The following is a 57,671-nucleotide window of genomic DNA, read 5'->3' as shown; positions in this document are numbered from 1 at the left end:
AGCTAGAGGGCTTAGAAGTAGGATCAGAAATCAAAGTTGATATTTTCGAAGCTGGAGATGTCATCGATGTAACTGGTACAACTAAAGGTAAAGGATTCCAAGGCGTAATCAAACGTCACGGCCAAAGCCGCGGACCAATGGCTCACGGTTCTCGTTATCACCGTCGTCCTGGTTCAATGGGTCCTGTAGCACCTAACCGGGTATTTAAAGGTAAACGTTTAGCAGGCCGCATGGGTGGCAATCGCGTAACAATCCAAAACTTGGAAGTTGTTCGTGTTGATGTTGAACGCAACGTAATCTTAATTAAAGGTAACGTTCCTGGCGCGAAAAAATCATTGATTACTATTAAATCTGCTGTGAAAGCTAAATAAGTAAACTTAAGGAAGGAGGAACTTAGGAATGCCGAATATTGCATTATTTAAACAAGATGGTAGCCAAAATGGCGAAATCACATTAAACGAAGAAATCTTCGGAATTGAACCAAATGAAAGTGTTGTCTACGATGCAATCATCATGCAACGCGCTTCATTACGACAAGGAACACACGCTGTGAAAAATCGTAGCGCAGTTCGAGGCGGTGGCCGTAAACCATGGCGCCAAAAAGGAACTGGTCGTGCTCGTCAAGGTTCAATCCGTTCACCACAATGGCGTGGCGGTGGCGTTGTCTTTGGACCAACTCCACGTTCATACAGCTACAAGCTTCCTAAAAAAGTTCGTCGCTTAGCAATGAAATCTGTTTTATCAGCAAAAGTTGCTGAAAACAAAATGGTTGCAGTTGATGCATTAAGCTTTGACGCACCAAAAACTAAAGAATTCAAACAAGTTTTAGCAAACTTGTCAGTTGATTCTAAAGTATTAGTTGTACTTGAAGCAGACAACGACTTTGCTGCTTTATCAGCTCGTAACTTACCAAACGTAACTGTTGTTACTTCAAACAACGTATCTGTATTGGATGTAGTTTCAAGCGATAAAATGTTAGCAACTCAAGCTGCTCTGACTCAAATTGAGGAGGTGCTTGCATAATGAACTTACTAGATGTTATCAAACGCCCAGTGATCACTGAAAAATCTATGCTTGCCATGGATGACAAGAAATACACTTTTGAAGTGGACACTAAAGCGAACAAAACTTTAGTAAAACAAGCAGTTGAAGCTGCTTTTGACGGTGTTAAAGTGAAAAACGTTAATATCGTGAACGTGCGTCCAAAATTCAAACGCATGGGCAAATATGCAGGATACACAAAGAAACGTCGCAAAGCGATCGTTACTTTAACTGAAGCATCAAAAGAAATTACAATTTTCGAAGCTGAATAAGCATTAAATTCTACTACTAAATAGGAGGGAAACAGGCGTGGCAATTAAAAAGTACAAACCTACCTCAAATGGTCGCCGTAACATGACAAGCTCTGATTTTGCTGAGATTACAACAAGCACTCCAGAGAAAACTTTGTTGGCACCATTGAAAAACAATGCCGGTCGTAACAACAACGGTCGTATCACTGTACGTCACCAAGGCGGCGGTCACAAGCGTCAATACCGCGTAATCGACTTCAAACGTAACAAAGATAACGTTGTTGCTACTGTTAAAACAATCGAGTATGATCCAAACCGTTCTGCTAACATTGCGTTAGTACATTATTCAGACGGTGTTAAAGCTTACATCTTAGCTCCAAAAGGCTTAGAAGTAGGTATGACAGTGGTTTCTGGTCCAGAAGCTGATATCAAAGTTGGGAATGCATTACCACTTGCAAACATCCCGGTTGGTACTGTTATCCACAACATCGAAATGAAACCAGGTAAAGGCGGACAATTAATTCGTTCAGCTGGTACAAGCGCTCAAGTATTAGGTAAAGAAGGCAAATACGTCTTGATCCGCTTAAACTCAGGCGAAGTACGGATGATCTTAGCAACTTGCCGTGCAACAATTGGTTCTGTTGGTAATGAACAACACGAATTGATTAACATTGGTAAAGCTGGTCGTTCTCGTTGGATGGGCAAACGTCCTACTGTTCGTGGTAGCGTAATGAACCCTAACGATCACCCACACGGTGGTGGTGAAGGTAAAGCTCCAATCGGACGTAAAGCTCCAGTATCACCTTGGGGTCAACCTGCATTGGGTTACAAAACACGTAATAAAAAAGCTGCTTCAGACAAACTTATCGTACGTCGTAGCAAAGCTAAATAAGTTTTTTGACCATGTGGTCTACATTTTGGAAGGAGGTTCACCATGGGTCGTAGTTTAAAGAAGGGACCTTTCGTCGATGAACACTTGATGAAAAAGGTCGAAGCACAACAAGGTGCCGAAAAGAAAAAAGTCATCAAAACTTGGTCACGTCGTTCAACAATTTTTCCGAATTTTATCGGTTTTACGATTGCTGTCTATGACGGACGCAAACATGTCCCAGTTTACATTCAAGAAGACATGGTAGGACATAAATTAGGTGAATTTGCACCAACCAGAACTTATCGTGGGCACGCTGCTGACGATAAAAAAACAAGACGTTAATATTTGAGGGGAGGATATCATCATGGCAGAACAAATTACAAAAGCTAAAGCAACTGCGAAAACAATTCGCGTATCTCCTCGCAAATCTCGTCTAGTGATTGATTTAATTAGAGGTAAAAGCGTTGCTGATGCAATTGCAATCTTAAAGTTCACACCAAATAAAGCTGCCGGAATCATCGAGAAAGTTTTGATGTCAGCAGTTGCGAATGCAGAAAACAACTTTGACTTAGATGTTGAAAACTTAGTTGTTTCCGAAGCCTTTGTTAACGAAGGACCAACAATGAAACGTTTCCGTCCACGGGCTAAAGGTTCAGCTTCACCAATCAACAAACGTACAAGTCATATCACTGTAGTCGTATCAGAAAAATAAGGAGGGATAATCAGTGGGTCAAAAAGTACATCCAATTGGAATGCGTGTAGGCATCATCCGCGACTGGGATGCAAAATGGTATGCTGAAAAAGAGTATGCTGACTTCTTACACGAAGATTTGAAAATCCGTAAGTTTATCGCGACTAAATTAGCTGACGCTGCAGTTTCTACTGTTGAAATCGAACGTGCTGCTAACCGCGTGAACGTTTCTATCCACACTGCTAAACCAGGTATGGTAATTGGTAAAGGTGGTTCAGAAGTTGAAAACTTACGTAAACAATTAAACAGCTTAACTGGCAAACGTATCCACATCAACATCGTGGAAATTAAAAAACCAGATTTAGATGCAAAATTAGTTGGTGAAGGAATTGCACGCCAATTAGAAAACCGGGTTGCGTTCCGACGCGCTCAAAAACAAGCTATCCAACGCACAATGCGCGCGGGTGCTAAAGGAATCAAAACAATGGTATCTGGCCGTTTAAACGGTGCTGATATCGCTCGTAGCGAAGGCTACTCAGAAGGTACTGTTCCACTTCATACATTGCGTGCCGATATCGACTACGCTTGGGAAGAAGCAGATACTACCTACGGAAAATTAGGAGTTAAAGTGTGGATCTATCGTGGCGAAATCTTGCCAACGAAAAAGAACGCTCAAAACACTAAGAAAGGAGGGAAATAAACATGTTAGTACCTAAACGTGTAAAACATCGTCGTGAATTCCGTGGTAAAATGCGCGGAGAAGCAAAAGGCGGTAAAGAGATTGCTTTTGGTGAATTCGGCTTACAAGCTGTGGAATCACATTGGATCACCAACCGTCAAATCGAAGCTTCACGTATCGCTATGACTCGTTACATGAAGCGTGGTGGGAAAGTGTGGATTAAAATTTTCCCTCATAAATCATATACATCTAAAGCGATCGGCGTACGTATGGGTAAAGGTAAAGGGGCTCCTGAAGGCTGGGTTTCACCAGTTAAACGCGGCAAAATCATGTTTGAAATCGCCGGTGTTCCTGAAGAAGTTGCTCGTGAAGCATTGCGTCTTGCTTCTCACAAATTACCAATGAAAACGAAGATCGTAAAACGTGAGGAAATGGGTGGTGAATCGAATGAAGGTTAAAGAAATCAGAGAATTAACCACTGCCGAAATGCTTGATCAGGAAAAACAATTGAAAGAAGAATTGTTCAACTTGCGTTTCCAATTAGCAACCGGTCAATTAGAAAACACTGCACGTATCAAAGAAGTACGTAAATCGATTGCACGCATCAAAACTGTGTTGCGTGAACAAGCGAAGTAATTGTGGAAGGAGGCCATTAGCGGTATGACTGAAAGAAATCAACGTAAAGTTTACCAAGGTCGCGTGGTATCTGACAAAATGGATAAAACCATTACTGTCGTTGTAGAAACAAAGAAAAACCACCCTATCTACGGTAAACGAATGAACTACTCTAAGAAATACAAAGCGCACGATGAAAACAACGAAGCAAAAGTTGGCGATATCGTGAAAATTATGGAAACTCGTCCATTATCTGCTACTAAACGTTTCCGTCTAGTAGAAATCGTTGAAAAAGCTGTAATTATCTAATTACACTTTGAAACTTGGTAGATAAATAAAGCGATAAAGGAGGATACAACCGTGATCCAATCAGAAAGCCGATTAAAAGTTGCTGATAACTCAGGTGCGCGCGAAATTTTGACGATCAAAGTCCTAGGTGGCTCAGGTCGCAAAACTGCTAACATCGGAGACGTGATCGTTGCTTCAGTTAAACAAGCAACGCCAGGTGGGGTTGTCAAAAAAGGCGACGTTGTCAAAGCGGTCATCGTCCGCACTAAATCAGGTGCGCGCCGTGCTGACGGTTCTTATATTAAATTTGATGAAAATGCTGCGGTAATTATCCGTGACGATAAAAGCCCTCGTGGAACTCGGATCTTTGGCCCTGTTGCCCGTGAATTGCGTGAAAACAACTTCATGAAGATCGTTTCCCTAGCACCAGAAGTATTATAAGAAAACCTATTTTAAAAGGAGGTGCGAAACAGTAATGTTTATTAAAAAAGGCGACAAAGTCAAAGTTATCACCGGTAAAGATAAAAACAAAGAAGGCGTTGTTTTAGAAGCTTTCCCGAAAAAAGATAAAGTTGTAGTCGAAGGTGTTAACATCGTGAAAAAACACCAAAAACCTTCTCAAGCTGCTCCGCAAGGCGGAATCGTTGAAATGGAAGCTCCGATTCATGTATCAAATGTCATGATCATCGACCCATCAAACGGTGAAGCTACTCGGGTTGGCTACAAAGAAGTTGACGGTAAAAAAGTCCGTGTTTCCAAGAAAACCGGTGAAGTTCTAGATAAATAATTAAAGGAAGGAGGGGCAACTAAATGAACCGCCTGAAAGAAAAATACTCAAAAGAAGTAGTTCCAGCTTTAATGGAAAAATTCAATTATAATTCAGTGATGCAAGCACCAAAAGTTGAAAAGATTGTTATCAACATGGGTGTGGGTGACGCTGTTTCAAATGCGAAAAATTTAGATAAAGCAGTAGAAGAATTGACTTTAATCGCTGGTCAAAAACCGTTGATTACTAAAGCTAAAAAATCTATTGCCGGCTTCCGTTTACGTGAAGGTATGCCAATCGGCGCCAAAGTTACTTTGCGCGGCGAACGCATGTATGAATTCTTAGACAAATTGGTAAGTGTTTCACTACCACGTGTCCGTGACTTCCATGGTGTAAGTAAAAAATCATTCGATGGTCGCGGTAACTACACTTTAGGTATCAAAGAACAATTAATCTTCCCTGAAGTTGATTATGATTTGGTCGACAAAGTACGCGGGATGGACATCGTTATTGTGACAACAGCCAACACTGATGAAGAATCACGTGAATTGCTGACACAATTAGGCATGCCATTCCAAAAATAATTAAAGGAGGCGAACTACGTGGCTAAAAAATCAATGATTGCTAAACAACAACGTCCTGCTAAACATTCAACACAAGCATATACTCGTTGCGAACGTTGCGGACGTCCACATTCAGTTTATCGTAAATTTAAACTTTGCCGTATTTGCTTCCGCGAACTTGCCTATAAAGGTCAAATTCCCGGCGTGAAGAAAGCTAGCTGGTAAACAAATACTCGCATAAAGGAGGTAAAGAACCCATGGTCATGACAGATCCAATCGCAGATTTTCTAACTCGCATTCGTAATGCTAACATGGTTAAGCACGAATCTTTAGAAGTGCCTGCATCAAAAATCAAGCGTGACATCGCTGAAATCTTGAAAAACGAAGGTTTCATTCGTGATGTTGAATATATCGAAGATGACAAACAAGGCGTGATCCGTGTCTTCCTGAAATACGGTAAAAACGGTGAACGTGTTATCACTAACTTGAAACGTATCTCTAAACCAGGCTTGCGTGCTTACGTTAAAGCTGACGAAGTACCAAAAGTATTAAATGGTTTAGGTATCGCCATTATCTCGACTTCTGACGGTGTAATCACTGATAAAGAAGCGCGTCAAAAAAATGTCGGCGGCGAAGTTGTCGCATACGTATGGTAATATAATCTTTTACAAGGAGGTGTCTTTAAGTGAGTCGTATCGGTAATAAAATCGTTGAATTGCCTGCTGGCGTAGAAGTTAAGCAAGATGGCAACAACATTACAGTCAAAGGTCCTAAAGGTGAACTTACACGTACTTTTTCTGCTGACATTACTATGAATGTCGAAGGAAACGTGGTAACTTTCACTCGTCCAAATGACACAAAAGAAATGAAAACAATCCATGGAACAACTCGTGCCAACTTCAACAACATGGTCGTAGGTGTTTCTGAAGGTTTCCAAAAAGCTCTTGAACTTATCGGGGTTGGTTACCGTGCCCAATTACAAGGCAAAAAGTTAGTCTTAAACGTGGGTTACTCTCACCCAGTTGAAATTGAAGCGCCAGCTGGCGTTGAAATTGAAGTTCCAGCGAACACACAAGTGATCGTTAAAGGGATCAACAAAGAAGTAGTTGGCGAATTAGCTGCGAATATCCGTGGCGTACGTCCTCCAGAACCTTATAAAGGCAAAGGTATCCGCTATGTTGGCGAATTCGTACGCCGTAAAGAAGGTAAAACTGGTAAATAATAAAGGATATAGCCGAAGCCCGTATGAAAATTACGGCTTCACATCTTCCTTTTTTGAAGATAACTATATACTTTTCGCGGCTTAGGCCAGCAAATAGAAGAGGTGACAATTGTGATTACAAAACCAGACAAAAACAAGACACGTCAAAAGCGTCATCGCCGTGTCCGTAACAAAATCTCTGGTACTGCTGAGTGCCCACGTTTGAACGTTTTCCGTTCTAACAAAAACATCTACGCGCAAGTTATTGATGACGTAGCGGGTGTAACGCTAGCAAGTGCCTCTGCCTTGGATAAAGAAATTTCAGGTGGAACTAAAACAGAACAAGCACAAGCCGTTGGTAAATTAGTTGCTGAACGTGCTGCTGCTAAAGGTATTAAAGAAGTAGTCTTTGACCGTGGTGGTTACCTTTACCATGGCCGTGTGCAAGCTTTAGCTGAAGCTGCTCGCGAAAATGGACTAGAATTTTAGGAAAAGGAGGAACACCATTCATGACTTACATCGATCCAAATCATTTGGAATTAGAAGACCGCGTTGTTGCGATTAACCGTGTAACAAAAGTTGTTAAAGGCGGACGTCGTTTACGTTTTGCAGCTTTAGTTGTAGTTGGCGATAAAAACGGACACGTAGGTTTTGGTACAGGTAAAGCACAAGAAGTACCAGAAGCTATCCGTAAAGCGATCGAAAGTGCTAAGAAAAACTTGATTGAAGTACCTATGGTGGGAACAACTATCCCTCATGAAGTTATTGGCGTCTTTGGCGGTGGCCGCATTTTAATGAAGCCAGCAGTTGAAGGTTCTGGGGTTGCAGCAGGTGGACCTGTCCGTGCCGTCTTAGAATTAGCAGGCGTTTCAGATATTACTTCTAAATCATTAGGTTCAAACACACCAATCAACGTTGTTCGCGCAACTGTTGAAGGTTTATCTCAATTAAAACGTGCTGAAGAAGTTGCTGCATTACGTGGCAAATCAGTTGAAGAAATTATCGGATAAGGAGGACAACAATAATGGCTGAATTAAAAATTACTTTAAAACGCAGTGTTATCGGACGTCCTCAAAACCAACGTGATACTGTTAAAGCGTTGGGTCTAGGTAAAGTGAACACAACTGTAGTAAAACCAGCTAATGATGCAATCAAAGGCATGGTTAACACTATTTCTCACTTGGTGGACGTTGAAGAAATTTAATCAAACTTAGTTTAACTTGTTAAGGAGGTGCCAACCCTATGAAACTTCATGAATTACAACCTGCAGAAGGATCACGCCAAGTACGCAATCGCGTCGGTCGCGGTACTTCATCTGGTAACGGTAAAACAGCTGGTCGCGGACAAAAAGGTCAAAAAGCGCGTTCAGGTGGCGGTGTACGTCTAGGATTTGAAGGTGGTCAAACACCATTATTCCGTCGTTTACCAAAACGTGGTTTTACTAACGTTAACCGTAAAGAATATGCAGTAATCAATTTAGATGTCTTAAATCGCTTTGAAGACGGTACTGAAGTAACACCTGTTACTCTAGTAGAAGCTGGAATCGTGAAAAACGAAAAAGCTGGAATCAAAGTTTTAGGCAACGGTGAATTGACTAAGAAATTAACTGTGAAAGCAGCTAAATTCTCAAAAACAGCCGAAGAAGCTATCACAGCTAACGGTGGGTCAATTGAGGTGATCTAATGTTTAAACTGTTGAAAGACTCTTTTAAAGTTAAAGATATTAGATCAAAGATCTTCTTTACCGTTTTTGCTTTATTCGTCTTTCGTCTAGGAGCACATATCACCGTTCCTGGTGTTGATGCTAGTCGCTTACAAAGTATTGCTGATCTACCGTTTTTAAACATGTTAAACATGGTGAGTGGTAGTGCAATGCAAAACTTTTCAGTCTTTTCAATGGGTGTGTCACCTTATATTACTGCTTCAATTGTTATTCAGTTGTTGCAAATGGATATTGTGCCAAAATTCGTTGAATGGTCTAAACAAGGAGAAGTAGGACGACGTAAATTAAATCAAGCTACGCGCATTTTGACATTGGTTTTGGCCTTTGTTCAATCAGTCGGGATTACAGCTGGATTTAATTCTTGGACACAGCTTGGCTTTGTGGATAACCCAGATGTGATGACTTTTGTTGTAATTGGTTTAATCTTAACTGCGGGTACAATGTTTGTCACCTGGTTGGGAGAGCAAATTACAGAAAAAGGAGTTGGCAATGGGGTTTCTATGATCATCTTTGCTGGTATTATCTCTCGTTTACCTGATGCGATTAAACAATTAGTGGAAGATTATTTCATTAATATCGAATCAAGTGAAATTTGGAAATCGGCATTATTTATGGTTGCTTTAGTAATTGCTGTGTTAGTGATTATTACGTTGGTAACTTATGTCCAACAAGCAGAACGTAAAATTCCAATCCAATATACAAAACGAGTAGCTGGTGCACCAACAAGCAGTTATTTGCCGCTTAAAGTTAATGCTGCCGGCGTTATTCCAGTTATTTTCGCCAGTTCTTTCATTGCTACCCCGAATGCCATTTTACAAGCTTTAAGCGGCTCGTATCGTGGTGAAGGTTGGTATGAAGTAATGATGCAGATCTTTAATTATAACACGGTGCCAGGTGCAACGATTTATACATTATTGATTGTAGCATTTACGTTCTTTTACGCTTTCGTGCAAGTTAACCCTGAGAAATTAGCGGAAAACTTACAAAAGCAAGGAAGTTACATTCCATCGGTCAGACCTGGTAAAGGTACTGAAGATTATGTCTCTCGCTTATTGATGCGTTTAAGCGCGGTTGGGGCCTTGTTCTTAGGCTTAGTTGCATTGTTACCAATTATTGCACAAATGGTTTGGAACTTGCCACAATCAATTGGTTTGGGGGGCACAAGTCTATTGATCGTAATCGGTGTTGCGCTGGAAACTGCCAAACAGTTAGAAGGTCTAATGCTGAAACGGAAATATACTGGTTTTATCAATTAGAGTGAAGGTGAAGTGTTGAGGGTTCTCCTCAACACCCCCACCATAAACTTACAGGAGGAGTTAGTATGAACCTTGTATTAATGGGATTGCCTGGTGCAGGTAAAGGAACGCAAGCCGAAAGAATTGTCGCTGCGTATCAAATTCCTCACATTTCAACAGGTGATATGTTTCGGGCAGCTATGGCCAATGAAACAGCTCTCGGCCTGGAAGCAAAAGCTTATATGGATAAAGGTGAATTAGTGCCTGACGAAGTTACCAATGGTATCGTAAAAGAGCGCCTAGCAGAACCTGATACTGACAAGGGCTTCTTGTTAGATGGTTTTCCTCGGACTTTAGATCAAGCAAAAGCATTAGATCAAATGCTTTCAGAACTTGGGAAAAAATTAGATGCCGTCGTTGAAATCCATGTTCCGTCAGAAATCTTAGTTGAACGTCTTGCTGGTCGCTATATGTGTCGCAATTGCGGGGCAACGTATCACAAAATCTTCAATCCAACTAAAGTTGAAGGCACCTGTGATCGTTGTGGGGGCCACGAATTTTATCAACGAGAAGATGACAAACCTGAAACAGTCAAGAATCGTCTAGCTGTCAACATTAAAAGCAGTGAACCAATCTTAGGCTATTACAAAGATCAAGGTTTATTGCAGTCGATTGATGGAGATCGTGATATCGATGCAGTCTTTGCCGACGTGCAAAAGATCATCGGGTAACACGCGCAAACAGCTACCGACTTGCAAAGAAACTTTCTCTTGCTAAGTGTGATATATTATGATAGAATATGTCAGTCCGCCTTTAGCGTTAAATAAAGGCAAGTTTTGAGAATCTCAGGTGGGAACGCCAAGTTTCCGCCATTTTATCGTGTAAAGCGAAACAAGTACAAGGAGGTACTGTGCGTGGCAAAAGAAGATGTTATCGAAATCGAAGGTACAGTCGTCGAAACTTTGCCGAATGCAATGTTTAAAGTGGAATTGGAAAACGGACACCAAGTGCTCGCTACGGTATCAGGTAAGATCCGTATGCACTACATCCGCATCCTGCCCGGTGATAAAGTGACGGTAGAATTATCGCCATACGATTTATCACGTGGTCGGATCACATACCGTTTTAAATAATTGTACTCCGTAAACTTCAAGGAGGTATTATCATGAAAGTAAGACCATCAGTAAAACCAATGTGTGAACATTGTAAAGTAATTCGTCGTAAAGGGCGCGTTATGGTGATTTGCCCAGCAAATCCAAAACATAAACAACGTCAAGGATAATCGGAGGTGTAACAAAATATGGCACGTATTGCAGGAGTAGATATTCCTCGTGATAAACGCGTAGTAGTTTCTTTAACTTACATCTATGGTATCGGAAACACTACTGCGAAAGAAGTGTTAGCTGAAGCTGGCGTATCTGAAGATGTTCGTGTTCGTGATTTAACGAATGAACAAACAGATGCTATCCGTGCAGCAGTTGATAAATTAAAAGTTGAAGGCGATCTTCGTCGTGAAGTCAACTTAAACATTAAACGTTTGATGGAAATCGGTTCTTACCGTGGTATCCGTCACCGTCGTGGTTTGCCAGTTCGTGGTCAAAACACTAAAAATAATGCCCGCACGCGTAAAGGTCCTTCTAAAACAGTTGCAGGTAAGAAAAAATAATAATTTAGTGAAGGAGGTTAAAACTTCATGGTAGCAAAAAAAGTGAATCGTAAACGCCGTGTCAAAAAGAATATTGAAACCGGTATTGCGCATATCCATTCAACATTCAACAATACAATTGTAATGATTACAGATACTCATGGTAATGCTTTAGCATGGTCATCTGCTGGTGCTTTAGGTTTTAAAGGTAGCAAAAAATCAACACCTTTTGCCGCTCAAATGGCAGCTGAAACTGCTTCAAAAGCTGCAATGGAACATGGATTAAGAACAGTTGATGTAACTGTTAAAGGCCCTGGTTCTGGACGTGAAGCAGCAATTCGTTCATTACAAGCAGCAGGTCTAGAAGTGACTGCAATCCGTGACGTGACTCCAGTTCCTCATAATGGATGCCGCCCTCCAAAACGCCGTCGTGTTTAATGAGTGCTGCTCAATTTGAGTTTCTACATTTTTACGTCATTGAACAAGACACTTTTCGTTTTGAAAGGGGTAAAAGATAAGAATGATTGAATTCGAAAAACCAAGAGTTGCAAAAATTGATGAAGAAAAAGATTATGGCAAGTTCATCGTTGAGCCTCTAGAAAGAGGTTATGGGACTACTTTAGGCAATTCCCTACGTCGTATTTTATTATCTTCATTGCCTGGGGCAGCGATCACAAGTATTCAAATTGATGGCGTCTTACACGAATTCTCCACCGTCAAAGGTGTGCGCGAAGATGTCGCACAAATCATTTTGAATATCAAAGGTCTTGCTCTTAAGATGTACACGCAAGAAGAAAAAACCCTTGAAATCGACATTACCGGTCCAGCGACTGTTACTGCTGGTGACATTATCGTTGACAGTGATGTAGAAATTTTAAACAAAGATATGTATATTTGTAGCGTTTCTGAAGGGGCAACTTTTCATGCCCGCTTGACTGTTCGACCTGGTCGTGGTTATGTGCAAGCTGATGAAAACAAACGGGAAGATATGCCAATTGGCGTGATTCCAGTTGATTCAATTTACACACCAGTAAATCGTGTTAACTACCAAGTAGAAAACACGCGGGTTGGCCGTCGTGACGATTTTGATAAATTGACGATGGAAATTTGGACTGACGGTTCTATCATGCCGATGGAAGCGATGAGTTTAGCTGCGAAAATCATGACTGAACATTTGGATATTTTTGTGAATCTAACGGATGAGGCTAAAAATGCTGAAATCATGATTGAAAAAGAAGAAACACAAAAAGAAAAAATGTTAGAAATGACAATCGAAGAATTAGACTTATCTGTTCGTTCATATAACTGTCTAAAACGTGCTGGTATCAATACAGTGCAAGAATTGACCAACAAATCTGAACCAGAAATGATTAAAGTGCGTAATTTAGGCCGTAAATCTCTTGAAGAAGTGAAAGCTAAATTACATGATCTTGGTTTAGGATTACGTAAAGACGACTAATAGTCGCAGAATCAAAAAGGAGGGAATTCCACGTGAGTTACCGCAAATTAGGACGCACATCTAGCCAACGTAAAGCGATGTTGCGTGATTTAACAACTGATTTATTGATCAACGAACGTATCGTAACGACTGAAGCTCGTGCTAAAGAAGTTCGTTCAACTGCTGAAAAAATGATCACTTTAGGTAAACGCGGCGATTTGCATGCCCGTCGTCAAGCAGCTGCTTTCGTACGTAACGAAGTAGCAAGTGTACGGGAAGAAAACGAAGAAATCGTTATTGAATCAGCTTTACAAAAGCTATTTAACGATATCGCTCCTCGTTATGCAGAACGCCAAGGTGGCTACACTCGCATCTTGAAGACAGAACCAAGACGCGGCGATGCAGCACCTATGGTTATCCTAGAACTTGTTTAATATCACACTTTTCATCACTTTATCGATGTCCTTTAGAGTGTTATGATGTTGGAAGTAATTTCCGAGTCTAGCTCAGCGCCGCCCCTTAGTTTAACTAAGGGGCAGGCACTCATCATAAAGTGCTTTTTTTTTACCCAAAATTTACTGTCAAGACAGATTGGAAACAGAATGCCTCCTAAATAATTTTTATCAAATAAAAAAATGAAAAATTGTTTAGGAGACATTCAGTAATAACAATTTGTATTTGCCTTTATTTTCTGCTAAATTTATTAGGAAAAGCTTTTAAATCAGCTTTTTTACTCGTAATTATTTATTTATAGGAATGAGACTAAGGAATAAAGGACAGGAGTCGCCATGGAAGATATTATTGAACTTGTAGATATCCAATTCAGCTATGATCCAGAGGCTGAAAGAAATGCGCTAGATGGGGTTAGCTTTAGTATCAAAAAAGGTGAGTGGGTTGCAATCGTTGGACATAATGGTTCTGGTAAATCTACTTTAGCTAAAACAATTAACGGCTTACTCTTGCCGCAACAAGGCAGTGTAAAAGTTGGCGGTAATTTATTGAATGAAGAAAATGTTTGGGATATTCGCCGCATGGTAGGGATGGTTTTTCAAAATCCAGATAATCAATTCGTTGGTTCAACTGTCGAAGATGATGTCGCTTTTGGTATGGAAAATCAAGGTGTCCCGCGTGAAGAAATGTTAGTGCGAGTCCAAGATGCTCTAGAGCAGGTTCGAATGAGTGACTTTAAACAAAGAGAACCAGCGCGTCTATCTGGTGGGCAAAAGCAGCGCGTAGCGATTGCCGGTGTGGTAGCATTGCGTCCGGATATTATTATTTTGGATGAAGCGACAAGTATGTTAGATCCAGAAGGTCGCGAGGAAGTTATTAGCACCATTAAGAAAATTAAAGACCAAAATAATTTAACAGTTTTATCAATTACACATGATATCGATGAAGCAGCTAATGCCAATCGGATTTTGGTAATGCAAGAAGGTAAGCTGGTGAGAGAAGGAACACCAGCAGAAATTTTTTCTGCTGGCGAAAAACTAATTGAATTAGGTTTGGATTTACCTTTTCCAGAAAAATTAAAAGCAGCTTTAAAAGAGCGGGGCGTTGTGGTACCTACAGAATACTTGACTGAAGAAGGGATGGTGAATTGGTTATGGACATCCATTTTGAACAAGTAGGCTTCACCTACCAACCGGGAACACCATTTGAACAGCGAGCTTTGTATGATATTGATTTGGAAATTGCGGCGGGCTCTTATACTGCAATTGTCGGTCATACCGGCAGTGGTAAATCTACGTTACTCCAGCATTTAAATGCACTGCTAAAACCAACAAGTGGCACGGTCACAATTGGTGAACGTAAAATTATTGCTACGACGGATAATAAGAATTTAAAACCTATTCGAAAAAAAGTAGGGATTGTTTTTCAATTTCCTGAAGCCCAACTTTTTGAAGAAACTGTTGCAAAAGATATTGCTTTTGGGCCGAAAAATTTTGGTGTATCAGAAGAAGCAGCTAAAGCTTTAGCCCAAGAATATCTCAATTTGGTTGGGCTAGACGCTTCTTACATGGAACGCTCACCATTTGATCTATCAGGTGGTCAAATGCGTCGTGTGGCAATTGCAGGGGTGTTGGCGATGGAGCCAGAAGTATTAGTCTTAGATGAACCAACCGCAGGGCTTGATCCAAAAGGACGTAAAGATATGATGGAGATGTTTTTACGACTACATCAAGAAAAAAATATTGCGATTGTTTTAGTAACACATTTGATGGATGATGTGGCAAATTTTGCTGATTATGTCTATGTGTTAGAAAAAGGCGCGTTAGTAAAATCAGGTCGGCCAGTAGATGTCTTTCAAGATGTAACGTGGGTACAAGAAAAACAGATTGGTGTACCGATGGCGACAGAATTTGCTTTGCGTTTGCAAGAAAAAGGAATGCGTTTTGATCGTTTGCCAATTACTGCTGATGAATTAGCGGAAATGCTCTTAGCAGGAGGTGGTGTTAAATGATGAATAAACTGATTTTTGGTCGTTATATTCCGGGAGACTCTTTAATTCATCGTTTAGATCCACGAGCTAAATTAATTGCTAGCTTTTACTTTATTGCTGTTATATTTTTTGCGAATAATTGGCAAAGCTATGCTTTTTTAGCCGTCTTTACGCTGGGGTGTATAGCTCTTTCGAAAGTAAAAATCTCTTTTTTTATTCGAGGAGTGAAACCTTTAATTTGGTTAATTTTATTTACGGTCTTGTTACAAGTATTATTTACTACAGGTGGTAATATATTGTGGCACTGGTGGGTTTTTACCGTGACAGACTATGGTTTAATGAATGGGGCTTTTATTTTTTGCCGTTTTATTTTAATTATTTTCATGTCAACGTTATTGACTTTAACGACTGCACCGTTGGAATTATCCGATGCGATTGAGTATATTTTGCGTCCTTTAAACGTTGTGCATTTCCCGGTTCATGAAGTTAGCTTAATGCTCTCAATTGCGTTGCGGTTTGTGCCAACTTTAATGGATGAAACAGAAAAAATTATGAATGCCCAGCGCGCACGTGGGGTTGATTTTGGTGAAGGTAGTTTGGTTCAAAAAATGAAAGCAATTATTCCGCTTTTAATCCCGTTGTTTGTTTCGAGTTTTAATCGAGCAGAAGACTTAGCAACTGCTATGGAAGCAAGAGGCTACTCTGGAGGAGAAGGACGGACAAAATATCGAAAATTAGATTGGCATCTGAAAGATAGCATGGTTGTGGTTGTCTTTGCAGTCGTGACAATTTTATTGATTTTAATTCGGAATTGAGGAAGTAAATTTGCGCTATAAAGCTATTATTGCTTATGACGGTACGAACTTTCACGGCTTTCAACGCCAAGTGTCAGGGCGGACTGTCCAAGCAGAACTAGAAAAAACGTTAACAAAAATGAACAATGGGACTTTTGTTGAAGTGCAAGGCTCTGGTCGAACGGATGCAGGTGTTCATGCTTTAGGACAAGTTATTCATTTTGACTTTCCAAAAGAGCGACCTTTAGAAAAAATGCGTTTTGCTTTGGATACCCAGTCGCCAGCAGATATTGCTTGTAAAAGTGTTGAAGTTGTTCCAGATGATTTTCATGTCCGCTATTTAGTTAAGGAAAAAACGTATCAATTTAAAGTAGATATTGGAAAACCCCGTAGTCCGTTTCGTCGTTTTTATGCTAGTTACTATCCTTATCCTCTTGATTTGGCAAAAATTGAAGCTGCTCTGCCCGCATTTTTAGGCACACATGATTTTACTTCGTTTTGTGCTTCTGGTAGTTCAGTGGAAGATAAAGTTCGCACGATTCGGGTTGCAAAAATGGCGGTTAATGACGCTGGTGATGAATTGACGTTCACTTTTACTGGGGATGGTTTCTTATACAAAATGATTCGCATCATGGTAGGAACATTATTGAAAATTGGTAATGGGCGCCTAGAAGCAGATGCAATTCCCGCTATTATCAAAGCAAAAGACCGTAATCTAGCAGGACCAACTGCTCACCCGGAAGGTTTGTATTTGGTTGAAGTGAAATATGACTAAAAAACGTTGTTAGGTTGTCTAAATTAGACAGCTTAACAACGTTTTTTTGAGTGGTTATCTTTTCTTTTGGTAAAAACGATCAAAGAAATAGAAAAGAACTAAACAGCTGATAAATAAGGCGACACCTAGAATAAAGCCTGGTGGCAAATAGCGCAATGTAATGTTGTGTTTTCCGGCTTTTACTTTAACAGCGAGAAAAGCATCTTGAAAGGCAGTAATTGGGACTTTTTTTCCATCAATTTTAACTTGCCAACCTTTATCAAAAGGAATGGTTGTGATCAATAATTGATCTTCTTTGGCACTAAAATTACCAGTTGCGCTACGGTTGCCCGTTGTTAATGGTACACCATTTTGCTGCAGACGTTTCATAGCCTTCTCATAAGCAGTAGTATCTAGTGTAACGACTTGAGGATTTTGTAAGCCAATCGATTTGGTACCATAAAAACTAGCTGTAAAAGTAATGGTAGTTTCTTTATCATAATAACCCAAATCGTAATATTGGCCGCTAATGTTAATTTGGGTCTTGCGCTTTTGACCGTTGATTAAAATAGTGACAGTAGAGCTTTCTAGTTCCGCGAAATCTTCTGGATAAAGGCTTAAATAAGCTTGACGATGTGCCGGAATAGTTAAGCTCCAAGTGATATCTTTAGCAATATTAGCTTTTTCTTCAGTTAAACGTAAGAAATTACCATTATTTGTAACCGTTGTATTATCTGTTTTTACTACCGATAATGGATAAAAATCAAAGTAGTGCAGATTTTCGCCACTTAAGGCATTCACTAAATTTGTCTGACTCGTTAAATTATCATTTTCAGGTTGAATAACTTTAGTAACACTAGCGTCAGTCAAAAAGGCTAGAGGTAAAGCATAATCATTTTCATATAATTGGTACGCAGCTTCTTTAGCTTTTTCTTTAAAACCAAATTTATTTAGTGGGGTTGTGGTTAAGTTGTATTTAATACCCGTAAAACCATCCATCAACAACGTATTATTCGCATAACGGATATTTAGATTGGTTCCCCTCGAGCGAAAGCCTAAACGGTCTAAATAACTAGAAGAATGGCGATTGCGAATCGATGAAAACATACTGATACCGCTATAACCATAATTAAAGCTATCATTACTAGAGACAGGATCAAGGTTTTCTAACCGATAAAATGTTTGATTACTTGTTTTGGTTTGATCAACTAAATTTTTAATAGCAGGATAAGGCTCTGTATAGAGGCTGCGAGATGCATAATTCCAATCATTTAAAATGCCGCGCACCATGCCATTTGTATTAATAGCCGCTTCACAACAAACGACTGCTAATAATAGAATACGCGCAGTTTTTTTAGTGAAGCTATCTTTGGCTGTAAATGTAAAAACTAAAATATATAACAATAAGAAGCAAATCGTTAAAACAAAAGAGCCAAATTTTACATAAGTATATTCGTTATCACCTCTAAGTCCCATAGCAAAACAAAATAAAAGCATCAGACTAATCAGAACGGCTACTAGTCTAGGCCAGTATTCCGGTTTGAATTGTTCCCAACCATAACCGGCTAACATGATGACTAAAAAGGAAAATAAATAAGCGTAGCGGAATAAAAACATGTTTGGGGCATGCATTCCTTGCCAGAACAAATTCAATGGTACTAGGTAAAAACTAGCAATTAGAATTGCAAATAAAGCGGCAAAAAGTATTTTTTCTTTGTGTGCTATTGATTTTGTTACAAAGTAAAACAAACAGAAGGTTAAAGGTAGTAAACCAATATAAATGAAAGGAATACTGCCGTATTTAGTCGTATCATAGACACCAATCATATTTTTCATAAAAATATCTAAAAAATTTGTCGCTTCCGTTTTTAATTGGGTAATTTGAGTTAACTCCTCGCCGTTTGTGCGCAAGTCCAAAACAGCCGGTAAAATAATAATCATCGAAGCACCGCCGGCTAAAATAGAAGTTATGCCATAAGGGAGAATTTTGGATTTATTCGTTTTGAAATTGCTAATAAGGCGCACAAGAAAATAAAGAACAGAAAAGATTCCAATCATAAAACCCATATAAAAGCTGGAAATGAAAAGTAACAGGTAGCTAAAAAATAAGACACGCGGTTTTTGTAATAACAAAAGACGATCAATCCCCCAAATAATTAAAGGAAGATAAATCAAGGCATCAATCCACATAATAATTTCAGAATGAGCAATAATAAAAGACATTAAAGCGTAACTCACTGCCAATGTAACGTGAGCCCACTTATCAATAGCAAAAGTGTGTTTGGCATAAAACCAAAAAGCTAAACCGGCGCTACCGACCTTTAACAAAGTTAAAAAGTAGAGGGCATCTGGCATAAGCTGATTGGGAAAAAACAATACGAAAGGAGTAAAAACTCCGCCCAAATAATAAGAAATTAAGGAAAGGTAATTCAATCCCAAAGAGGCGTGCCACGAATATAAAAAGCTCTGTTTCCCAAGCATGGCATTGCGAAAACTGGCGTGGAAATTAGAAAATTGTGAAAAGGCATCACTAGCTAAAATACTCCGGCTACTACCAGGATAAATCCCAATTGTTAAATAAATAAAGGCCAAGATAAAAAAGGGCAGGCCGAAACTCGCCAACATTAAAAGACGATTTTCCTTTAGAAAAGATTTCACTTGTTGCATTAGGTCACCAAATTTCTCTAGATTAAAGTTAAAACTTGTTTCTATTTTATCACAACTCCACTTGCCTGAAAGCTTTGAAGAAAAAAGAAAAAACTCTTTTAAAATTTGAAAGCCGTATTAAAAGCTACTTCATGACGCTTCATAACGCTTCGTTGAAAAAGGGGACTAAAGTCAATATGCGAATTGGTATATTCTTGTTTTTGAAGGCTAAGCGTCTTGACACTGTATAAAAAATGCAGTATTTTTAGGGTATTAAAAAAACATATTTCGTCTCAATATTACATGATGAATATTGGCACATATCTATAAAGAGACTGGCTTTTCGCCAGTCTTTTTTTGCGTTTTTTCGTTTTGCTATTTTCTAAATGTTTTTTGAGATGATCATTTTTTAATAACGAGTTTTTTGTAAAAATAGACACAAAAAAACCGTCTAAGTTTCCTTAGACGGTGTATTGTAGTCTAGTGTCAATTAAACGCGCTCAACTTTTCCTGATTTCAAAGCACGAGCTGATACCCAAACTTTTTTAGGTTTACCATCGATTAAAACGCGAACTTTTTGTAAGTTAGGTTTAACTGTACGTTTTGTAGCGTTCATCGCATGGGAGCGGTTATTTGCACTTGATGTTTTACGACCTGTAAAATAGCAAACTTTTGCCATGTGACTAGTTCCTCCTTTGCCTTGCTATGGAGCGCATATTAGGGCTCATACTAACTGAATTTACCATAAACGATCCAATTATGCAAGCTAAATTTGCCGGCAAATATTGACTTTTTATGCTAAACCATGTAAATTAAACAACGTTGTAGGCTTCGTGAATATTTTTACTGCCGTTAGCTCTTTCTTTTATTTAAAGGGTAGCTATGATAAAATACTATAGAAGAAAATGGGGGAATTTGTGCCCCTCTTTTGTTGCATTCGCCATTTATTATGCGAAATGCAAGAGAACACATTTTGTAAAGCTTAAATTAAGGGGGCTTATTTTTATGGCTGTAAAGATTAATACTGCATCTGGCACAATTGAGATTACAAACGAAGTAATTGCCACAGTTGTTGGTGGCGCCGCTACCGACGTATTTGGCATTGTTGGCATGGCCAGCAAGAGTCAAATCAAAGATAATATCAATGAAATTTTACGTAAAGAAAATTATTCCCGTGGCGTTATCGTGCGACAAGAAGAAAACGGCGTGGCGGTGGATGTTTACACCATCGTTAGCTATGGGACGAAAATATCGGAAGTTTCTCGCAATGTACAAGAAAAAGTGAAGTACAATTTGGAAACAATGTTAGGCGTAACGGCTAATTCCGTTAATGTTTTTGTTCAAGGTGTACGTGTACTGCCAGATTAGGCAGGAGATCAGCTTTTGAGGGATCGATTCTAAGGAGGATTATCAGTGAAAGTAACGGAAATAAGCGCAAGTCAATTCCAGGAAATGGTCCAGGCTGGTGCTAGTCGTCTGCAAGTTAATGCAGAATATGTCAACTCGTTGAATGTTTTCCCGGTGCCAGATGGCGATACCGGAACGAACATGAATATGTCCATGACCAGTGGCGCTAAAGCTGTTTTAGATTCTGCATCAGAAAATGTTGGCGAATTGGCCAATATATTAGCCAAAGGATTACTGATGGGAGCTCGGGGGAATTCCGGTGTTATCTTATCACAATTGTTCCGTGGTTTTTCCAAACAAATTCCAGATGTTGTCACACTAAATGCAGTGGATTTAGCCAAAGCATTTACCCACGGGGTAGAAACGGCGTATAAAGCAGTAATGAAGCCTGTTGAAGGTACGATTTTGACTGTAGCGCGAGTGGCAGCAGAGTATGGCGAGAAAAAAGCAATCGAAACAGATGACTGCGTGGAAGTTTTAAAAGCAGTTGTTAAAGGTGGGAAACGTGCTTTAGCAAAAACACCGGATTTATTGCCTGTATTAAAAGAAGTAGGCGTGGTCGACAGTGGCGGTCAAGGATTGCTATTTGTTTATGAAGGTTTTTTGGCTGCTTTAACAGGGGAATATCAAGCCGATGAAACTTTTGAACCAACTCCTGCAGCAATGGATGAAATGGTCAATGCTGAGCACCATCGCAGCGTTCAAGGACAACTAGCAACAGAAGACATTAAATTTGGCTATTGTACTGAAATTATGGTGAATATCGGCGAAGGTCCTACCGTGGATAGTGAATTTGACTACGAAACTTTCCGTAACTACTTAGATGGTTTAGGAGATTCATTATTGGTTGTGAATGACGATGAAATCATTAAAGTTCATGTGCACACAGAACATCCTGGTGAAGTCATGAATTATGGTCAAAAATTTGGTGCTTTAGTTAAAGTGAAAGTGGATAATATGCGTTTGCAGCATGAAACCATTTTAGAACACGATCATCAAGTAGAAGAATTTGCTACAGAGTCTGTAAAACAACCTCGCATGCCGTATGCAGTAATTGCAATTGCAGCCGGTGATGGGGTAGCAAAATTATTCCGCAGTCTAGGGGCAAATTACGTAATCTCTGGTGGTCAAACTATGAATCCAAGTACCCAAGATATTTTAGATGCGATTGAAAAAGTAAATGCTGACAAAGTAATTGTATTACCAAATAATAAGAATATCTTCATGGCTGCAGATCAAGCAGCTGAAGTAGCTGAAGTTCCTGTGGCGGTAATTGCGTCTAAAACAATTCCACAAGGTATGACTGCTATGTTAAGTTTTAATGAACAAGCAGATTTAGAAGCTAATAAACAGGCAATGACAGATGCATTAGCAGATGTTATTTCTGGTTCTGTGACGCATGCCATTCGCGATACTAATATTGATGGTATTGAAATTCATGAAGGCGACTTCTTAGGCATGGTGGACGGTGCAATCGTTATTTCAAATTCTGATCAAATGAAAACAGCCTTGACAACTTTGGAAAAAATGATTACAGCAGATACTGAAATTATTACAATTATTTTTGGTGATGAAACCAAAGAAAAAGATGCAAAAGCAATTGCAGAAGCGTTACTAGCTAAACATGAGGATTTAGAAGTTGAAATCCACGAAGGAAATCAACCGGTATATCCATACTTATTTGCAGCAGAATAAAATAAATTTGCTAAATTGCAGGTGAAACCAGCTACTCCCAAAGACGAGCCTGGTTTCACCTTTTATTTATTTTTTATGAAGAACTGAGGTGGGAAAGTGGCAGCAGGACTGAAAACAGAAGTTGATTTTTTAAAAGGGGTTGGACCAAAACGAGCCCAAGATTTAGCGAGTTTAGGAATTGTTACAGTGGAAGATTTACTAAGTTATTATCCTTTTCGCTATGATGATATTAAAGAACGGGATTTAACGGAATTGGCTGATCAAGAAAAAGTTACTTTGAAAGGAGTCGTAGTTGCACCAGCAGTGGTGAACCGCTTTGGTTACAAAAAATCGATGTTAAAATTTCGCATGATGCAAGATCATGTAGTTTTTAATGTTTCTTTTTTTAATCAGCCCTATTTAAAAGATAAAGTTATTTTGGGTGAAGAATTAGCAGTTTATGGCAAATGGGATGCAAAACGTAAAGCGATGACTGGGATGAAAATTTTAGGATCCGGTACAGATGATGATTTTGCCCCAATTTATCACGTTAATAAAAGCATTAAGCAAAAGACATTAATTGATTTGATTCGTCAGGCTTTTGATCTTTACAAAAATCAAATTGAAGAAAATCTACCTCGGTCATTAAAAGAAAAGTATCGGTTGCTAGATCGTGAAAAAGCCATGTATGCCATGCATTTTCCAACTGATAAAGAAGAAAGCCATCAAGCCAAACGACGTATAGTTTTTGAAGAATTCTTTATCTTTCAAATGAAGTTACAGTCTCTAAAGCAAGTAGAAAAAGCCGCAATTAATGGTCTTGCTATTCAGTACGATGTAAAGCGTCTGAAATCCTTTATAGCGAGTCTGCCTTTTGAATTGACTGCTGCGCAAAAAAAAGTTACCAATGAAATTTGTGCAGATTTAAAAAGTCCGCTACATATGCAGCGACTATTGCAAGGTGATGTTGGTAGCGGAAAGACGGTAGTAGCAGCTATTGCTTTATACGCTACTATGACAGCAGGTTTTCAAGGAGCTTTAATGGTACCAACAGAAATTTTGGCTCAACAGCATATGGAGAGTTTAAATCAATTATTTGATCCTTTAGAAGTTTCTACTGCGCTTTTAACGGGTTCCACTAAGGCAAAGGAACGCCGAATTATTTTAGAACAACTTGCAAACGGAGAAATAGATGTGGTAGTAGGAACTCATGCATTAATTCAAGAAGATGTCATTTTTGCCAATTTAGGTTTAGTGATTACTGATGAGCAGCACCGTTTTGGTGTGAATCAACGACGCGTTTTACGGGAAAAAGGGTTACGGCCAGATGTCTTATTTATGACTGCCACACCAATCCCGCGCACATTAGCGATTACGGCCTATGGGGAAATGGATGTTTCAATTATTGATGAACTTCCAGCCGGCCGTATCCCGATTGAAACACGCTGGGTTCGTCCAAGTCAGTTAGATTCTGTTTTAGACTGGTCACACCAGGAGTTAAAACAAGGTCATCAAATGTATGTTATTTGTCCGTTAATTGAAGAATCAGAAACACTAGATGTCAAAAATGCGACAGAAGTTTATGAACACCTCCAAGCTTTTTATGGACAAGAGTATAAAGTTGGTATGCTCCATGGCAAAATGAAAAATCAAGAAAAAGAAACAATTATGACAGACTTCAAAGAAAATAAAATGCAAATTTTGGTTTCGACGACAGTAATTGAAGTCGGGGTCAATGTTCCTAATGCAACTGTTATGTTAATTATTGATGCAGAACGCTTTGGGCTGGCCCAACTTCACCAATTGCGCGGACGGGTTGGTCGAAGCGCGAAAGCGTCCTATTGTATTTTAGTTGCAGATCCGAAAAATGAAACTGGTGCTGCGCGGATGAAAATCATGACAGAAACCAATAATGGTTTTGTCTTAAGTGAAGAAGACTTGAAGTTACGCGGACCAGGAGAAGTATTTGGTTTTCGACAATCGGGTATTCCGCAGTTTATTGCTGGCGATTTAGTTGCAGATGCTAATATTTTAGAGGTAGCCAGAAGTGAAGCACAAAAAGTTTGGCAAATGAAAAATTGGCACGTTCTACCAGAATATCAAGGATTAGTTGCAGCAATAAAAAATCAGGCAGAAACGCAATTTTTTGATTGATTATGCTATACTTTGTAACATATGAAAAGAGGTTGGGATAGAAGTGTTCAACTTCAAGAAATTTCGGATTGTTTTTTGAAGAATCTACTTTTGTCACAATGTTTATGCGTGAACAGGGGTTGAGACAAATTAATCTCCCAGCTTCTGTAATTGATGGTTTACAGGGGGTATAACGAAATGATGAAAATCGCAGTAGATGCGATGGGTGGCGACAACGCTCCCAAAGCAATTGTCGAAGGCGTAATGTTGGCGAAAAAAGATTTTCCCGATATTGAATTTCAATTATATGGCAAAGAAGCAGAAATAAAGAAATATGTAACGGATGAAGCAAATGTTAAAATTATTCATACAGATGAAAAAATCAACAGCGATGATGAACCGGTAAAGGCAATTCGACGCAAAAAGCAAGCTTCAATGGTATTGGCAGCGCAAGCAGTTAAAAATGGTGAAGCAGATGCTATTTTTTCCGCAGGGAATACCGGTGCATTGCTAGCGGCAGGATTATTCATTGTTGGTCGCATTAAAGGCATTGAACGTCCCGGTTTAATGTCCACATTGCCGGTTCTTGGTAAAGAGGGTGGTTTTGATATGTTAGACCTCGGCGCCAATGCAGATAACAAACCGGAGCATTTGTTGCAATACGGAATTTTAGGTTCTTTTTATGCACAACATGTTCGGGGAATTGCCAACCCACGGGTAGGACTTTTAAATAATGGGACAGAAGAGACAAAAGGCAGTGAGTTAACGAAAAAAACTTTTGAACTTTTAAAAGCCGAAAATAATCTTAATTTTATCGGGAATGTCGAAGCACGAGAACTTTTAAACGGTGCAGCAGATGTAGTTGTGACAGATGGTTTCACGGGTAATGCAGTTTTGAAAACAATCGAAGGAACTGCTCTAAACCTGATGGCTTTGCTAAAAGAATCTATCTTAGCAGAAGGTTTTAAAGGGAAAATGGGCGCTTTACTTTTAAAAGACGGTCTACGTAATTTAAAAAACGAAATGGACTATGCAAAATATGGTGGAGCTGTTTTATTTGGCTTAAAAGCTCCTGTAATTAAAACCCACGGCGCCACGGGTCCTGAAGCTGTTAGCTATACAATTCGTCAAATTCATACAATGTTAAAAACAGATATGGTACCCCAATTAGTTGCACAATTTGAAGCTCGCGAAGAAGAAAAAGTCGATTAAAAAGTTTTTAAAACAACAATTACCTAAAAAAGGCTAGACAAAGTATTTAGAAACCCTTAAAATGTTTGGTAGCTATCTTTTGATATTGTCATAAACGTGGAGGTGAATACATTTGACGCGTGAAGAAGTATTTAAAAAAGTAGCAGCCGTGATTGCAAACCACTTTAACGTGGATGCTGATCAAGTTACTGATACTATGAGCATCAAAGACGACCTGAATGCAGATTCCATTAGCGTGATGGAATTTGTCTTGGAATTAGAAGATGAATTCGGTACCGAAATTTCTGATGAAGATGCCGAACAAATCGAAACAGTAGGTAGTGCAGTAGATTATATTGCCAGCCACTTGTCATAAGAAAACAGTTAAAACTGAATCTTTTGTCATTAAAAGAGGAAAGAAATTTTTTCGGAAATTTTCTTTCCTCTTTTTCTTGCACTAAAAAAACATGGTTTTTCTAATTTTACAGCAATAATATGGATAGAGACAGATTTTTCATAGGATAAAAATACATAAAATGAAATAAATTTGTATGGATTTTCACTTGTAATTTGATTTGAAAGTGCTTTTTTTTACAAAAATTAATCTTTAAAGTGATTATTTATGGGAATCTTTGTGAAATTGCATGAATTGTAGCTAAAATTTACGCTTTAATTTTTATAAGGAATTAGCTTAATAGCAAGTTTTTCCTCAAATTTCAAAGAAATCAAAAATAATTTTGGGAGTTTTCTGAAAATTCTGCTTTCACAGCTCTTTAACTTGCATTATGATACACCTTTCTATATAATTATTAAGAAATATTAGCGGAAATAATTGGAGACTGGAAGAAGACAGCATCTCTTCCATGCTTTTTTACATTTTCCGGCAAAAAATCTCCGTATTAGCGAAAGAGGGGTATTGGATTGTCACAAGATAATCAATTATTAGAAGTTCAGGATCTACACACGGGCTTTCGTATTAAAGATGAATACTACGATGCTGTTGACGGTGTGTCATTTACTTTAGAACGTAATGAAATTTTAGCGATTGTTGGCGAGTCAGGTTGTGGAAAGAGTACACTTGCCACTACCATTATGGGATTACATGATCCAAAAAACACCCGGATCACTGGTGAGATGCTTTATAAAGATTTGGATTTGGCCAATTTAAATGAAACTCTATATAACAAAATTCGCGGAAACGATATTGGAATGATTTTCCAAGATCCATTGTCCGCTTTGAATCCGTTGATGCGAATTGAAGACCAAATTAAAGAAGGTCTGGTTTATCATACCAATATGACTGCAGAGCAACGTCAAGCGCGAGCAATGGAATTACTCGAACAAGTTGGGATTCCAAATCCTAAACGAGTAGGACGTCAATATCCTCACGAATTATCTGGTGGAATGCGCCAACGGGTTATTATCGCGATTGCAATTGCAGCAAAACCACCGATTTTAATTGCCGATGAACCAACTACCGCACTGGATGTAACAATCCAAGCGCAAATTTTGGATTTATTAAAAGACTTACAAGAAGAGACGGAGTCTGGCATTATTTTAATTACCCATGACTTGGGAGTTGTAGCAGAAATGGCTGATCGAGTAGCCGTGATGTATGCCGGTCAATTTGTTGAAGTTGCACCAGTAGAAGAGTTGTTTAACAATCCGCAACATCCTTATACACGTTCACTTTTAAACTCCATTCCGCAAGAAGACAATCACGATAATGAACTTCACGTTATTGAAGGGATTGTTCCTACCTTGGTGAAAATGCCACGAACAGGTTGTCGCTTTGCACCACGGATTCCTTGGATTCCCGAAAGTGATCATGAAGAAAATCCAACTCTACACGAAGTTGGAAAAGATCATTTGGTGCGTTGTACTTGCTACAAGCACTTCCATTTTAAAGACGAAGGAGAAGTGTAAATGTCAGAATTAATTACGATTAAAGATCTGAAAATCCACTATCCAATTCGCAGCGGTTTCTTTAACCGTGTGACCGACCATGTTTATGCCGTTGATGGTGTTGATTTTGTCATCGAAAAAGGTAAAACATATGGTCTTGTAGGGGAATCAGGTTCAGGCAAATCCACAACAGGTAAGGCTATTTTGGGATTAGAAAAAGTTACCGGTGGAGAAATTATTTATAACGGACAAGATGTTACCAAACGTAACGTGCGTAAAAAAATGAATTACAACAAAGATGTCCAAATGATCTTTCAAGATTCTATGTCTTCTTTGAATCCTAAAAAACGTGTATTAGACATTATTGCTGAACCACTACGTAATTTTGAACGTTTAAGTGATCAAGAAGAAAAACAACGTGTGAAAGAATTATTAGATATCGTAGGGATGCCAGAAGATGCATTGTACAAATATCCTCACGAGTTCTCTGGTGGGCAAAGACAACGTTTAGGGGTTGCTCGCGCTGTTGCAACTAATCCCAAGTTAATTGTTGCCGATGAACCAGTATCGGCTTTGGACTTATCAGTACAAGCACAAGTATTGAACTTCATGAAGCGAATTCAACAACAATATGATTTAAGCTATTTATTTATTTCCCATGACTTGGGTGTAGTCAAACATATGTGTGACAACATTGCCATTATGTATAAAGGTCGGTTTGTTGAAATTGGTAGTCGTGAAGATATTTATAATGATCCACGCCATATTTATACCAAACGTTTATTATCTGCTATTCCTCGTATTGATGTACCAAATCGTGAGGCTCATAAAGAAAATCGCCGTCACGTCGAAGAAGAGTACATCAAACATCAAAAAGATTATTACGACAATACGGGCCGCGTATACGATTTACGCAAGATTACAGATACCCATTCTGTCGCATTATTAAACGAGGGGGCTAAATAAAATGTGGAAAACAATTTTACGACGTGTACTTTTAATGATCCCTCAAGTTATTATTTTGAGTATTTTAATCTTTATGTTAGCCAAAATGATGCCTGGGGATCCATTTACTGGGTTGATTAGTCCAACTACATCACCATCTCGGATTGCAGAACTAAGAGAACAAGCTGGATTGAATGATCCATGGCCACAACAATATGTTCGTTGGGTTGGAAATGCTTTAAAAGGTGACTTTGGTATCAGCTATAACTACAAATATGCTGTTACTACCGTTATCGGTCAACGGATCGGCAATACTGTCCGTTTAGCAATCGTTACAGTTATTTTGACTTATTTGATTGCTATTCCAATGGGGTTATTTGCAGGACGTTATCAAAATTCTTGGTTTGACAAATTTGTTGTTGCTTATAACTTTATCAGTTTTGCCATTCCAGTATTCGTATTGGCATTAATTATGCTATTGATTTTTGGTTATCGCTTGGATTGGTTTCCTACCACGGGGAGTGTCTCGATTAACTCCAGCGCAGGTTCCTTTAGGTATTTCTTAGATGAGTTATATCACGTTGCATTGCCGGCAATTGTACAGGCGTTATTGGGAACGGCCGTAACCATTCAGTATTTGCGTAGCGAAGTTGTTGATGCAAAACAAATGGATTATGTGCGGACAGCACGATCTAAAGGAGTGCCAACCAATCGTGTATTTACTCGTCATATTTTTAGAAACGCATCATTACCAATTGCCTCACAGTTAGGTTATGAAATTGTCGCATTGATTTCTGGTTCAGTGGTTATCGAGCGTATCTTTAACTATCCGGGGATTGGAAACTTGTTTATTTCAAGTATCCAACAACGGGATTATGCTATCATCACTGCTTTGACGTTGATTTTCGGGATTGCTACTTTGATCGGGACATTGGTGTCTGATATCGTGATGAGTATCGTTGATCCTCGGATCCGCATTCAGTAGGTAGGGGGATAGTAGAATGTCTGAAAAAAATACAGCAGTAAAAACAGCTCCAGTTGAAAAAGTATCGGTTCCGCCAATGGGGATTCGGATGATTGCCCGCGAATTCGTTAAAGATCGTTTGGCACTTTTTTCACTAATAATTTTAGTTTTATTATTACTTTTTGCTTTTGTGGGAGCTTTATTCTTTGATCAAAGTTTAGTCAATACCGTTAATCCTATTGACCGCTATTTAGAACCGGGTTCTATTTCCATGGAAGGTCATAAATTACTTTTAGGTTCTGATGATGGTGGTCGTGATGTTTTAGGACTACTTGTTATTGGGGCACGAAATTCAATTTTTATTGGGTTTGCCATTACCATTGCAACATCGATTATTGGTGTAGGTATCGGGATTATGTCAGGTTACTTTGGCGGTATTTTCGATATGATTGTGATGCGTATTGTCGATTTCGTTATGATTTTGCCAATTCAATTAATCATCATTGTATTGGTAACTATTATTCCGCGCTATACAGCATTGAGTTTAGTAATCATCATGAGCGCATTTTATTGGACGGCTAAAGCAAGACTTTTCCGTGCGAAAACATTGTCAGAAGTGCGTCGCGACTATGTCTCAGCTTCTAAAACGTTGGGAACGAATGATTTCAAAATTATGTTTAGAGAAATCATGCCGAACTTAAGTTCATTAATCATTACAAACTTAACGATGAACTTTGCGGGGAATATCGGGATTGAAACAACATTAACTTTCTTAGGCTTTGGTTTACCAAATGAAACGCCAAGTTTAGGGACATTAATTTCATTTGCAACAGATTCTGATGTCTTAGTAAATAAACAATGGGTTTGGGTTCCTGCTTCAATTTTAATTTTAGTTTTAATGTTATCTATCAACTATGTCGGACAAGCTTTTAAACGTTCTGCGGATGCCCGTCAACGTTTGGGTTAATTACGGTATAACCATCTCTTATAGATGTTTGTATAAAATAGGTTTTTAGTAAAGATATGGGAGGAACGGAAATGAAGAAAAAAATCATGGGTATGGTATCATTGTTCAGTATTTTTGCATTAGCTGCCTGCGGTTCTGGTAATTCAGACAACAGCAAAAATAACGACAGTGGTTCAGGCGACAAAGCAGCAGAAACATCCTTTGAAATGGCAACAAAAAATGATAAAAAGGCGATTGACGGCGGCACTTTAGAAGTCGCAGTCGTATCAGATACTGACTTTACAGGTATTTTCAACTCAGCCTTTAGCCAAATCACACTGGATACCTACTTTAGTGAGCCAGCAGAAGAAACATTAGTTACCGTTGATAAAGATTTGAAAATTAAAGAAGATAATCCAGCATCAACAGTTAAAATGGATCCAGATAACAAAACAGTTACCATGACAGTCAAAGATGGCGTAAAATGGAGTGACGGTAAAGACGTTACGGCCGATGATATGATCTTCCCGTATGAAGTAATTGGACACAAAGACTACAATGGCGTGCGTTACAGTGATGCTCTACAACAAATCGAAGGTATGACTGAATACCACGAAGGCAAAGCAGATTCCATTAGTGGTATTGAAAAAGTAAACGAAAAAGAAATCAAAATTAAATTCAAAAAATTCCTACCTTCAATTTTACAAGGTGGTAATGATCCAATCTTAGGTTATGCAATGGCAAAACATGCTTTTGAAGGTATTGCCGTAAAAGACATGGAAGGTTCTGATCCTGTCCGTAAAAACCCAGTTACAATGGGACCTTACAAATTTAATAAAATCGTTGCAGGACAATCAGTTGAATTTGTGCCAAATGAATATTACTATGGTGAAAAACCAAAATTAGATAAAGTTGTCATGACTAAAGTTGGTACAGCTGCAGCAGCAGAAGCAATGAAGTCTAAAAAATATGACATGTTTATTGAAATGCCAACAAACACATATGATTCTTGGAAAGATAACAAAGGCTACCAAATGCTAGGTCAATTAGACAATGCTTATGATTACATCGGCTTCAAGATGGGTAAATGGGATGCTGATAAAGGTAAAGTTGTCATGGATCAAAATGCTAAAATGGCAGATAAGAACTTACGTCAAGCAATGGGTTATGCATTGGACAACAAAATTATCGGTGAACGTTTTTACGCCGGTTTAAGAACGCCAGCTAACTCATTAATCGTACCTCCATTTGGTGAATTACACGACAAAGATCTTAAAGGTTACACTCAAGATGTTGATAAAGCGAAAAAATTACTAGATGACGCAGGTTACAAAGACACAGACGGCGACGGCTTACGTGAAGATAAAGATGGTAAAAAATTAACCATCAACTTTGCTTTCCGTGACAACTCTGGTGTAGCAAAATCAATCGCAGACTACTACATCCAATCATGGAAAAAAGTTGGATTAGACGTTAAGTTAACAGGTGGTCGTTTGATGGAAGTAAACAGCTTCTACGACAAACTAGGTGCAGATGATCCTGAAATTGACGTTTACCAAGCTGGTTGGTCAACTGGTTTTGATCCAAATCCAAGTGGTTTGTATGGAACTGTGGCACAGTTTAACTTCACTCGTTTTGAATCAGAAGAAAACACGAAATTACTAGAAGAAATGTCTTCTGAAGAAGCATTAGATCCTACTAAACAAGTGGAATTGTACAAAGAATGGCAAGAATATGCATCTGATCAAGCATTTGCAATTCCAACAATGTACATGTACACACTACGTCCTGTAAGCGATCGTGTTGTAGACTTCACAATCGAACGTCAATACGATGCTTACCCATGGGCTACAATCGGTGTAAGTTCTGAAGAACGTTAGTTAATCGAAAAAGACCGCGAGTATTCGCGGTCTTTTTTTGTATATTTAACTATCAAAAAAAATATTTTTTATTCTTCCAGTCATAATACTTAAAAGTTATTTGGAAATGAAAGGAGATATCGTGAATAACATTTCCTAAACGCTAGAAAATCAGTATAATAAGAAAGTGAGTGTTGAAACAAAATCCAACCTAAAAAGGACTGTCAATAATGGATAATCAATTACAAACTATGTTAAAAGAAAAATTTGGGATTGTTTTTAAAAACGTATCCTTATTAGAACAAGCATTTACCCATTCATCTTATGTCAATGAGCATCGCAATTTGAATTTAGCTGATAATGAGCGTTTGGAATTTCTAGGCGACGCTGTTTTAGAATTATTGGTTTCTCGGTATTTGTATCGTCAGTATCCAGATTTACCAGAAGGCAAGTTAACGAAAATGCGGGCATCTATTGTCAGAGAAGAAAGTTTAGCCGCATTTGCTAAAGAATGTCAGTTTGACGAAGCAATTAAATTGGGTAAAGGGGAAGAAAATTCAGGTGGTAGAACGCGTCCTTCCCTTTTATGTGATTTATTTGAAGCTTTCTTAGGAGCACTTTACTTGGATCAAGATTTAGAAACAGTCAAAACATTTATCCAAAAAGTTATTTTTCCTAAAGTAGCTGCTGGTGCTTTTTCACATGAGATGGATTATAAAACACGTCTACAAGAAGTTTTACAAAAAGGTGGCGACGTGCATATCGATTATCGTTTAGTCAAAGAAGAAGGTCCCGCACACGAACGGATTTTTTGGACTGAGGTATATTGTGATGATCGTTTGATTGGTAAAGGCCAAGGGAAATCAAAAAAATTAGCTGAGCAAGCAGCGGCAAATAATGCCCTAGAAAAACTTGCAGAGTAGACGTTAGAAGGGAGCCCGGAGCTTTCGTGTATTTAAAGAAAATTGAAATCGCAGGCTTCAAGTCTTTTGCCGATCGGACTGTAATCGACTTTGAAAATAGTGTAACGGCAGTTGTGGGGCCAAATGGTAGCGGTAAGAGTAATATAACTGAAGCTATTCGCTGGGTTTTAGGCGAGCAGTCAGCAAAAAGTTTACGTGGAGGAAAAATGCCGGATATTATTTTTGCCGGTTCTGATTCTCGTAAAGCATTAAATATTGCAGAAGTCACAGTTGTACTAGATAATAGTGATCACTATCTACCACTTGATTACAGTGAAATCAGTGTCACGCGGCGATTGCATCGTAATGGTGATAGTGATTTTTACATTAACAAACAAAGCTGTCGTTTAAAAGACATACAAGACTTATTTATGGACTCAGGCCTTGGCAAAGAGTCCTTTTCTATCATTTCCCAAGGTAAAGTTGAGGCAATATTTGCTAGTAAGCCAGAAGATCGACGCGGGATTTTTGAAGAAGCTGCGGGTGTTTTAAAATATAAACAGCGAAAGAAAAAAGCAGAACAAAAATTATTTGAAACAGAAGATAATTTAAGTCGCGTGCAAGATATTGTTTACGAATTAGAAGATCAATTAACACCGCTTAAAGAACAAAGCCATGCAGCTAAAGAATTTTTGCGCCTAAAAGAAGAGTTAAAGTGCATTGATGTGGCGCATACGGTAACAGAAATTAAACTAGCTAAGAGTACTTGGGATCAAGCAGAAGAAAATTTACAGCAGTTAAATCGTGATCTACAAAATTTAACGCGTAAAATGACAGCCGCTGAAAATAAACTACAAACTAAGAGACAAAAACGCCAAGAACTGGATCAGTGGTTAGAAACTGCCAATCAGCAATTATTATTTTTGACAGAGAGTTTAAAACAAGCGGAAGGGCAACAAGAAGTACTATTGGAGCGTTCCAAGCACACGAAGCGTAGCTTTTCTGAATACGAAGAAAATTTGGCTGAAAATCAAGCAAAAATCGAACAGCTAGAAGCTGCTAAACAAGCGCTTATTCAAGAGCTTTCTACTAAAAATGGCCAAGTACAAAATTTGGAAGCAAATGTAGCTACGTTAAAAGAGGAGTTAACTCGCCTGCAAAAATCCACGAAAGAACTCCTAGAAGAGTTACGATCTCAATACGTGGAGAAAATGCAGGAACACGCCAATATAGGCAATGATTTAAAATATTTGGAACGGCAATATTTACAAGAAAATGCTAAGAATCAAAAAACAATTACCAAACAAGGGGAGTTACACAATCAAATTGCCTCTCTTTCTGTTCAAAAAACTACATTCGAAGAAAAACTAGCTGAAGCTAAAAAAACGTTAGTAGAGCAACGTAATACGTATATTCTAGTTCAACAACAAGCGCAAAAACTACAGCAAGAATTTGAAACAGAACAAAAGAAAATGTACAGTTTGATGCAGCAAGTCCAACAAGTGCGAGCAAAACAAAAAAGTTTACAAGATATTCAAGACAATTACAGTGGCTTTTATCAAGGTGTCAAAATGGTGTTGCAAAATAAAGAACAATTGACGGGAATTGTAGGGGCAGTGGCAGAACTCATTCAAGTTCCGACAGAATATACCTTGGCTATTGAAACAGCACTAGGTGGAGCGGCACAACATATCGTTGTAGAAAATGAAGGAAATGCGCGCCAAGCCATTACGTTTTTAAAAGAACGACGTGGTGGTCGAGCGACTTTTTTGCCACTAACAACAATTAAAGATCGGCATGTAAGTGATGCAGTGGTGAATATGGCTAGTAAAAACAAAGGTTTTTTAGGTGTAGCTAGTCAATTGGTCAAGGTAGCAGAAAAACTTCAACCCATTTCTGACAACTTGCTTGGGACTACGTTAATTGCACAGGATTTAACAAGTGCCAATGAAATTGCGCGTGATATTCAATTTCGTTATCGGGTTGTTTCTTTAGAAGGAGATGTCATGAATGCCGGTGGCTCAATGACCGGTGGTGCTACCAAACGGGGAAATCAAGGAAGTCTGTTTAGTCAAACTAATGAACTACAAAATTTAACAGCAGAACTTCAGATGCTAGATACTCGCTTGCAAGCTACAGAAAAACAAGTCCAACTAATAGAAACGCGAACAAAAGAGAAGAATACTGAATTAGAACAATTACGTAATAGTGGGGAAAGTGCCCGCTTAAAAGAACAAGAGTTAACCAATCAAGTTCAAAATATTTTGCAAGAATTGCAGCGGCTAGAAAAAGAGCAAAAAGTATTTGCCTATGAAAATCGAGAGGTTCAGCAGTTTTTAACGGAATATGAAGAACAAAAAGCAGATTTAATTGCCAAACAAGCTCAAGTAGATAGCCAACGCGAAAGTATTAATCACGAAATTCAACAGCTCACCCAACAAGAAGATGTAATAGAAGCTAAACGACAAGCTGCTAGTACAGCTTTAGCAACTAAACAAGCAGAGTTGGCTGTGGCTTGTGAGAAAGTCAGTAATTTAAAACAAACGCTTGCTACTACTGAAGCTACATTAAAAGAGGCCCAAAATCGTCAGGAAAGCTTAAGTCGACAAATGACAGCTTTAAATTCTAATTCCAGTGATCATGAATTATCAGAAGAAGCATTGCAGAAAAAAGTATCAGAGCTTAGTCAGAAAAAAATGAATTTAGAGACTGAATTGACGCTCAAGCGCCAAGAACGTAATCAATTGCAACAAGTTATCACCGATGCTGATGAAGAAGTAACCCAATTGAATGGAACACAAAAGACATTATTATCCCAAAAGACTAAAGAAGAAGTAGCAAAAAATCGTGCAGATATTCATTTAGACAATCTTTTAGTCTATTTACAAGAAGAGTACAGCATCACTTTTGAATTAGCAGTAAAAGAATATACAGAAATTTCAGATAGCCAACAGGCAAAAAGCGAAATTCAACGTTATAAACGTGAAATTGAACGACTAGGACCAGTTAATCTAAATGCTATTGAACAATATGAGCAAGTATCAGGACGCCATACATTTTTAACAAGTCAACGGGATGATTTGTTAGCGGCTAAAGACCAATTATTCAAAACGATGGACGAAATGGACGAAGAAGTGAAAGTTCGTTTTGGTGAAATTTTTGAAGCAATTCGGTTGCGATTTAAAGATGTTTTCCCGCAAATGTTTGGTGGGGGGCGTGCTGAATTGTTGCTAACAGACCCAACCGATTTATTAAATACAGGAATTGAAATTGAAGCACAACCACCAGGCAAAAAACTACAAAACTTAAGTTTACTTTCTGGTGGGGAACGTGCGCTAACAGCAATTGCATTGCTATTTTCAATTATTCAAGTGCGTCCGGTACCATTTTGTGTATTGGATGAAGTGGAAGCGGCTTTAGATGAAGCCAACGTGACACGCTTTGGGAGCTATTTGAGTCGCTTCCAAGATGATACACAGTTTATCGTAGTAACACATCGGAAAGGGACAATGGAAGCCGCAAACGTATTATATGGTGTTACGATGCAAGAATCTGGCATTTCTAAAATTGTTTCTGTCCGTTTAGAAGATGTTAGTGAAGGCGGTAAAATTAAAACAGAAGCCTAAAAGTATTCTAAGCTTGAATAACTAGCAAGATTTAAGATGTGGTTTTGATAAATGGTTTTATAAATTTATTGAGATTTCGATTATAGGCCGAAAAAAGTTAATGGATAGGCTAAAGATTTTTTAGCTTATCCCACACTTTTTAGCCAATTACAAAAGTTTTATAAAGGAGTTTATTCTAGTGATTAAAATGATTGCTATTGATCTTGACGGAACATTATTAAATCAAGAAAAGAAAATTAGTCAGCGTAATCAGGAAGCCTTAGCGAAGGCTAGAGCACAAGGTGTAAAAATCGTTTTATGTACAGGGCGCCCTTTGCGAGCAATCAGACCTTATTTAGATGAATTAAACTTAAAAGAGCCGGGAGATTATAGCATTACGTTTAATGGTGGTTTAGTACAAAAAAATGATACCGGCGAGGTTATGGCAAAGTCAGTTTTGAGTTATGATAATGTTATGGAATTAGTAAAGTTGGCTCGTGATTTAGCTTTGCCGTTAGATGTTGTTTCTGATGAAGTTGTCTACATCCTACCAACTGCGCCCAATCATCTTTCCATTTATTCTAAGTTAAATCCATTATTACAATTTCAACAATTTTCTGAAGCAGAATTAACCGAATCTTTATTATACAACAAAGCTGTAGTAGCTTTTGAACAAACGTATTTGGATCAGCAGTTGGCTAAAATTCCAACTGAATTTAAGGAACGTTATGAAATAATCAAAACACGGGACGTTCTATTGGAATTTATGCCAAAAGGTGTTACTAAAGCGTATGGTTGCCAGTTATTAGCCCAACATCTTGGAATAACAGCTAACGAAATTATGGCTATTGGGGATGAAGAAAACGACTTACCGATGATTGAATATGCTGGCACAGGTGTGGCAATGGCTAACGCGGTGACAATGGTAAAAGATGCGGCTGATGTTATTACTGCTAGTAACGATGCAGATGGAGTTGCACAAGTGATTGAAAAATACGTGTTACAATAAGTTTATGCAAATTTGCAATAAGGAGGTTCAATATGGGTTTTTTTGATAAAATAAAAAAAGCTTTGATGGGGGAAAATGAAACGAAACCCTCCGCAGAAACACCAGTAGCACCCACAGAAGAAATAACAGCAAGCGAGAGTGAACAGGAAAAAGCAACTACTCCGGTTAAAAGTGTACCAGAGATACTTTCTGATAGCGAGAAAGAAAAAGCAGATGAAGGTTTTCCTGCCAAAGAAGATGAGAAATCATCAATGATAGCGTCTTCTTCAAAAGAAGATAGCATGGCTTCACAAGTAACAAAAAATATTACAGAAGAAAAAAATTCAGCGGACAGTGCAGTTGAAAAACTAGACAAAAATTCAGAAGAACAAGCACTGATTAAAACAGAGCAGCCAGAGGAAAGTATTTCAGTTCCGCCTGTGGATAGTGTTACTACTTTTGAAACACAAGAAAAAGAAAGCAAATCGCCAAACGAAACTATTGCTTCTGACACCGTTCAAGAAAAATACGACAAAGGATTGAAAAAATCCCGAAAAACATTCGGTCAACGTCTAAATGAGCTATTTGCTAACTTTCGTAGTGTAGATGAAGAATTTTTTGAAGAAGTCGAAGAAACACTCATTGGTGCTGACGTTGGCTTTGAAGCAGCGATGAAAATTGCGGATGATTTACGTCAAGAAGTCAAATTACGGAATGTAAAAAAACCTGCCGAAGTGCAAAATGTTATGATTGAAAAATTGGTGGACTTGTATGATGAAGCGGGCACAGACGAAGTAAATACATTAAATATTCAACCAGAAGGCTTAACAGTCATGCTTTTTGTCGGCGTAAATGGTGTGGGAAAAACAACTAGTATTGGTAAATTAGCCTATGAATACAAGCAAGCTGGCAAAAAAGTGCTTTTAGCAGCAGCGGATACTTTCCGTGCCGGAGCGATTGATCAATTAGTTGTCTGGGGTCAACGAGCAGGTGTCGAAGTTGTCCGTGGCAATGCAGGAGGGGATCCGGCAGCTGTAGTTTATGATGCGATGGAAAAAGCAAAAGTCCAAAATGCAGATATTTTGTTGGTGGATACAGCGGGTCGCTTGCAAAATAAAGTAAATTTAATGAATGAGTTAGAAAAAATTAAGCGAGTTATTAAACGTGAGGCGCCCGATGCCCCGCACGAGGTATTACTTGTTTTAGATGCAACGACTGGCCAAAATGCTATGGTTCAAGCAAAACAATTTAAAGAGACTACCGATGTGACCGGACTAATCTTAACCAAATTAGATGGTACAGCTAAAGGTGGGATTGTTTTAGCAATTCGTAACGAATTGCATTTACCTGTTAAATTAGTTGGTTTGGGAGAGGGAATTGATGACTTAGAGCCATTTGATCCAAACGAATTTATTGTAGGACTATTTAAAGGTTTGATTAAAGATGTCTAGTTACGACTAGTAATAGTTAAAAAATTTCTTTGTTTGCTTTAAAAATAAGGTGAAATTTTACTCGTTGTTCGAGTGGAATTTCGCCTTTCTGTTTAACTTTGAATGACAAGACAATCTGATTTATTGGAGGAATGATATGACACAAACAAATTTATTAAAACGTTTAATTTTTTATTGTGGTTTTATTTTATTGCAAACTCTCGTCTCAACCGTGGTTTTCTTACCAGGGATTAGTGATGGCATGCTTGCTTTAATTAGTATTTTAGTTGCTGGCGGTTTTATTTATTTTTTAGCTACTCGCTACCAAAAGCAATTGGTTGTGTATAACCCGCGAAAAATTGGGCAAAAAAAAATTACGGGAAAATGGAAATATGTGCTTTTGGGAGTGTTGGCGATGTTTGCTGCTAACATTATTTTAGCGAATTTCTTACCAGAAACAACGGAAAATCAAGCTGGAATAAACCAAAGTTTTTTGGTAAATCCAATTACACTGACTGTCTATGGCGTCATCTTAGCGCCCATGATTGAAGAATTGCTGTTTCGTGGTATTTTTATGAATTATTTTTGGAATAATGACACCACAAAAGACAACCTATTCGCGATAATAACTTCCGCGTTATTATTTGGTTTGATGCATGAACCGCGACTTTCAATGGCACTGGTTTTATATATGACCCTAGGAATTGTATTGGCAAGTGTGTATCAAAAAACACAAGATTTACGTTGTTCAATGCTTGTGCATATGCTTTATAATGGTTTAGGCTTTGTTGGTATGTTTTTAACATTGCAATAAAAAAGGAAAAGACCCGAAAATATAGACAGTATTTTCGGGTCTTTTTTATTGGCAAAAATCAGTTTACTTCTTTATTTTCAGCAATGGGAATAATAAGACTGAAACTAGTTCCTTTTTCTGAGCTATCAACTTCCATTAACCAGCTATTGCGTTTTACGATGGAAGAAACAATAAAAAGTCCTAGACCTGTGCCGCCTTCTTCTTTTCTTGTGGTCAGAAATGGAGTGAAAATCTTATCTTTGACACGACTGTCAATACCGGGTCCATTATCTGAAACTTGAATCATAGCCAACTTTTTATTTTGATAAATAAATGCGCGTGCTGTAATCTTCTGATACATTGAATCAGAAGGACTGATAAGTGAGACGGTAATAGTTGCATCAGCTTTGGCTTGATAGGCGTTGGTAATTAAGTTATACAATAAAACTTGGACATCATCTTGTTGGAATAAGGCATCTGCTGAAAGATTAATCTCTTTTGTAATCGTGACTGTTTTTGGAATTAAAATTTTCATGGTCGTGACAGCTTCTTCGACTGCTTGATTAAGGGATTGTATCTTTTTAATTTGATCTGCTTCTTTTGAGAAATGTAGAATTCGTTGTGAAAGTTGTTGCCCTTTTTTGGCAGCATAGTGCATATCTTCTAAATCCCCCAAAAGTTCGGCATCATTGGTGTGTTCGGCCATTAATAACTCAATATTACCAATTAAAGGAGTTAAGAAATTGTTCATATCATGAACAATGCCAGTAGTAACCAGGCCAATGGTTTCCATTTTTGACTCTTGTAACAGACTCTTTTCTAACTGATGTTTTTCGGCTTCTAATTGTCGTTTTTCTTTTAGACGTTGATTTTCATTGATAGTATGTTGTTGTTTTGCAAAAAGTCGGACCATCAAGACCAATAAGGAAGCGACCATTAACAAAATTACGACGAGTCCCAAATTGATCAACAAGTCGTGTAAAATCCAACCATTATCTTGATAAAAGTCGGAAGTATTGGCAATAACAAAGCGATCTTCCCCAATTTCAACCCATTGAAAGGCATTGAGTTTTAAAACTGAAGTAAGATCAGCTTCATTCCACCAATAGGAGTGATAGCTTAAACTACCTTTTTCATGCTGTTTTTGATAGACATCTAATTTTTCTAAATCGGTGTAATCTAATGTAGGAAAACGTTTTTTACGCCCAGTAATAATATTTAGTCCTATTTGTTCTTTAGCTGGGTGCATCACAACTTCCATTTTTTCATTTTTCATTAAAGGATAACGTTGCGCCGTGTCTGTGGGTTGAATTTTATCTAAAAATAGTTGCTCCAAATTTAAGGGAACGACAACAAGTCCTTGAATCTCTTTTTGAGCGTTGTAAATAGGATGGTAAAGATTAAAAAAAGAATTTTGCTGAATAAAATATACTTTGCCGTTTTGCTTGGCATCTCCTTTTAATGCTTTAGCAAAAATAGGATCGGTAATTAATTTTTTTGCTAATTTCTTATTTTCAACTTGATTTTCAGAAGAAAAGTGTCCTTCTAGTTGTTTGCCCTTGGTGTCAAAAAGAAAGATTCCTGAAAAAGCATGATTACGCCTAAAAAATTGGGAAATAAGCTTATTTTGCTGGGGTAATTGTAAGGACGTTTGAGTATTCATTGTATCGGTTACAAAGCTATCTAAATCATTTGCGCTACTTTGGATTTCAGCGACAATCAATTTGGTACTTACTTCGTTGACCTGTTCTAATTGGCTTTTCCCCATTTTTAAAGCTTCTTGTTGTATGTTATGATAACCTAGAGCTGTGATGAGAATGCCTGCCAGTGTTATAACCATCACGCTGATAAAAAGGGCATTCATTTTTTTAGTTAACTTTTTCATTTTTGGTAAGCCTTTCATTTTAACTTGGAGGAATTTTCGATGCGCAATGAAAAAATTTTAGTAGTGGACGATGATCCGGCAATTCGTCGGTTAATATGGAAATCACTGCAATCGACGGGTATCCTAATTTATCAAAGCGACTCAATTGAAAAGACGATGGATATTATGAGTCGGGTTGAATTTGATTTGTTTTTATTAGATATTAGTTTAGAATATGAAAACGATGGCTATCATTTGGCACAAATGATTCGTAGTGAAAACAGCGTCGTGCCTATCATTTTTTTAAGTGGAAAAACCCAAGATCAAGATATCGTTACTGGACTTGAAACAGGGGCGGATTTATATTTAACAAAACCATTTTCACCTGCCATTTTGAAAGCACAGGTTTTGGCTTCTTTGGACCGCAGTTTAGTTCTGAAAAAACATAGCGGTCAACCCACTAAAACCAATGATATTTTAGAAATTGGTGAATTTACGTATGATAAAAAACGGTATCAGCTTTACAAAAATGACATACCGGTCAAATTATCTTCTAAGGAAACACAGCTGATGCAGTTTTTTATGGAAAATCCCAACCAAGTTTTTTCAAAAGAACAAATTTATCAAAGTGTTTGGGACGAAGAAAAAACCGATGCCAACACTATTATGGTCTTTATCAATCATTTACGCAATAAGATTGAAGAAGATCCGAAAAATGCAAAATATTTGCAGACAGTGTGGGGAATCGGTTATACGTTTGTAGTGACTGTTTAAAACAAATTTTCTAAAAGGGCAAAATAAATACCAAGAGATAATAAATCCGCGGCCCCACCTGGGCTCCAGTTGCGTGAAGTTAAGATTTTATCGTATTGACGTAATTGTTTTGTTAGTTCACAAGTGTCTAAGTTTGCAGTGTGAAGCTGCTGCATTTCTGATTTTAAGGTTAGTAGTGCTTCTTGCCCACCGCGATGTAAAATATTACTATCTTCTAATTCACTCATTAAAAATACTAAAGCACGCAATAATAATTCGTCACGGGGTAAATCACGGTTTTGTCGTAAATAAGGGAGCAAAACTTTTCCCAAGGCTGGATACCCCGCAGCTGCTTGACCACGAATACCAGTGGCGCCTTTGGCCAAATAAAGTTTTTCGCCATGTGTTAGATTTTTTTTGGCCGCAACATTTTTGAAGTCGTTTTTTAGTAAGTCTTGGGTAATTGCTTGACTTAAAGTTAAAATATTTTTCGAGTCAGCTGCTGTTAATGGTAGCTGATTTTTTTGTAGATGTAATCCAGTGGCACCTAATAAAACTGCAAAAGAAAAGTTAGCGCCTTTATGGGTATTGACTCCTTTTGTGGCAGCAAACATGGCATTTTCCGCTTGTTGGCCTAATTCACGTAAGATCGGAAATAAAGTAGCAGGTGCTGTTTTGTGTGTTAGACCTGCATTTAAATACTGTGAAAAATAAGGGGTTAGGGCTAAAATACTATCAATAAATAAATAAAAATCCATGTCATTATGAGCACCGTTTGTTAAGCGATCTACAAGGCCTGGCTTAGGCGACAGGGCAACTTCATAAAAAAGACCTTTCTGAGCAGCGGTGACTACCAAAAGCTGTTGATTATTCAATTTGATGAGACTCCATTTCTTGTAAAATAAATTGTAAGGAATGGTTCAAATGTTCATGGGTAATGAGAGTAACTTGTGTGATGTCATTAGTGACCATACCGCGATAAAGCAACCAATGTTCTTCTAATGCACGATAGCGTCGTTCAGAAGAGCGGATAGCAATGTCACGGAAATAGACAAGATAAGCTTGTAAATCGGTCACGATTGTTTTTAAACGTTTCATCTGACTTTTTTCATAAATAAAGGAATTGAAATCTGAAAAATTTTGTAAGACCTCATCAACTTTATCTGATTGATTAAGGCGATCGCCTTCTTCTAACAAGGCCCGTAAGTCATCAAAGTCCTTTGGTGTCATAAGTTGCATTGCTTTAATTGTAGCCAATGTATCTAGTGACTTGCGGATATCATAAATTTCGTGGGCATCTTTAATACTGATTCCTTTAACAACAATACCAACGCGGGGAACATGTTCAACTAATTGTTCTTCAACTAATTGATGAAGTGCAAAGCGAATCGGAGTTCGACTGATGTTTAATGTTTCTGAAAATTCTTTTTCATTGATTCTTTCGCCTGCTGGAATCTGCCCTAGAATAATACTTTTCCGAAAGGCTTCGTAAATGGAAAGCTTTAAGGGCTGATTTTGGGACAAATCCAAATTGTTTTTAACGGCTGCAATGGTTGTGTTCATAATACTCAATCCTCCTTGTAGGGAAGTTTTTTTACGTGAAATGGGATTCATTTTCTCGCCCCATCATATTTTTTATCTCGTTATTTGTCAATAAGCGTTTTCCTTTTAGGTAACGATTAGAAGTTTAAAAAGAAAAAACCGGGTCATAAACGGCCCGGTTTTTTTAAGTTTATTTTTGTGGGATGTAAAATGGTAAGTGACCGAATAACATAATCGTTACCACGAAGATTACGAAGATACAAGCGGCCCATTTTCCAGCTTCTCGTTGCCATTGTCCCATATCTAATTTTGTTAAGCGTAGTAATAAGTAGATGAACGCTACTAATGGTGACAATAAGTGGAATGCTTGACCCATTAATGAAGCAAGTGCCATTTGCATATTAGTGAAACCATAAGCACGACCTGCTTCAGCTAAGACGGGCATAACACCAAAGTAGAAACCATCATTAGAAATAAAGAATGTACCTGGTGCAGAAATTAATGCAATTACAATACCCCAGAAGCCAGCTAATTGTTTAGGAATAATGTAAGTGAAGCTTGTTGCTAATGCTTCTGCTAAACCTGAACCTTGGAAAATACCCATGAATACACCAGCAGCAAAAACTAGGATAACTACTTGCACAGCATCGCCACCATTAGCGCCGATACGTGCTGATTGATCTTTTAAGACTGGGTAGTTGACGATTAATGCGATACAAGTACCTAATAAGAATAAGAACAAAGGAGGTTGTGCAAACCAGCCAGGCAAGCCGATTTGGTCTGCAAACGAACTTAGAACTAACCAAGCGATTAGAACAATAGTCATGATACCGTTAAAAGCAAAAAGTTTTGGACGACGAATTGCCATTGTTTCTGGATCTGTAACGGCAGTCATTTCTTCGATTTCTGCATCAGTTAATTGTTTGATACCTAAGCGTTTTCTTTCCTGACGACCCATATGAGGTGCTACTATAAAGATAACGAATAAAACAGAAAGAATCATACCTGGCATTAAGTAAGCTAAAATTTCAGCGCCAACATCTAAAACAGCCATTGCCCGTGCAGTAGGACCGCCCCATGGCAATAGGTTCATAATCGTGTTTTGCAAAATAACTAAAACAGCAAGATTCATTAATTTCATGTCTAATTTTTTATAAATTGGAATAAAAGCAGAACAGCAAATTAATGTGGTTGTTGTACCGTCACCGTTTAATGAAACAGCTGCAGCTACAACTGCTGTAGCAATCAATACTTTCATTGGATCGCCTTTAGCGAAATGAATCATTTTTTTAGTAATTGGATCAAATAGACCAGCATCTAACATAATAGAGAAATAAAGGATAGCAAATAATAACATGATCCCTGTGTTAGAGGTTGTTTTGATACCTTCCATAACCCAATCGCCGATATTGTTGCTACCGGCTACACCGTCAACAACAGGTGGTGCCGTTACACCAGCAGCTAGGGCAATTAAAGCAAATACTAAAGGAATAATAACTAATGACGTAAGTGGAGACAATTTCTTTTTCATGATAACGAACATGAAGACGATAATCATGAGGTAAGACAAAATAGTAAGTAACATTTCCTTCTTCCTTTCAAAAACGTTTTATTGTAGCGCTAAATTATGAGTTGCATGCCGGCTAACAAATGCAATTTTTCACAATTTCTCTGCTAACGCTTACATCATACGCAAGCATGGACTAAAAAAAAATAGAGTTTTTTAAAAGAAACACGAAAAGAACAATTTCACTCTCTAAATCTTATTTAGGGCTTAAAAAGTTATTAATAAAATCTTAACGACTGTAAAACGTTGTTAAACCAACATTTTAAAGCGTTTTTAATAAAAAACCTAATTTTGAAACAGTAAAAGAACAATTTAATCTAGAGGCAAAACTTCTCAAGAATGTAAATCATTCTATAATGAGGATGTTGTAAGACAGAAACATCAAATTTTGAAATTATCTGTAGCCGCTATGGTTTAAGAAGATGCAAAGAAAGGAGTGAGTCGATGGGATTATGGGATTTTTTTCGTCAAAAAAAAGTAGAAGAACCAGTAGCTGTCAAAGATTCGACAGCAACAAAAACAGAGCCCCTTTGGCAAGAAGTACCTGCTTATATTGAAACAGATTCCAAAAATTATGAACTTGTCAGTGTCATTGCCTCTGCCATCATGGCTGGGGATAAAAGCGATAGTCAGTTTGTCGTGAAACGGATATTAGAACGCAACCCTGAGGCCGAGCTTGTATCCATTATCTCAGCGAGTATTGCTGCAGGTGAACAAGAAGACAGTCAATTGACTGTTAAAAAAATCATGAAAAAATAAAACTAGTAAAGAGGAGAATGATTATGTTACGTAAATTCAAAATTGCAATTGATGGAAAAGAATATTTAGTAGAAATGGAAGAAATTGGCGGTGTGCCACAACCAGCCGCACCTGTTTCACCGGCACCACAAGTAACTGCACCAGTTCAAACAGCTCCTGCGGCACAAGAAGAAGCACCACAAGCCCCAGCAGCCACACCAGCAAGTGCAGATGCAATGACAGCTCCAATGCCAGGAACAATTTTGAAAATTTTAGTTAACGTGGGAGATGAAGTAAAAGAAAATCAACCCGTTATGATTTTAGAAGCAATGAAAATGGAAAATGAAGTCGTTGCACCAAAAGCTGGTAAAGTAACAGGCGTTCATGTGACACAAGGTCAAATGGTTAACCCTGGTGAAGCATTAATTACAATTGGTTAATTTTTTAGAATTAGAAATGAAAATTTGATATAGGAAGTGAATTAGGTGGAAACTCTTTTAGAAGGTATTATCGGTATGGGACAAGAGCCAGGAAGAATTGTCATGATGTTAATTGGCGCCTTGTTGATGTATCTAGGGATTAAAAAAGAATATGAACCAACGTTATTGGTACCGATGGGGTTGGGAACAATTTTAGTTAACTTCCCAAATTCCGGTGTTTTACAAGCCGGTGGCGAAGCTGGTCCTTTCCAAGTTCTATTTGATGCCGGAATCAGTACAGAATTATTCCCATTACTATTATTTATTGGTATTGGTGCCATGATCGATTTTGGCCCATTATTACAAAATCCGTTCTTGCTATTATTTGGTGCTGCTGCTCAGTTTGGTATTTTCTTTACAGTTATCGTGGCAGTTTTACTTGGTTTTGATCTTAATGATGCTGCTTCTATTGGGATTATTGGGGCGGCAGATGGTCCGACTTCAATCTTTGTAGCGAACACTTTGAATTCCAAGTATATGGGCGCAATCATGGTAGCGGCATATTCTTACATGGCGCTGGTTCCAATTATTCAACCAGTAGCAATTAAAGCCGTTACAACGAAAAAAGAACGTCAAATTCGTATGACATATCATGCTGGTGCAGTGTCACAAACAGCAAAAATTTTATTCCCAATCGTTATTACGATTGTAGCAGGTCTAATTGCACCTGTGTCATTACCGTTAGTAGGGTTCTTAATGTTTGGTAACTTATTAAGAGAATGTGGTGTATTAGATCGTCTATCTGTTTCAGCTCAAAATGAGTTAGTAAACTTAGTAAGTATTCTCTTAGGTCTGACAATTTCTGTAAAAATGCAAGCTAATGATTTCTTGAAAATTGATACATTGATGGTTATCGGTTTAGGCTTGGTTGCATTTGTAATGGACTCTGTCGGTGGTGTATTGTTTGCTAAACTATTGAATTTATTTAGAAAAGAAAAAGTGAATCCAATGATTGGTGCTGCAGGTATTTCGGCCTTTCCAATGTCAAGTCGTGTTATTCAAAAAATGGCAACAGAAGAAGATCCGCAAAACTTCATTTTAATGCATGCAGCCGGAGCTAACGTTTCAGGACAGATTGCATCTGTTATTGCCGGTGGTTTGTTATTAGCTTTGTTGACTTAATAATTTGAAGATTAAATAGCTTTTCATAAAGGAGGATTACGATGTCTGAAGATTTAAAAATTGCGTTTGAACTATTAGGATTTGGCTGGGGCGGTGTGTTTGTTGTTATCTTGATCATTTACGCAGCATCACAGTTATTGGCGAAGTTGTTTCCGCCAAAATAAAAAATAATCGGGTGAGAAAAGATGCTAACACTAAAAAGACTCTGGATACTTCGAGATGCAAAAGATCAAAATCAGTGGAGAGAATTTTTAAAATCCGGTGGACTACATCCTGCTGAAGATGCGACATATACGGTAGGGATTTATGACAATGATGAATTAGTTGCGACAGGTTCTTTATCAGATAATATCATTAAGTATTTGTTAGTCTGCAAAAGATATCAATCAGAAAATTTACTGACGCAAATTATTGTTCATTTAATTGAACGCTTGCATGAAGAGGATATTTTTCACTACTTTGTGTATACAGCCCCGGATAAGGAAGTTATTTTTCGATCTTTAGGATTCAAAAAAATTATGAGTACTAAAGAAGTGCTGTTTATGGAACAAGGAGAGCCTGATTTTGACGACTATCTAACGTATATTGACCAGTTTGACCATGATGGAGAAAATGGTGGTATCGTCATGAATGCGAATCCTTTTACATTAGGTCATAAATACTTAGTCGAGCAAGCCCGTAAAGTTTGTGATCACGTCTATGTTTTTGTTGTCTCAGAAGAAAAATCGGAATTTTCCAGTCCAGAACGCTTTGCTTTAGTCAAAGAAGGCCTAAAGGAATTTGATGACGTTACAGTATTGCCTGCCAGAGATTATATGGTTTCATCTTTAACTTTTCCTGCTTATTTCTTAAAGGATCGCGCTGAGCTAAATATTGCTAATGTTCAAGCTCACTTAGATGCGACGCTTTTTAAAGAACGTATTGCACCGGTATTGCATATTACAAAACGTTTCGTTGGAGAAGAACCTTATTCAAAAGTGACAAATGTCTACAACGACGCAATGAAAGAAGTATTTCGTCCGGATCTGTCTCTGACCATCTTGCCTCGTCTAGCTATTAATGGGGAAGTAGTCAGCGCAACCAAAGTACGGCAAGCACTCCAAGATCACAATGAGCCACTTGTCCAATCCTTCGTTCCGGGCACTGTTTTAGCTTACTTGAAAGAGAAAAATAAAATTTGAGGTGAAAATTGTGGAAATCAAAAAAAGTGCAGTAGCTGGTACTGTAGAGTCAAGTGACATTATGGTTACTGTGGCGCCAAACCCAGAAGAAAAAATTGCAATTGAATTGGATAGTAGTGTAGAAAAACAATATGGTGAACAAATTCGAAAACTAATTGCAGAAACGTTAAAACGACTAGACGTGAGTGCAGCAAAAGTTACAGCAGTTGATAAAGGTGCGTTAGATTGTACAATTCAAGCCCGTACTTTAACTGCTGTTCATCGTGCCAGTGAAGTTGGAGAATATAACTGGAAGGAGATCGACTCATGGAACGCTTAAGAAGAACAATGATGTTTGTACCCGGTGCTAATGCCGCAATGTTAAGAGATGCACCTTTATATGGTGCCGATTCAATAATGTTTGACCTAGAAGATGCCGTTTCTTTAAAAGAAAAAGATTCTGCTCGGACTTTGGTCCACTTTGCCTTAAAAACATTTGATTACAGTAGTGTTGAAACGGTAGTACGTATTAATAGTTTAGATACTGTTGGTGTGCAAGATATCGCAGCAATGGTATTAGCAGGTGTCAATGTTATTCGTTTACCAAAAACTGAAACAGCACAAGATATTGTAGATGTAGATATTGAAATTACAAAAGTTGAAGAAGCAAACGGGATTAAAGTAGGAACTACCAAAATGATGGCAGCCATTGAATCAGCAGAAGGTGTGTTAAATGCAAGAGAAATCGCAAAAGCATCTTCACGTCTTATCGGGATTGCATTAGGTGCAGAAGACTATGTTACCAATATGCGGACACGTCGTTATCCAGATGGGCAAGAATTATTCTTTGCTCGCAGTTTTATTCTTCATTCTGCTAGAGCAGCTGGAATTGCTGCAATCGATACAGTTTATTCTGATGTAGATAATGAAGCTGGTTTCTTAAAAGAAGTAGAAATGATTAAGCAACTTGGTTTTGATGGCAAGTCCGTAATTAATCCGCGCCAAATCCCACTTGTCAATAAAGTATATGCACCAACTGAAAAAGAAATTCAAAACGCAAAAGAAGTGATTTGGGGTATTCGGGAAGCCGAAGCTAAAGGCTCTGGCGTTATTTCAGTTAACGGAAAAATGGTAGATAAACCTATCGTGGAACGGGCAGAACGTGTGATTGCTTTAGCAAAAGCTGCCAAGTTGATTTCCGAGGAGGATATTTAAAATGACAACAAATAAATTAGGCCGTGAAATTCCAACACAATTCGCTGATCAATACGGTGTTTTTGAAGGTGAATTAGCAAATATTAAAGAATATCAAGAATCAAGTCGTAAAATTAAACCCGTTAAGCCAAGAGATACAAAACTATTAGGTAGTATACGGGAAGCCATTGAAAAAACTGGCTTAAAAGATGGTATGACAATTTCTTTTCACCATCATTTCCGTGAAGGTGATTTTGTGATGAACATGGTTTTAGAAGAAATCGCTAAAATGGGTATCAAAAACTTATCCATTGCACCAAGTTCGATTGCCAATGTTCATGCTCCGTTAATTGATCATATTAAAAATGGCGTCGTAACTAACATTACATCAAGCGGTTTACGCGACAAAGTTGGCGCAGCCATTTCAGAAGGGATTATGGATAATCCGGTAGTAATTCGTTCTCACGGAGGTCGTGCGCGGGCGATTGCAGCAGGGGATGTACACATTGATGTTGCCTTTTTGGGGGCACCAAGTTCTGACGAATATGGTAATGCCAACGGGACTGTCGGTAAAGCAACTTGTGGTTCATTAGGTTATGCCATGATTGATGCAAAATATGCAGATCAAGTGGTTATTATTACCGATACTTTAATGCCTTATCCCAACACGCCAATTAGTATTCCACAAACCGATGTGGATTATGTAGTGGAAGTTGATGCAATTGGTGATCCAAATGGAATTGCAAAAGGAGCAACACGTTTTACTAAAAATCCTAAAGAATTATTGATTGCAGAATATGCTGCAAAAGTAATTACTAACTCACCATACTATAAAGAAGGCTTCTCATTCCAAACAGGTACTGGCGGTGCAGCACTTGCTGTTTCACGTTTCATGCGTGAAGCAATGATTAAAGATGGGATTAAAGCAAGCTTTGCTTTAGGTGGAATCACCAATGCGATGGTTGAGTTGTTAGAAGAAGGACTTGTGGAAAAAATTATTGATGTGCAAGATTTTGATCATCCTTCTGCTATTTCATTAGGTAAAAACGCAAATCATTATGAAATTGACGCCAACATGTATGCTTCACCATTAAGTAAAGGTTCTGTGATTAACCAACTGGATACAGCAATTTTATCTGCATTAGAAATTGATACAAACTTTAATGTAAATGTTATTACTGGTTCTGACGGTGTTATTCGAGGCGCTTCTGGTGGACATTCGGATACTTCAATGGCTTGCAAAATGAGTTTAGTTATTGCACCAATTATTCGTGGTCGGATTGCAACAATCGTTGATCAAGTAAATACAGTCGTTACACCTGGATCAAGTATTGACGTCGTGGTAACAGAAGTCGGAATTGCAATTAATCCAGCTCGCCAAGATTTAATTGAACATTTCAAAAAATTAGATGTGCCACAATTTACTATTGAAGAATTAAAAGAAAAAGCATACAGCATCGTAGGAGAACCCCAACCAATTCAATACGGCGATAAAGTCGTAGCATTAATTGAATATCGTGATGGCTCAATTATTGATGTGGTCAAAAATGTCTAATTATTTTCAAGGAAAAGCTGTTACATTACCTGAAATGTTGGCTTCTCGTGAAAAAAGGGCAGCATTGCAGCACGAGTTATTAATGAAATATCCAAACGCAAGCTTGCTTTCAGCAACAATGAATATTCCAGGGCCGGTAAAAAATACACCGGCTTTGGAAAAGCCATTTATTTCCTTGGTTGAAACAGTTCGTAAAGAATTAAAAGATTTTTTTATTATCGAAACAAACTATTTTTCTCGTAAGACCGGGTTGGAATTTTTCCTTCTAGCAGAAATTTCACCAGAACTACTAAAACGAAAAATGGTGGAAATCGAAGAAAAACACCCACAAGGTCGGTTGGTAGATTTAGACGTCTTATGGTTGGACAATAATCTGTTGCAGTCTATTAGTCGGCAAGATTTAGGTTTTCCTGCAAGAAGATGTTTAATCTGTAGTAAAGATGCCAAGATCTGTGGTCGAGCAAGAACACATACAATTGAAGAGATGCAAGCAAAAATTGCAAGTATCATAGAACAAGGAAAGGAGTAGTGGAATGACTAAACAAATCCGTTTTATGGAAACGGTGTTGCGAGATGGACAACAAAGTCAGATTGCGACCCGGATGTCTACAGAAGATATGTTACCAATCATCAAAACGATGGATGAAGCAGGCTTTCATTCATTGGAGATGTGGGGAGGGGCAACCTTTGATTCATGTCTTCGTTTTTTAAATGAAGACCCATGGGAAAGATTGCGCAAAATCCGTAAAGAAGTAAAAAATACGAAGTTACAAATGTTATTACGTGGTCAAAATCTACTCGGTTATAAAAATTATGCAGATGACGTTGTACGTGAATTTGTCATGAAATCAGTTGAAAATGGGATTGATATCGTACGTGTTTTTGACGCGTTAAACGATACCCGCAACTTGCGTACATCAATTGAAGCTTGTAAAGAAGCTGGCGGTCACTGTCAAACAGCGATTTCTTATACTACTAGTGATTTTCATACCGTTGATTATTTTGTCGGTTTAGCCAAAGAAATGGCACAACTTGGTGCAGATTCCATTTGTATTAAAGATATGGCAGGGGTTTTAACACCTGCGACGGGCTTTGAACTTGTAAGCCGCATTAAAGATAGTGTATCACTACCATTGGAAGTCCATACCCATGCCACAAGTGGTATCTCAGAAATGACTTATCTAAAAGTTGCAGAAGCAGGGGCAGATATTATTGATACAGCGATTTCTTCTTTTTCTGGTGGAACTAGCCAACCAGCAACAGAATCTGTGGCAATCGCACTCTCAGGTTTAGGTTTTGATACCGGTTTGAAAATGGATAAATTGGAAGAAATTGCTAATTATTTCAACCCAATTCGCGATCACTTCCGTAAAGAAGGCGTATTAAATCCAAAAGTAAAAGATACAGAACCAAAAACATTAATTTATCAAGTTCCGGGTGGAATGTTATCGAACTTATTAAGTCAATTAACAGAACAAGGAAATGCTGATAAATATGATGAAGTTTTAGCCGAAGTACCAAAAGTACGAGCAGATTTAGGCTTCCCGCCGCTTGTAACACCACTTTCACAAATGGTTGGTACACAAGCGTTAATGAATATTTTGGCGGGTGAGCGTTACAAAATGGTGCCAAACGAAATCAAAGATTACGTACGGGGACTATACGGTAAGCCACCAGTTGCCATTAAAGAAGAGATCAAAGAAAAGATTATCGGTGATGAAGCTGTTATTACAGAACGGCCTGCAGATTTATTGGCACCCCAATTACCAGGTTTTGAAGAAGAAATCAAAGAATATGCAAAATCAATTGAAGACGTATTGAGTTATGCTGTCTTCCCTCAACAAGCCAAAGATTTCTTAGGGCGCCGTGAAGATCCATTTTATGATGTGCCACTTCAAACAGTAAATGTGAAGATTGACGTGCAGTAAAAAACGTATAATTTGTTTTCATTTTAAATAGTAAAAGCTGTAAAAATCAGTCATGATTTTTACAGCTTTTTTTGTAGGACAATCAAGAACGACTACGAGAGCGTAATTCTGGATGTAAACGATCTTTGCAGAACTATCCAATATAATCTATCTTCACGATTAATCCTGTTATATACTGAAAAAGAAATAGCGTAAGTCAAAAATGGGGGGCAGTCATGGAAATACGCCAGTTTAATAGCATTACAAAAGAGCATTTGACTTTATTATTAGATGCTGATCCGGCTGAACAAATAGTTAGAGACTATACAAAACGCGGTATAGCTTTTGAAATACGGCAAGAAGGAAATTTGGCAGGGGTCATGGTTTTGTTGCCAACACGACCAGAAACTATTGAAATTATGAACCTAGCAGTTGCTAAACCATTTCGCGGCCAAAAACTAGCACAAGCATTGTTAGTTCATGCTCTTTGGTGGAGTAAGGAATATGGTTTTCGGACAGTTGAAATTGGTACAGGTTCAACGGGAGTAGAACAGCTTTATTTGTATCAAAAATGTGGCTTTCGTATGACCCATATTGAGCGTGATTTTTTTGTGCGGTATTATGCGGAAGAAATTATTGAAAATGGGCTAGTATTAAAAGATATGGTCCGATTAGCACAAGATATCGACTAAAAGGAGGAGTTAATGTTGTTAGATAAATCAATTCCTTATAAAGAAGTTTGGATGAAACGGCAATTAACACGACCTATCTTAGCGGCAACTTTGCCAAAAGGCTTTTCATTTCAGTTTTATCAAAAAGGTGATGAAAAATCTTGGAGTGAAATAGAAACAAGTGTTTTAGAATTTGAAAATAAAGCAGAAGCAATGAACTATTTTAAACAGACTTTTGCACCTTATCAAGAAAAATTAGTAAAACAGATGTTGTTTGTAAAAGATGCCGACGGTAAAAAAGTTGCAACATGTACAGCATGGCAAAAAGAAATTCTCGGACAAAGATACCCTCTCTTTCACTGGCTTGCAGTAGCTCCGGACTATCAAGGCTTAGGTTTAGCTAAAGCGTTGGTGGCACGTACCTTACAACTCTTCCAGAATATTATGTCAGAAGATGCAGCGATTTATCTCCATACACAAACATGGAGTCACACTGCTATTGGTCTTTATGAGAAATTTGGATTTACTTTGATGCCAGATAATCTTGATGGTACGTGCAACCCCGATTATCCACAGGTTATCGCTCTATTAGAACAACTGAAAAAGTGAATGTATTCGCTTTTTTAGAAGTATAATAGTGATTGAATAAAGATTGGGGGCAAAAAAATGAAAGAATTGAAATTTGTTAAAAGCACTGGGGTAGATAGAGTATATCAAGTTTTTGCCGAAGAAAAAGAAGTGTATTATTTGTCAGAAGTTTTAACATTACCAACGCGAAAACGCTACTACTTGTATCAAGCTGATGGCAAAGAATTAGGGGAAATAAAACGTAAACGTTATACTATGGGGTATGTCGACCTGCCGCGGTTATTTTTAAAATTGAACGCTTATAATGAGATAAGTATTGTCAAAGATATGAAGAATTTTCGGACTAGTTATGAAATCAAAGGGGAAGGATTAACACTTAGTGGAGTTTTTTTGGGAGATAATTTTGATATTATGCGTGGATCAGAAAAAATTGCGACTGTCCAAGTGATAAAAGAAAATGAGGCATATACATTCACCCTTCACGTGTTAAAAGAAAACTTGGAAACGTTAATTGTCGGGTTTATGAATTTGTTAATCTTTGTTTATGACCACGAGAACGTGAACATTAAGTAACGGTGTAGACAATGTTTTAATTTTTCTATTACCAAAAAACAAGCTGTTTACTTTTAAGTAAACAGCTTGTTTTTTGGTTCTATTTTTTATCCAAATAATAAGAATTGATTCGGATATTTTGATTATAGTTGCCAAACCCTTTGCCAAATAGAGTAAGTCCACCTTTGTTTTTGGCATCAGATTCAACAGCAAAACGCAAAGTAATAAACGGGCTTTTAGTGAGTCCTAAATCATTAATAGTGATTTCAGAATAGGCTTGTCCGTCAATACCGGTATCTAATTTATTAATCCGTAAGTGTTTTAATAAACCATATTGACTGAAATTATCGTCCCACCAATCCGGCGTGTAGCGGCCTCGTGTATCTGAAAAGTTGCCGGGGACGGTGTAGACGGCAACTTTTAAGTCGTTGACATAAATGGAAATATCGCTAGGCCAAATATTATTGGACAAAGGAAATTCTGAGGCAATTTCAAAGCTGATTTCAAGTAATTCAGGGTCTTGATCTTCTTTTAACAAATTTGGAATTTTGTATTCTACAAATCCTTCTGAAAACCAAAGTAAACTCGCGTCTACACGTTGAGCATCCATAAAATATTTGGGATCATCCGCTTTTCCGACAACATTTTTTGTGGTTGCTAAGCCGCAAGTCGGACTAACGGAAAAGTCGACAAAATGGCCAATTTTAAGGTCGGTTGTATGTAATTTAAATTCCTGATATATCTTTTCGGGAAATGAAATATGAATATCATCAACTTTGAGAAAGACCATTTTTTTATTTCGATTACTACCAATACCTCTTTCAGAACGAAGTAATCCGGCGTCTTCCATTTTTTGAACGTGCCGGGTCGTAATTGCGTTACTCATTTTTAAATGTTGTGCAATTTCACCAATACTTTTTTTACCACTTCCTATAAATCGAATAATTTCCATTCGAGTATTGCTAGCGAGAGCTTCTAATACAGGCAGTGAATCTTTACTTAAATCTAATTGCATATCTCTTCACCTCTTAACTTTATAGTTAAAACGTTTTCTTTGATACATAGTATATCATTAATTCTTTTTAACTTCAAAGTTGTTTTTATAAAACGTTGTCAAAATAATATTGACTACGCTTACACAGCGTGTTAATTTCTATTTGTAAGTTAATTATATTAATTGAATTTACTTTTTAGTTAAAAATAAACAACTGTGATATGTTGTTGGATTAACTTTTAAGTGAAAACGGAGGAGAAATCATGAAAGCAAAAAAAATTGCAAGTGTTTTATTGTTAGCGGGAGCTTGTTTAGCCGTCATGACCGGTTGTGGCAAGGGAAGTTCTAATTCGAGTTCTGGAGGTTCTAATAGTAAAGAAATTACTTTTTGGAATCCATTTACCGGTGCTGATAATTCTAACTTAAAAAAAATGATTGACGAATATAATAGCACGAATCCGGATTTCAAAATTAAAAATGTATCTTTAAAAGAAGGGGACATGTATGCCAAAATCCCGACAGTAGTTAATTCTGGTAAAAATATCCCTGATTTAAATATTGTACATGCAGAAAGAATTAAACAATATAAAGATAACGATATGT

69 protein-coding genes (2 of these 69 cut by a window edge) are annotated in these 57,671 nt (G+C 37.9%); 62 read left to right on the top strand and 7 right to left on the bottom strand.

All coding sequences use genetic code 11. The annotated features are described in order from the left end of the window. The 32 genes from rplC to truA all read left to right on the top strand — a co-directional run. Positions 1-371, top strand: the 3' portion of a protein-coding gene (rplC, locus tag EsVE80_RS11735) for a 50S ribosomal protein L3 (protein WP_173103870.1). 259 nt of this gene lie to the left of the window's left edge; the window shows 371 of its 630 coding nt (coding positions 260-630); its start codon lies off the left edge, out of view; it ends in the stop codon at positions 369-371. Between the two features lie 28 nt (positions 372-399). After that, complete coding sequence (gene rplD, locus EsVE80_RS11730) at positions 400-1,023, top strand: 50S ribosomal protein L4 (protein WP_173103869.1); 624 nt, start codon at positions 400-402, stop codon at positions 1,021-1,023. After that, a complete protein-coding gene (locus EsVE80_RS11725; RefSeq protein ID WP_173103868.1) occupies positions 1,023-1,313 on the top strand; it encodes a 50S ribosomal protein L23 in 291 nt (96 codons plus the stop codon). The genes rplD and EsVE80_RS11725 overlap by 1 nt, the downstream gene beginning before the upstream one ends. A 37-nt stretch (positions 1,314-1,350) precedes the next feature. Beyond that, entirely contained in the window at positions 1,351-2,184 is an 834-nt protein-coding gene (gene rplB / locus EsVE80_RS11720) for a 50S ribosomal protein L2 (protein ID WP_173103867.1), read from the top strand. A 42-nt stretch (positions 2,185-2,226) separates the two neighbouring features. Continuing rightward, a complete protein-coding gene (gene rpsS / locus EsVE80_RS11715) occupies positions 2,227-2,505 on the top strand; it encodes a 30S ribosomal protein S19 (RefSeq protein WP_071864217.1) in 279 nt (92 codons plus the stop codon). A gap of 22 nt (positions 2,506-2,527) precedes the next feature. Next, entirely contained in the window at positions 2,528-2,875 is a 348-nt protein-coding gene (rplV, locus tag EsVE80_RS11710) for a 50S ribosomal protein L22 (RefSeq protein ID WP_173103866.1), read from the top strand. 13 nt (positions 2,876-2,888) lie between these two features. Further along, positions 2,889-3,554: a 30S ribosomal protein S3 gene (gene rpsC, locus EsVE80_RS11705; protein ID WP_173103865.1), complete on the top strand. Its 666-nt coding sequence runs from the start codon at positions 2,889-2,891 to the stop codon at positions 3,552-3,554. Between the two features lie 2 nt (positions 3,555-3,556). Further along, positions 3,557-3,991 carry a 50S ribosomal protein L16 gene (gene rplP / locus EsVE80_RS11700; protein WP_010742757.1) on the top strand — a complete coding sequence of 145 codons (435 nt, stop codon included), beginning with the start codon at positions 3,557-3,559 and terminating at the stop codon, positions 3,989-3,991. After that, positions 3,981-4,169: a 50S ribosomal protein L29 gene (gene rpmC / locus EsVE80_RS11695; protein ID WP_002288664.1), complete on the top strand. Its 189-nt coding sequence runs from the start codon at positions 3,981-3,983 to the stop codon at positions 4,167-4,169. The genes rplP and rpmC overlap by 11 nt, the downstream gene beginning before the upstream one ends. 24 nt (positions 4,170-4,193) lie before the next feature. Then, the gene (rpsQ, locus tag EsVE80_RS11690; protein WP_016173527.1) at positions 4,194-4,457 is read left to right on the top strand and encodes a 30S ribosomal protein S17; all 264 of its coding nucleotides are present in this window, start codon (positions 4,194-4,196) and stop codon (positions 4,455-4,457) included. 51 nt (positions 4,458-4,508) lie between these two features. Beyond that, positions 4,509-4,877, top strand: a complete 369-nt coding sequence (gene rplN, locus EsVE80_RS11685) for a 50S ribosomal protein L14 (protein WP_071864220.1) — start codon at positions 4,509-4,511, stop codon at positions 4,875-4,877. A gap of 34 nt (positions 4,878-4,911) precedes the next feature. After that, positions 4,912-5,223, top strand: coding sequence for a 50S ribosomal protein L24 (gene rplX / locus EsVE80_RS11680; RefSeq protein WP_016173529.1), 312 nt, complete (start codon positions 4,912-4,914; stop codon positions 5,221-5,223). Positions 5,224-5,246: 23 nt separating this feature from the next. Further along, the gene (gene rplE, locus EsVE80_RS11675; protein ID WP_016173530.1) at positions 5,247-5,786 is read left to right on the top strand and encodes a 50S ribosomal protein L5; all 540 of its coding nucleotides are present in this window, start codon (positions 5,247-5,249) and stop codon (positions 5,784-5,786) included. An 18-nt stretch (positions 5,787-5,804) separates the two neighbouring features. Then, the gene (locus EsVE80_RS11670; protein ID WP_016173531.1) at positions 5,805-5,990 is read left to right on the top strand and encodes a type Z 30S ribosomal protein S14; all 186 of its coding nucleotides are present in this window, start codon (positions 5,805-5,807) and stop codon (positions 5,988-5,990) included. Between the two features lie 32 nt (positions 5,991-6,022). After that, complete coding sequence (rpsH, locus tag EsVE80_RS11665) at positions 6,023-6,421, top strand: 30S ribosomal protein S8 (RefSeq protein ID WP_173103864.1); 399 nt, start codon at positions 6,023-6,025, stop codon at positions 6,419-6,421. A gap of 29 nt (positions 6,422-6,450) precedes the next feature. Beyond that, positions 6,451-6,987, top strand: a complete 537-nt coding sequence (gene rplF / locus EsVE80_RS11660; RefSeq protein WP_173103863.1) for a 50S ribosomal protein L6 — start codon at positions 6,451-6,453, stop codon at positions 6,985-6,987. A 111-nt stretch (positions 6,988-7,098) separates the two neighbouring features. Then, entirely contained in the window at positions 7,099-7,455 is a 357-nt protein-coding gene (gene rplR, locus EsVE80_RS11655) for a 50S ribosomal protein L18 (RefSeq protein ID WP_071864223.1), read from the top strand. 20 nt (positions 7,456-7,475) lie between these two features. After that, entirely contained in the window at positions 7,476-7,976 is a 501-nt protein-coding gene (gene rpsE / locus EsVE80_RS11650; protein ID WP_016173535.1) for a 30S ribosomal protein S5, read from the top strand. Between the two features lie 14 nt (positions 7,977-7,990). Then, positions 7,991-8,170, top strand: coding sequence for a 50S ribosomal protein L30 (gene rpmD, locus EsVE80_RS11645; RefSeq protein ID WP_071864224.1), 180 nt, complete (start codon positions 7,991-7,993; stop codon positions 8,168-8,170). 38 nt (positions 8,171-8,208) lie between these two features. Continuing rightward, positions 8,209-8,649 (top strand): 50S ribosomal protein L15, encoded by a 441-nt coding sequence (rplO, locus tag EsVE80_RS11640; protein WP_071864225.1) that lies wholly within the window; start codon positions 8,209-8,211, stop codon positions 8,647-8,649. After that, positions 8,649-9,944, top strand: coding sequence for a preprotein translocase subunit SecY (secY, locus tag EsVE80_RS11635; RefSeq protein ID WP_173103862.1), 1,296 nt, complete (start codon positions 8,649-8,651; stop codon positions 9,942-9,944). The genes rplO and secY overlap by 1 nt, the downstream gene beginning before the upstream one ends. A 65-nt stretch (positions 9,945-10,009) precedes the next feature. Beyond that, on the top strand, positions 10,010-10,654 hold the full coding sequence (locus EsVE80_RS11630; protein ID WP_173103861.1) for an adenylate kinase: 645 nt from the start codon (positions 10,010-10,012) through the stop codon (positions 10,652-10,654). A gap of 183 nt (positions 10,655-10,837) precedes the next feature. Continuing rightward, a complete protein-coding gene (infA, locus tag EsVE80_RS11625; protein WP_010754744.1) occupies positions 10,838-11,056 on the top strand; it encodes a translation initiation factor IF-1 in 219 nt (72 codons plus the stop codon). 32 nt (positions 11,057-11,088) lie between these two features. Next, the gene (gene rpmJ / locus EsVE80_RS11620) at positions 11,089-11,205 is read left to right on the top strand and encodes a 50S ribosomal protein L36 (protein WP_002288710.1); all 117 of its coding nucleotides are present in this window, start codon (positions 11,089-11,091) and stop codon (positions 11,203-11,205) included. 18 nt (positions 11,206-11,223) lie between these two features. After that, positions 11,224-11,589: a 30S ribosomal protein S13 gene (gene rpsM, locus EsVE80_RS11615; protein ID WP_173103860.1), complete on the top strand. Its 366-nt coding sequence runs from the start codon at positions 11,224-11,226 to the stop codon at positions 11,587-11,589. Positions 11,590-11,616: 27 nt separating this feature from the next. Further along, positions 11,617-12,006, top strand: a complete 390-nt coding sequence (rpsK, locus tag EsVE80_RS11610) for a 30S ribosomal protein S11 (protein ID WP_016173541.1) — start codon at positions 11,617-11,619, stop codon at positions 12,004-12,006. Positions 12,007-12,088: 82 nt separating this feature from the next. Further along, on the top strand, positions 12,089-13,027 hold the full coding sequence (locus EsVE80_RS11605) for a DNA-directed RNA polymerase subunit alpha (RefSeq protein WP_071864228.1): 939 nt from the start codon (positions 12,089-12,091) through the stop codon (positions 13,025-13,027). A gap of 32 nt (positions 13,028-13,059) precedes the next feature. Then, positions 13,060-13,440, top strand: a complete 381-nt coding sequence (gene rplQ, locus EsVE80_RS11600; protein ID WP_016173543.1) for a 50S ribosomal protein L17 — start codon at positions 13,060-13,062, stop codon at positions 13,438-13,440. A gap of 354 nt (positions 13,441-13,794) precedes the next feature. Then, a complete protein-coding gene (locus EsVE80_RS11595; protein ID WP_173103859.1) occupies positions 13,795-14,634 on the top strand; it encodes an energy-coupling factor ABC transporter ATP-binding protein in 840 nt (279 codons plus the stop codon). After that, on the top strand, positions 14,610-15,467 hold the full coding sequence (locus tag EsVE80_RS11590; RefSeq protein ID WP_173103858.1) for an energy-coupling factor ABC transporter ATP-binding protein: 858 nt from the start codon (positions 14,610-14,612) through the stop codon (positions 15,465-15,467). The genes EsVE80_RS11595 and EsVE80_RS11590 overlap by 25 nt, the downstream gene beginning before the upstream one ends. Beyond that, complete coding sequence (locus tag EsVE80_RS11585) at positions 15,464-16,261, top strand: energy-coupling factor transporter transmembrane component T family protein (protein WP_173103857.1); 798 nt, start codon at positions 15,464-15,466, stop codon at positions 16,259-16,261. Before EsVE80_RS11590 ends, EsVE80_RS11585 begins: the two co-directional genes overlap by 4 nt. Before the next feature lie 10 nt (positions 16,262-16,271). Further along, on the top strand, positions 16,272-17,015 hold the full coding sequence (truA, locus tag EsVE80_RS11580; RefSeq protein ID WP_173103856.1) for a tRNA pseudouridine(38-40) synthase TruA: 744 nt from the start codon (positions 16,272-16,274) through the stop codon (positions 17,013-17,015). 54 nt (positions 17,016-17,069) lie between these two features. Here truA and EsVE80_RS11575 read toward each other — a convergent pair whose 3' ends face one another. Both EsVE80_RS11575 and rpmB read right to left on the bottom strand, forming a co-directional pair. Next, a complete protein-coding gene (locus EsVE80_RS11575) occupies positions 17,070-19,661 on the bottom strand; it encodes a YfhO family protein (protein WP_173103855.1) in 2,592 nt (863 codons plus the stop codon). Positions 19,662-20,130: 469 nt separating this feature from the next. After that, positions 20,131-20,319 carry a 50S ribosomal protein L28 gene (rpmB, locus tag EsVE80_RS11570; protein WP_016173549.1) on the bottom strand — a complete coding sequence of 63 codons (189 nt, stop codon included), beginning with the start codon at positions 20,317-20,319 and terminating at the stop codon, positions 20,131-20,133. Between the two features lie 326 nt (positions 20,320-20,645). On the opposite strand from rpmB, the gene EsVE80_RS11565 reads away from it, so the two are divergent. The 15 genes from EsVE80_RS11565 (at position 20,646) to EsVE80_RS11495 (ending at position 40,403) form a co-directional block, all read left to right on the top strand. After that, a complete protein-coding gene (locus tag EsVE80_RS11565) occupies positions 20,646-21,008 on the top strand; it encodes an Asp23/Gls24 family envelope stress response protein (RefSeq protein ID WP_016173550.1) in 363 nt (120 codons plus the stop codon). A gap of 45 nt (positions 21,009-21,053) precedes the next feature. Further along, on the top strand, positions 21,054-22,742 hold the full coding sequence (locus tag EsVE80_RS11560) for a DAK2 domain-containing protein (protein WP_173103854.1): 1,689 nt from the start codon (positions 21,054-21,056) through the stop codon (positions 22,740-22,742). Positions 22,743-22,838: 96 nt separating this feature from the next. Further along, positions 22,839-24,875 carry an ATP-dependent DNA helicase RecG gene (gene recG, locus EsVE80_RS11555; protein WP_173103853.1) on the top strand — a complete coding sequence of 679 codons (2,037 nt, stop codon included), beginning with the start codon at positions 22,839-22,841 and terminating at the stop codon, positions 24,873-24,875. Positions 24,876-25,055: 180 nt separating this feature from the next. Continuing rightward, complete coding sequence (plsX, locus tag EsVE80_RS11550; RefSeq protein WP_173104203.1) at positions 25,056-26,066, top strand: phosphate acyltransferase PlsX; 1,011 nt, start codon at positions 25,056-25,058, stop codon at positions 26,064-26,066. Between the two features lie 112 nt (positions 26,067-26,178). After that, positions 26,179-26,421, top strand: a complete 243-nt coding sequence (acpP, locus tag EsVE80_RS11545) for an acyl carrier protein (protein ID WP_071864237.1) — start codon at positions 26,179-26,181, stop codon at positions 26,419-26,421. A 545-nt stretch (positions 26,422-26,966) separates the two neighbouring features. Further along, positions 26,967-27,971, top strand: a complete 1,005-nt coding sequence (locus tag EsVE80_RS11540; RefSeq protein ID WP_173103852.1) for an ABC transporter ATP-binding protein — start codon at positions 26,967-26,969, stop codon at positions 27,969-27,971. After that, a complete protein-coding gene (locus EsVE80_RS11535; protein ID WP_173103851.1) occupies positions 27,972-28,916 on the top strand; it encodes an ABC transporter ATP-binding protein in 945 nt (314 codons plus the stop codon). A 1-nt stretch (position 28,917) separates the two neighbouring features. Further along, positions 28,918-29,880, top strand: coding sequence for an oligopeptide ABC transporter permease (gene opp4B, locus EsVE80_RS11530; RefSeq protein ID WP_173103850.1), 963 nt, complete (start codon positions 28,918-28,920; stop codon positions 29,878-29,880). 16 nt (positions 29,881-29,896) lie between these two features. Continuing rightward, positions 29,897-30,826, top strand: coding sequence for an ABC transporter permease (locus EsVE80_RS11525; protein ID WP_173103849.1), 930 nt, complete (start codon positions 29,897-29,899; stop codon positions 30,824-30,826). A gap of 71 nt (positions 30,827-30,897) precedes the next feature. Then, positions 30,898-32,685, top strand: coding sequence for an oligopeptide ABC transporter substrate-binding protein (locus EsVE80_RS11520; RefSeq protein WP_173103848.1), 1,788 nt, complete (start codon positions 30,898-30,900; stop codon positions 32,683-32,685). Between the two features lie 209 nt (positions 32,686-32,894). Next, positions 32,895-33,587 carry a ribonuclease III gene (gene rnc / locus EsVE80_RS11515; RefSeq protein ID WP_173103847.1) on the top strand — a complete coding sequence of 231 codons (693 nt, stop codon included), beginning with the start codon at positions 32,895-32,897 and terminating at the stop codon, positions 33,585-33,587. Between the two features lie 26 nt (positions 33,588-33,613). After that, complete coding sequence (gene smc / locus EsVE80_RS11510) at positions 33,614-37,192, top strand: chromosome segregation protein SMC (RefSeq protein ID WP_173103846.1); 3,579 nt, start codon at positions 33,614-33,616, stop codon at positions 37,190-37,192. A gap of 178 nt (positions 37,193-37,370) precedes the next feature. After that, complete coding sequence (locus tag EsVE80_RS11505) at positions 37,371-38,180, top strand: Cof-type HAD-IIB family hydrolase (protein WP_173103845.1); 810 nt, start codon at positions 37,371-37,373, stop codon at positions 38,178-38,180. Positions 38,181-38,212: 32 nt separating this feature from the next. Further along, positions 38,213-39,610: a signal recognition particle-docking protein FtsY gene (ftsY, locus tag EsVE80_RS11500; RefSeq protein ID WP_173103844.1), complete on the top strand. Its 1,398-nt coding sequence runs from the start codon at positions 38,213-38,215 to the stop codon at positions 39,608-39,610. 136 nt (positions 39,611-39,746) lie between these two features. After that, positions 39,747-40,403: a CPBP family intramembrane glutamic endopeptidase gene (locus EsVE80_RS11495; RefSeq protein ID WP_173103843.1), complete on the top strand. Its 657-nt coding sequence runs from the start codon at positions 39,747-39,749 to the stop codon at positions 40,401-40,403. A 58-nt stretch (positions 40,404-40,461) separates the two neighbouring features. Here the strand turns inward: EsVE80_RS11495 and EsVE80_RS11490 are convergent, their stop codons facing one another. After that, the gene (locus EsVE80_RS11490; protein WP_173103842.1) at positions 40,462-42,267 is read right to left on the bottom strand and encodes a sensor histidine kinase; all 1,806 of its coding nucleotides are present in this window, start codon (positions 42,265-42,267) and stop codon (positions 40,462-40,464) included. A 39-nt stretch (positions 42,268-42,306) separates the two neighbouring features. Here EsVE80_RS11490 and EsVE80_RS11485 point away from each other — a divergent pair, with 39 nt between their 5' ends. Then, positions 42,307-43,020: a response regulator transcription factor gene (locus tag EsVE80_RS11485; RefSeq protein ID WP_173103841.1), complete on the top strand. Its 714-nt coding sequence runs from the start codon at positions 42,307-42,309 to the stop codon at positions 43,018-43,020. On the opposite strand, the gene citG is transcribed toward EsVE80_RS11485, so the two are convergent. The 3 genes from citG to EsVE80_RS11470 all read right to left on the bottom strand — a co-directional run bounded on the left by citG (position 43,017) and on the right by EsVE80_RS11470 (position 46,126). After that, entirely contained in the window at positions 43,017-43,874 is an 858-nt protein-coding gene (gene citG, locus EsVE80_RS11480; protein ID WP_173103840.1) for a triphosphoribosyl-dephospho-CoA synthase CitG, read from the bottom strand. The two genes, EsVE80_RS11485 and citG, sit on opposite strands and share 4 nt — an antisense overlap. Then, a complete protein-coding gene (locus EsVE80_RS11475; protein ID WP_173103839.1) occupies positions 43,867-44,562 on the bottom strand; it encodes a GntR family transcriptional regulator in 696 nt (231 codons plus the stop codon). The genes citG and EsVE80_RS11475 overlap by 8 nt, the downstream gene beginning before the upstream one ends. A gap of 169 nt (positions 44,563-44,731) precedes the next feature. Further along, on the bottom strand, positions 44,732-46,126 hold the full coding sequence (locus EsVE80_RS11470; RefSeq protein WP_173103838.1) for a CitMHS family transporter: 1,395 nt from the start codon (positions 46,124-46,126) through the stop codon (positions 44,732-44,734). 426 nt (positions 46,127-46,552) lie between these two features. Here EsVE80_RS11470 and EsVE80_RS11465 point away from each other — a divergent pair, with 426 nt between their 5' ends. The 13 genes from EsVE80_RS11465 (at position 46,553) to EsVE80_RS11410 (ending at position 56,095) form a co-directional block, all read left to right on the top strand. Further along, entirely contained in the window at positions 46,553-46,867 is a 315-nt protein-coding gene (locus EsVE80_RS11465; RefSeq protein WP_173103837.1) for a hypothetical protein, read from the top strand. Positions 46,868-46,890: 23 nt separating this feature from the next. Further along, entirely contained in the window at positions 46,891-47,286 is a 396-nt protein-coding gene (locus tag EsVE80_RS11460) for an acetyl-CoA carboxylase biotin carboxyl carrier protein subunit (RefSeq protein WP_173103836.1), read from the top strand. A gap of 45 nt (positions 47,287-47,331) precedes the next feature. Beyond that, positions 47,332-48,447 carry a sodium ion-translocating decarboxylase subunit beta gene (locus EsVE80_RS11455; protein WP_173103835.1) on the top strand — a complete coding sequence of 372 codons (1,116 nt, stop codon included), beginning with the start codon at positions 47,332-47,334 and terminating at the stop codon, positions 48,445-48,447. Between the two features lie 41 nt (positions 48,448-48,488). After that, on the top strand, positions 48,489-48,611 hold the full coding sequence (locus EsVE80_RS14015; RefSeq protein ID WP_269474239.1) for an OadG-related small transporter subunit: 123 nt from the start codon (positions 48,489-48,491) through the stop codon (positions 48,609-48,611). 21 nt (positions 48,612-48,632) lie between these two features. Beyond that, the gene (citC, locus tag EsVE80_RS11450) at positions 48,633-49,628 is read left to right on the top strand and encodes a [citrate (pro-3S)-lyase] ligase (RefSeq protein WP_173103834.1); all 996 of its coding nucleotides are present in this window, start codon (positions 48,633-48,635) and stop codon (positions 49,626-49,628) included. A 10-nt stretch (positions 49,629-49,638) separates the two neighbouring features. Beyond that, positions 49,639-49,947 carry a citrate lyase acyl carrier protein gene (citD, locus tag EsVE80_RS11445; protein ID WP_173103833.1) on the top strand — a complete coding sequence of 103 codons (309 nt, stop codon included), beginning with the start codon at positions 49,639-49,641 and terminating at the stop codon, positions 49,945-49,947. Further along, on the top strand, positions 49,935-50,822 hold the full coding sequence (citE, locus tag EsVE80_RS11440; protein WP_173103832.1) for a citrate (pro-3S)-lyase subunit beta: 888 nt from the start codon (positions 49,935-49,937) through the stop codon (positions 50,820-50,822). The genes citD and citE overlap by 13 nt, the downstream gene beginning before the upstream one ends. 1 nt (position 50,823) lies before the next feature. Continuing rightward, positions 50,824-52,356, top strand: coding sequence for a citrate lyase subunit alpha (citF, locus tag EsVE80_RS11435; protein WP_173103831.1), 1,533 nt, complete (start codon positions 50,824-50,826; stop codon positions 52,354-52,356). Further along, positions 52,349-52,885 carry a citrate lyase holo-[acyl-carrier protein] synthase gene (citX, locus tag EsVE80_RS11430; protein ID WP_173103830.1) on the top strand — a complete coding sequence of 179 codons (537 nt, stop codon included), beginning with the start codon at positions 52,349-52,351 and terminating at the stop codon, positions 52,883-52,885. The genes citF and citX overlap by 8 nt, the downstream gene beginning before the upstream one ends. A 4-nt stretch (positions 52,886-52,889) precedes the next feature. Beyond that, positions 52,890-54,284, top strand: a complete 1,395-nt coding sequence (locus EsVE80_RS11425; RefSeq protein WP_173103829.1) for an oxaloacetate decarboxylase subunit alpha — start codon at positions 52,890-52,892, stop codon at positions 54,282-54,284. A 215-nt stretch (positions 54,285-54,499) separates the two neighbouring features. Further along, entirely contained in the window at positions 54,500-54,955 is a 456-nt protein-coding gene (locus EsVE80_RS11420; protein WP_173103828.1) for a GNAT family N-acetyltransferase, read from the top strand. 15 nt (positions 54,956-54,970) lie between these two features. Beyond that, positions 54,971-55,543, top strand: coding sequence for a GNAT family N-acetyltransferase (locus EsVE80_RS11415; RefSeq protein ID WP_173104202.1), 573 nt, complete (start codon positions 54,971-54,973; stop codon positions 55,541-55,543). Positions 55,544-55,600: 57 nt separating this feature from the next. After that, positions 55,601-56,095 carry an LURP-one-related/scramblase family protein gene (locus EsVE80_RS11410; RefSeq protein ID WP_173103827.1) on the top strand — a complete coding sequence of 165 codons (495 nt, stop codon included), beginning with the start codon at positions 55,601-55,603 and terminating at the stop codon, positions 56,093-56,095. Between the two features lie 79 nt (positions 56,096-56,174). Here EsVE80_RS11410 and EsVE80_RS11405 read toward each other — a convergent pair whose 3' ends face one another. Then, positions 56,175-57,089 (bottom strand): ArsR/SmtB family transcription factor, encoded by a 915-nt coding sequence (locus EsVE80_RS11405; protein ID WP_173103826.1) that lies wholly within the window; start codon positions 57,087-57,089, stop codon positions 56,175-56,177. A 242-nt stretch (positions 57,090-57,331) separates the two neighbouring features. Here EsVE80_RS11405 and EsVE80_RS11400 point away from each other — a divergent pair, with 242 nt between their 5' ends. After that, positions 57,332-57,671: the start of an extracellular solute-binding protein gene (locus EsVE80_RS11400; protein ID WP_173103825.1), read on the top strand. 938 nt of this gene lie beyond the right edge of the window; the window shows 340 of its 1,278 coding nt (coding positions 1-340); its start codon is at positions 57,332-57,334; the stop codon falls past the right edge of the window.

The organism is Enterococcus saigonensis, assembly GCF_011397115.1.
In the GTDB taxonomy this organism is placed as follows: Bacteria; Bacillota; Bacilli; order Lactobacillales; family Enterococcaceae; genus Enterococcus_C; species Enterococcus_C saigonensis.
This window is presented reverse-complemented; position numbering and strand designations above follow the sequence as displayed.

Coding starts and splice junctions, on each gene's coding strand:
- opp4B (WP_173103850.1), top strand. CDS start 28,918: ATGTGGAAAACAATTTTACGACGTGTACTTTTAATGATCCCTCAAGTT.
- EsVE80_RS11585 (WP_173103857.1), top strand. CDS start 15,464: ATGATGAATAAACTGATTTTTGGTCGTTATATTCCGGGAGACTCTTTA.
- EsVE80_RS14015 (WP_269474239.1), top strand. CDS start 48,489: ATGTCTGAAGATTTAAAAATTGCGTTTGAACTATTAGGATTTGGCTGG.
- EsVE80_RS11460 (WP_173103836.1), top strand. CDS start 46,891: ATGTTACGTAAATTCAAAATTGCAATTGATGGAAAAGAATATTTAGTA.
- citC (WP_173103834.1), top strand. CDS start 48,633: ATGCTAACACTAAAAAGACTCTGGATACTTCGAGATGCAAAAGATCAA.
- EsVE80_RS11520 (WP_173103848.1), top strand. CDS start 30,898: ATGAAGAAAAAAATCATGGGTATGGTATCATTGTTCAGTATTTTTGCA.
- rpmB (WP_016173549.1), bottom strand. CDS start 20,319: ATGGCAAAAGTTTGCTATTTTACAGGTCGTAAAACATCAAGTGCAAAT.
- rplD (WP_173103869.1), top strand. CDS start 400: ATGCCGAATATTGCATTATTTAAACAAGATGGTAGCCAAAATGGCGAA.
- EsVE80_RS11630 (WP_173103861.1), top strand. CDS start 10,010: ATGAACCTTGTATTAATGGGATTGCCTGGTGCAGGTAAAGGAACGCAA.
- EsVE80_RS11535 (WP_173103851.1), top strand. CDS start 27,972: ATGTCAGAATTAATTACGATTAAAGATCTGAAAATCCACTATCCAATT.
- rpsQ (WP_016173527.1), top strand. CDS start 4,194: ATGACTGAAAGAAATCAACGTAAAGTTTACCAAGGTCGCGTGGTATCT.
- EsVE80_RS11465 (WP_173103837.1), top strand. CDS start 46,553: ATGGGATTATGGGATTTTTTTCGTCAAAAAAAAGTAGAAGAACCAGTA.
- EsVE80_RS11565 (WP_016173550.1), top strand. CDS start 20,646: ATGGCTGTAAAGATTAATACTGCATCTGGCACAATTGAGATTACAAAC.
- EsVE80_RS11525 (WP_173103849.1), top strand. CDS start 29,897: ATGTCTGAAAAAAATACAGCAGTAAAAACAGCTCCAGTTGAAAAAGTA.
- plsX (WP_173104203.1), top strand. CDS start 25,056: ATGAAAATCGCAGTAGATGCGATGGGTGGCGACAACGCTCCCAAAGCA.
- rplP (WP_010742757.1), top strand. CDS start 3,557: ATGTTAGTACCTAAACGTGTAAAACATCGTCGTGAATTCCGTGGTAAA.
- citE (WP_173103832.1), top strand. CDS start 49,935: ATGGAACGCTTAAGAAGAACAATGATGTTTGTACCCGGTGCTAATGCC.
- rpsS (WP_071864217.1), top strand. CDS start 2,227: ATGGGTCGTAGTTTAAAGAAGGGACCTTTCGTCGATGAACACTTGATG.
- EsVE80_RS11495 (WP_173103843.1), top strand. CDS start 39,747: ATGACACAAACAAATTTATTAAAACGTTTAATTTTTTATTGTGGTTTT.
- EsVE80_RS11420 (WP_173103828.1), top strand. CDS start 54,500: ATGGAAATACGCCAGTTTAATAGCATTACAAAAGAGCATTTGACTTTA.
- rnc (WP_173103847.1), top strand. CDS start 32,895: ATGGATAATCAATTACAAACTATGTTAAAAGAAAAATTTGGGATTGTT.
- rplE (WP_016173530.1), top strand. CDS start 5,247: ATGAACCGCCTGAAAGAAAAATACTCAAAAGAAGTAGTTCCAGCTTTA.
- EsVE80_RS11595 (WP_173103859.1), top strand. CDS start 13,795: ATGGAAGATATTATTGAACTTGTAGATATCCAATTCAGCTATGATCCA.
- rplX (WP_016173529.1), top strand. CDS start 4,912: ATGTTTATTAAAAAAGGCGACAAAGTCAAAGTTATCACCGGTAAAGAT.
- citF (WP_173103831.1), top strand. CDS start 50,824: ATGACAACAAATAAATTAGGCCGTGAAATTCCAACACAATTCGCTGAT.
- EsVE80_RS11410 (WP_173103827.1), top strand. CDS start 55,601: ATGAAAGAATTGAAATTTGTTAAAAGCACTGGGGTAGATAGAGTATAT.
- rpsH (WP_173103864.1), top strand. CDS start 6,023: ATGGTCATGACAGATCCAATCGCAGATTTTCTAACTCGCATTCGTAAT.
- rplV (WP_173103866.1), top strand. CDS start 2,528: ATGGCAGAACAAATTACAAAAGCTAAAGCAACTGCGAAAACAATTCGC.
- EsVE80_RS11490 (WP_173103842.1), bottom strand. CDS start 42,267: ATGAAAAAGTTAACTAAAAAAATGAATGCCCTTTTTATCAGCGTGATG.
- rplO (WP_071864225.1), top strand. CDS start 8,209: ATGAAACTTCATGAATTACAACCTGCAGAAGGATCACGCCAAGTACGC.
- rpmC (WP_002288664.1), top strand. CDS start 3,981: ATGAAGGTTAAAGAAATCAGAGAATTAACCACTGCCGAAATGCTTGAT.
- EsVE80_RS11470 (WP_173103838.1), bottom strand. CDS start 46,126: ATGTTACTTACTATTTTGTCTTACCTCATGATTATCGTCTTCATGTTC.
- EsVE80_RS11605 (WP_071864228.1), top strand. CDS start 12,089: ATGATTGAATTCGAAAAACCAAGAGTTGCAAAAATTGATGAAGAAAAA.
- ftsY (WP_173103844.1), top strand. CDS start 38,213: ATGGGTTTTTTTGATAAAATAAAAAAAGCTTTGATGGGGGAAAATGAA.
- secY (WP_173103862.1), top strand. CDS start 8,649: ATGTTTAAACTGTTGAAAGACTCTTTTAAAGTTAAAGATATTAGATCA.
- rpmJ (WP_002288710.1), top strand. CDS start 11,089: ATGAAAGTAAGACCATCAGTAAAACCAATGTGTGAACATTGTAAAGTA.
- EsVE80_RS11725 (WP_173103868.1), top strand. CDS start 1,023: ATGAACTTACTAGATGTTATCAAACGCCCAGTGATCACTGAAAAATCT.
- EsVE80_RS11425 (WP_173103829.1), top strand. CDS start 52,890: ATGACTAAACAAATCCGTTTTATGGAAACGGTGTTGCGAGATGGACAA.
- rpsM (WP_173103860.1), top strand. CDS start 11,224: ATGGCACGTATTGCAGGAGTAGATATTCCTCGTGATAAACGCGTAGTA.
- rpmD (WP_071864224.1), top strand. CDS start 7,991: ATGGCTGAATTAAAAATTACTTTAAAACGCAGTGTTATCGGACGTCCT.
- citX (WP_173103830.1), top strand. CDS start 52,349: ATGTCTAATTATTTTCAAGGAAAAGCTGTTACATTACCTGAAATGTTG.
- EsVE80_RS11590 (WP_173103858.1), top strand. CDS start 14,610: ATGGACATCCATTTTGAACAAGTAGGCTTCACCTACCAACCGGGAACA.
- EsVE80_RS11575 (WP_173103855.1), bottom strand. CDS start 19,661: ATGCAACAAGTGAAATCTTTTCTAAAGGAAAATCGTCTTTTAATGTTG.
- EsVE80_RS11475 (WP_173103839.1), bottom strand. CDS start 44,562: ATGAACACAACCATTGCAGCCGTTAAAAACAATTTGGATTTGTCCCAA.
- rpsK (WP_016173541.1), top strand. CDS start 11,617: ATGGTAGCAAAAAAAGTGAATCGTAAACGCCGTGTCAAAAAGAATATT.
- EsVE80_RS11405 (WP_173103826.1), bottom strand. CDS start 57,089: ATGCAATTAGATTTAAGTAAAGATTCACTGCCTGTATTAGAAGCTCTC.
- EsVE80_RS11485 (WP_173103841.1), top strand. CDS start 42,307: ATGCGCAATGAAAAAATTTTAGTAGTGGACGATGATCCGGCAATTCGT.
- rpsE (WP_016173535.1), top strand. CDS start 7,476: ATGACTTACATCGATCCAAATCATTTGGAATTAGAAGACCGCGTTGTT.